Genomic DNA, 55,244 nt, shown 5'->3' with positions numbered 1-55,244 from the left:
ACCCGGCCGTGATCCATTACACGCTCGATGTGCTCGGCGCGTTCATCGGCCCGCTGTACGGCGTGCTGATCGCCGACTTCTACCTCGTCAAGCGCGGCCGGCTGGTGCGCGACGATCTGTACACGATGTCGGAGCGCGGCGCGTACTGGTACACCGGCGGCGTGAACCGTCGCGCGCTCGCCGCGCTGCTGCCGGCCGCGGTGATTGCGGTCGTGTGCGTGATGGTGCCGGGCTGGGAGGCCGCCGCGAATTTCTCGTGGTTCATCGGCGCGGGGCTCGGCTTCGCGTTCTACCGGTTGCTCGTGAGCACGAACGCGTGAGGAGCGCGAGATGAAGATCAAGCTGATCAACCCGAACACGACGCAGCGCATGACCGACGCGATGGGCCGTTGCGCGCGCGAGATCGCGGCCGCCGGTACGGAGATCGTCGCGGTGAGCCCGCCGATGGGGCCGCCGTCGATCGAAGGCTATTACGACGAGGCGCTGGCGACGCCGGGGCTGCTCGCCGAGATCGCGCAAGGCGAACGCGACGGCTGCGACGCGTACGTGATCGCGTGCTTCGGCGATCCGGGGCTGTACGCGGCGCGCGAATTGGCGCGCGGCCCGGTGATCGGAATCGCCGAGGCGGCGATGCATGCGGCGAGCGTGCTCGCGCCGGGCTTCTCGGTCGTCACGACGCTCGCGCGCACCTGCGGGATGGCCTGGCATCTCGCCGAGCGCTACGGGATGAAGCGCTTCTGCCGCAACGTGCGCGCGACCGACGTCGCGGTGCTCGAGCTCGACCGGCCCGGTTCGGCGGCGCGGCGCATCATCGTCGACGAATGCCGGCGGGCGCTCGACGAGGACGGCGCCGATGCGATCGTGCTCGGCTGCGCCGGGATGGCTGAGTTCGCGCACGAGATCGAGCAGCAGATCGGCGCGCCGGTGATCGAGGGTGTCACGGCGGCCGTGAAGTGGGCCGAGGCGCTGGTGTCGCTGCGCCTCGCGACCGCGAAGCGCGGCGATTATGCGCGGCCGCTGCCGAAGCGCTACGACGGCGAATTCGCGCGCTTCAGCCCGCCGGACGACGCGTCGGCGGCTGCGCCGGCGAGCACGGGCGCGCGCAGCGGCAGCGCTACGTCGCCCGACGCCGGTTTGCCGCAACCGCACATACACGCGGTCTGACCTGCACTATCTGCGCAGCTGTATGGGCGCGTCCCGACCTTTTCGCTACACTGGGCCGTCGTCGCATCGGCCCGCGCGGCCGGCCTTCGGGCCCCGTGCGGGCCGATGCGAACCCACCATTTCAGCGAGCTTCAGCGGCACTCCGAACCCATGTCACTCGATCCCAACTATCCTCGCGACCTGATCGGCTACGGCCGCCATCCCGTGCAGGCGAACTGGCCCGGGCGCGCGCGCGTCGCGGTGCAATTCGTCCTCAACTACGAGGAGGGCGGCGAGAACTGCGTGCTGCACGGCGATCCGGGCTCCGAGCAGTTCCTGTCGGAAATCGTCGGCGCGGCCGCGTATCCCGACCGTCACATGAGCATGGAGTCGATCTACGAGTACGGGTCGCGCGCCGGCGTATGGCGCATCCTGCGCGAGTTCGAGAAGCGCGGGCTGCCGCTGACGGTATTCGGCGTCGGCATGGCGATCGAGCGCCATCCGGAGCTCGCGCGCGCCTTCGTCGAGCTCGGCCACGAGATCGCATGCCACGGCTGGCGCTGGATTCACTACCAGAGCATGACGCCCGAGCTGGAGGCCGAGCACATGCGTCTCGGCATGGAGGCGATCGAGCGCGTGACCGGCGAGCGTCCGCTCGGCTGGTACACCGGCCGCGACAGCCCGAACACGCACCGCCTCGTCGCCGAATACGGCGGCTTCCTGTACGACTCCGACAACTACGGCGACGACCTGCCGTTCTGGATGGACGTCGCAGTGTCGGGCGGCCGCACGACGCCGCAATTGATCGTGCCGTACACGCTCGACACGAACGACATGCGCTTCGCGACGCCGCAGGGCTTCAACACCGGCGAGCACTTCTTCGACTACCTGCGCGACGCGTTCGACGTGCTGTACGCGGAAGGCGACGAAGCGCCGAAGATGCTGTCGATCGGCATGCACTGCCGCCTGCTCGGGCGGCCGGGGCGTTTTCGCGGGCTGCAGCGTTTCCTCGATCACATCGAGAAGCACGAGCGCGTATGGGTGACGCGGCGTGTCGATATCGCGCGCCATTGGCGTGAACATCATCCGTATCAGCCCAATCATCGAGACGAAGGGAAAGCATGAAGGCGATGCGTTACACGTTGGAGCAACTGAACACGATGACGCCGAGCGCATTCGTCGCCGCGCTGTCGGGCATTTTCGAGCATTCGCCGTGGGTGGCCGAGCATGCGGCGGCGAAGCGGCCGTTCGCGAGCATCGACGCGCTGCACGAGACGATGTCGAACGCGGTGGAAACGGCCGGCGACGCACGCCAGCTCGCGCTGATCAACGCCCACCCGGAACTGGCCGGCAAGGCGGCCGTGCGCGGTGAGCTCACGGCCGAGTCGACGCGCGAGCAGAGCGGCGCGGGCCTCGATCAATGCACGCAGGAAGAGTTCGACAAGCTGCTGACGCTGAACCGCACCTATCGCGAGAAATTCGGCTTCCCGTTCATTCTGGCCGTGCGCGGCTATGACCGGCACGGCATCATCGCGAACTTCGAGTCGCGCGTGAATCATTCGCGCAGCGAGGAGCTGCGTGCGAGCCTCGACCAGATCTACCGGATCGCGCGCTTCCGGCTCGACGACCTGATCGACGCGTGACGTCGCACTGCAGCGGCCGCTTCGCATCACCGAACAAGGACACATCATGGCTGTTCCGCTTCTCGATCCCGCCGCGCCCGATTTCACGCGGCGCTACGTGAACCTCGCCGACCCGCGCCTCGGCGCGCAGGCGCTCGAAGCCAGCGACGACTTCTTCGCGCCGAAGGAGCGGATGCTGAACCCGGAGCCGGCGGTCTTCATCCCCGGCAAGTACGACGACCACGGCAAGTGGATGGACGGCTGGGAGACGCGCCGCAAGCGCACGACCGGTTATGACTGGTGCATCGTCAAGCTCGCGCGGCCCGGCGTGATCAAGGGCGTCGACATCGATACCAGCCATTTCACCGGCAACTTCCCGCCGGCCGCGTCGATCGACGCCGCGTACGTCGTTGACGGCGCGCCGACGGCGACCGAGTGGATCGAGATCGTGCCGTCGACGACGCTGCAGGGCAACAGTCACCATTACGTCGAAGCGCGCGACGAGCGCGCGTTCACGCATCTGCGCGTGAACATCTATCCGGACGGCGGCGTGGCGCGGCTGCGCGTGTACGGCCAGCCGCAGCTCGACTGGGCCGGCGCGAGCGCGACCGAGCAGTTCGACCTCGCGGCGATGGAAAACGGCGGCTACGTCGTGGCCGCGAACAACCAGCACTTCGGGCTCGCGTCGAACCTGCTGCTGCCGGGCCGCGGCGTGAACATGGGCGACGGCTGGGAAACGCGTCGCCGCCGCGAACCAGGCAACGACTGGGCGATCGTCGCGCTCGCGCAGCCGGGCGTGATCCGCAGGATCGAAGTCGATACGGCGTTCTTCAAGGGCAACTACCCGGACCGCTGCTCGATCCAGGCCGCCTACATGTCGGGCGGCACCGACAGCTCGCTGATCACGCAGTCGATGTTCTGGCCGGTGCTGCTCGGCGAGCAGAAGCTGCAGATGGACAAGCAGCACTTCTTCGAACCGGAAATCGCCGCACTCGGGCCGGTCACGCACGTGCGCCTGAACATCATCCCGGACGGCGGCGTATCGCGTCTGCGCCTGTGGGGGACGCTCGACAAATGAAGACGCTTGCAATCGAACCGCTGACCAGGCAAGCGTTCGCCCCGTTCGGCGACGTGATCGAAACCGACGGCGCGAAGCAGATTCCGATCAATCTCGGCACGACGGTGCGCTTTCACGATCTCGCGAACGTCGACGTGACCGACGCGGGCGGCCGCACGCTGGTCAACCTGTTTCGCGGCCAGCCGCGTGAGCTGCCGTTCGAGGTCAGGATGCTCGAGCGGCATCCGCTCGGCAGCCAGGCGTTCGTGCCGCTGAACGAGCGGCCGTATCTCGTCGTCGTCGCGCCGGCGGGCGAGCTCGATCCGTCGAAGGTTCGTGCGTTCGTGACGAGCGGCTGGCAGGGTGTCAACTACGCGAAGGGCGTGTGGCATCACCCGCTGATCGCGTTGGGCGAGGTCAGCGACTTCATCGTCGTCGATCGCGGCGGCGACGGCCTGAACCTGAACGAGCAGGACCTGCCGGAATCGCTGTGGCTCACCGAAGATGCGCTCGAGGCGGTGATGGTCTGAACGCCGTTGCCGTAGCAGCGATCGTCGAACCAGCCCGCGCGACACGCGCGGGTTTTTTTATGTCGGTGCGCTTGGGGATCGCGGTGTGGGTGGTGGTCGGCATTCGTGCGCAACACTGCGAGGCAGTGCGGCGCACGGCCACGAACCGACACGCAGAGCAGTACGTGTGGCTCGATCGCGCCGATGCGCATGCGATCGTCGCGACGCGTTGGCGCGTGAAGTACGGTTGCCGGCCCGGTGCCGATGCGTCGATCTGAAAGCGAACGCACGGCCTCGCTGAGCACGAAGCGGACGGGGCGTCGTCGTTCGAGGCGATCGTCGCGTTTCGTCGAAGCCGACGCGATGACCGTCGCGGCTGGCTGGTGTTCGTGTCGCCGTCCGGCGATTCGCACAGCGCCGTTTCGCCGTCCCGTCGCAAATCTTCGGGCTGCAATCGTGATGGGCGTGCAGCTGGAACGAGCGTTCCGGGTCCATTCATGATGCCGACCAGGAAGCCCGCCGCGAGACGGCGGCCGTGCGACGCAACCGGCCCGTGTTTTTCCGCGCCGCATGAATCGCGCTGAGCGCGCATTCCGATCGCGCCGCGTCGCATTCTCTACGCATCGTTCACAGCAGGGCGCAGCTGTACCGTGACGACGGTCACGCATCACGATCACATCTTCCTGCCGTTCGACGACCTCCCATGAATCTACTGCTCGTGCTGCAGCGTGAAGCGATGCGCGGCTGGCGCGACGGCCGTACCTTCGCGCCTTCGCACGTGCCAAAAAAAACGGGCCCGTTTCCGGGCCCGCATCCACCAACGTATCGCACCGGCGATCACACGCCGGCTCACAGCGCCTCACTTCACCGCGCCGCCCTCGAACCAAGCGGCGAGCTTCACGCGCTCGTCGTCGGTCATGTGCGTGACGTTGCCGATCGGCATCGCCTTCAGGCGCACGGCCTGTTCGTAGATGCGCTGCGCGTTCTTCGACACTTCGTCCGGCGTGTCGAACATCACGCCGGCCGGCGCGCTGCCCATCAGCGTCGGCTTGGCCGAGTGGCATTCGATGCAGCGCTGCTGCAGGATCGGCATGATGTCGTTGACGGCGAGCTTCGGCGCGTTCGCGGCCTCGGCCTGCGGCGCGACCGGCTTCGGCATCGTCCACACGAGCGCGCCCGACAGCAGCGCGACGCCGCCGATCGGCAGGTACCACAGCTGCTTGCCGCGGTGACGCATCACGAAGAACTGACGAATCAGCGCGCCGGCCAGCATGATCAGCACGAGCACGACCCAGTTGAAGCGGTTCGTGTACGTCATCGCATAGTGGTTCGACAGCATCGCGAACACGACCGGCAGCGTGAAGTAGGTGTTGTGCACCGAGCGCTGCTTGCCGCGCTTGCCGTAGATCGGGTTCGGCTCTTCGCCCTTGAGCATCTTGTCGACCATCTTGCGCTGGCCGGGGATGATCACGAAGAACACGTTCGCCGACATGATCGTCGCGAGCATCGCGCCGACGATCAGATACGCGGCGCGGCCCGCGAAGATGTGACACGCGAGGTACGCGGCGATCACGACGTAGATGCCGACGCAGATGCCGAGCACGCGATCGTTGGTGCCGAGGATGCGGCACAGCGAGTCGTAGACGATCCAGCCGGCAGCGAGAAAGCCGAGCGCGGATGCGACCGCGACCACCGGCCCCATGTCGAGCACGCTCTTGTCGATCAGGTAGGTGTTCGGCGCGAGCAGGTAGAGCACGAAGAACAGCGAGAAGCCCGACAGCCACGTCGTGTACGACGGCCACTTCGACCAGTGCAGGTCGTCGGGCATTTCCGGCGGCGCGACCGTGTACTTCTGCATGTTGTAGAAGCCGCCGCCGTGCACATGCCACAGCTCGCCGAACACGCCGCGCTTGCGCTGGTTCGCGTCGGTCGGCGGCTTGAGGCTGTTGTCGAGCGCGACGAAATAGAACGACTCGCCGATCCACGCGATCGCGACGATGACGTGCAGCCATCGCAGCGCGAGGTTCAGCCAGTCGGTGATGAAGCCTTCCATGAAACTCCTCCAGACTCAGATCGTTGTCTTCGATGCAGGCGCCGATGCGTATGTCAGCTGCCGCGATAGGTGCTGTACGACCACGGCGACACGAGCAGCGGCACGTGGTAGTGCGATGCGGCGTCGGCGATGCCGAAGCGCAGCACGACGCGGTCGACGAAGCGCGGCTCGGGCACCTTCACGCCGAGCGACGCGAAGTAGTCGCCGGCATGGAACACGAGCTCGTATTCGCCGGCGGCGAGCGCCGCGCCTTCGAGCAGCGGTTCGTCGCAGCGGCCGTCGCTATTGGTCAGCACGGTCTTGAGCGCGCGGCGCGTGTCGCCGTCGAGCGCGTAGAGGTCCACCTTGACGGCAGCGCCGGGACGACCGTGTGCCGTATCGAGTACGTGGGTAGTGAGCTTTCCCATTCGTTGTGTCCTTATGTGAATGCGAGGTTCGGCGGCGACTCGATCCATTGACTGTGCGGCGGATCGAGGCTCCACGTCACGTGGCTACATACCCGTCGGCGAAATTGATGCGAGCGCCGTGCAGGCATTGTAAGAAGGTTCCCGCGCAAATACGGACGCGATATCAAAGATAATGCGCCGCGCATGAACGGCTGTCGACGGCCGTCCATGCGTGGCCGGGGCGCGTGTGCGCTGCGTCCGATCGCGCTGCGCCGCGTACCATATCGAAACCGTGAAGCGCAGTATTCGGTTTCGCGCATTGTGCGCGGCGCGCGCTTGCGCGATGCTGCCGCGCGTACCCCGAAGACGGCATGCATGCCGGGTAACCGGGCCAGCGCGTTCGAACGGACGCAGGCACCGGTGCGTGCCGCGCAGCAGCGTTCGAACGGCCTTCAGCGTCTGCGGGAGCGGCTCCCGCAGACGGAACGACGCGGAGAACGCATGAACCTCGAGCAGCACGCCGGCGCACGCGCGCCACAGCCATCCTCATCCCGCCCGACGACCTTGCTGGTCAAGCACGCCGACGTGCTCGTGACCATGGACGACACGCGCCGCGAGCTGCGTGACGCCGGGCTTTACATCGAGGGCAACCGGATCGTCGCCGTCGGGCCGAGCGCCGAGCTGCCCGACACCGCCGACGAAGTGCTCGACCTGCGCGGCCATCTGGTGATCCCGGGGCTCGTGAACACGCATCACCACATGTACCAGAGCCTCACGCGCGCGGTGCCGGCCGCGCAGAACGCCGAGCTGTTCGGCTGGCTCACGAGCCTGTACCGGATCTGGGCGCATCTGACGCCGGAGATGATCGAGGTGTCGACGCTCACCGCGATGGCCGAGCTGCTGCAGTCGGGCTGCACGACGTCGAGCGATCATCTGTACATCTATCCGAACGGCAGCCGGCTCGACGACAGCATCGGCGCCGCGCAACGCATCGGCATGCGCTTTCACGCGAGCCGCGGCGCGATGAGCGTCGGTCAGCGCGACGGCGGGCTGCCGCCCGATTCGGTCGTCGAGCGCGAGCCGGACATCCTGCGCGACACGCAGCGGCTGATCGACGCCTATCACGACGAAGGACGTTACGCGATGTTGCGCGTGGTCGTCGCGCCGTGCTCGCCGTTCTCGGTGAGCCGCGGCCTGATGCGCGACGCGGCGGTGCTCGCGCGCGAGCGCGGCGTGTCATTGCACACGCATCTGGCGGAGAACGTCAACGACATCGCGTACAGCCGCGAAAAATTCGGCATGACGCCCGCCGAATATGCGGAAGATCTCGGTTGGGTCGGTCACGACGTCTGGCATGCGCACTGCGTGCAGCTCGACGATGCGGGCATCGGCCTGTTCGCGCGCACCGGCACCGGCGTCGCGCACTGCCCGTGCTCGAACATGCGCCTCGCATCGGGCATCGCGCCGATCGGGAAGATGCGGGCGGCGGGCGTGCCGGTCGGGCTCGGCGTCGACGGGTCGGCGTCGAACGACGGCGCGCAGATGGTCGCGGAAGTGCGGCAGGCGCTGCTGCTGCAGCGGGTCGGCTTCGGGCCCGACGCGATGACCGCGCGCGACGCGCTCGAGATCGCGACGCTCGGCGGCGCGAAGGTGCTCAATCGTGACGATATCGGCGCGTTGAAGCCCGGCATGGCCGCCGACTTCGCCGCGTTCGACCTGCGCCAGCCGCTCTTTGCCGGTGCGTTGCACGACCCGGTCGCGGCGCTCGTGTTCTGCGCGCCGTCGCAGGCGGCCTATACGGTGGTGAACGGCAAGGTGGTGGTGCGGGAAGGGCGGCTCGCGACGCTCGATCTGCCGCCGGTCATCGAGCGCCACAATGCGCTTGCGCAGGCGCTCGTGGAAGCGTCGCGCTGACGCGGCGCGCGGAAACATGCGCGGCCGGCGTTGCGTCTTCCGGCCGTGCCCCGCCCGCTACGCTTACGCCTCGATCAATGTGCGCGTCGCTTCGGCAACCAGGCTGCGCAGCCAGCGCACTTCGTCCGAGTAATGGCAGCGTTCGTGCCACAGCTGGTAGTACTGCATCGGCGGAAAGTCGAGCGGGGCCGGCACGACCGACAGCGGCAGGAACTTCGCGTAATGGTCGGCGAACAGGCGCGTCGTCGTGAAGATCAGGTCGGACTTCACGAGCACATACGGCGCGAGGTTGAAGTACGGCAGCGTGACGACCACGTGGCGCTTGAGCCGTTCGCGCGCGAGATGCACGTCGATCGCGCCGCGCTGGCCGACCGAATACGGCGTCGGCGCGAGGTGCGGCGCGTTCAGGTACTGATCGAGCGTAAGCCCGCCGCGTTTCGCGAACGGATGCGTGTTGCTCATCAGGCAAACGATTTCGTCGACGAACAGGTTGGACAAATGCAGCTGCTCGGGCGGCTCGGGCCAGTTGCCGACGACGATGTCGAGCTTGCCGTCTTCGAGTGCCAGTTCGTAGTCGAACGCGGGGCCGAGCGAGTGGAATTCGAGCGTCGCATTCGGCGCGGCCTGACGGAAGCGTTCGACCACCGTCGGCACGAACAGCACGTTCAGATAGTCGGGACAGCCGATCCGGTAGCAGCGGATCGACGTGGCCGGGTCGAAGCTGTGCTGCTGAAACTTGATGCGCTCGATCTCGCGCAGCGCGTTCTGTACCGGCTCGAGCAGGCGCAGCCCGTATTCGGTCGGCACCATGCCGGACTTGCCGCGCACGAGCAGCGGGTCGCCGGTGATGTCGCGCAGGCGGCGTAGCGCGGCACTGATCGCCGGTTGCGACTGGTTCAGTTTGACGGCCGCGCGCGTGACGCTGCGCTCCATCAACAAGGTGTGCAAGACGCGCAAGAGGTACGTGTCGATCGCCTCGCGTTGCTGACTCATGGTATCTCCGTTTATATGTCCAGGCTGATCGAGGGGGAGGTGGGGTATATCGTTTTTAATATGGAAGAAAATCAGCGTCAAGCGATGGATACCCGCGGCCGCGAGCCGGACGGGCCTCGCGCGAAGGGCGGTACACGGGCGCGAAGACCCACGCGGACGCGCGTTGCACGCATCCGCGGGCTCCGCGCGCCGGGCTTCCGGGCGCGTTCGGCGCGTCAGTCGTCGATGCGCATGCCGACTTTCAGCGTGACCTGCCAGTGGATCACCTGATCGCCTTCGATGTGTCCGCGCGTTTCGGTGACCTGAAACCAGTGCAGGTTGTGCAGCGTCTTGCCGGCTTTCGAGATCGCGTTGCGGATCGCGTCGTCGCACGATTGCCGCGACGATCCGGTCAGTTCGATCAGCTTGTACACGTGGTCGCTCATGATGGGCTCCGTGAAATGTCGGTATGTGCGGGTGCAAGAGGCGGGCCCGACGCGCGGCCGCGCGCACCAGGCCTGTTTGAGTGATAGGTATGATGGGCGGCAACTGCAACCTTGATTGGAGGCGACGAATATCGTGGAAGTCGGATTTTGCGGACCGGGATTGATGGGCGCGCCGATGATTCGGCATTTGCTGGCGGCGGGGCACCGCGTCGGCGTATGGAACCGCACGCGCGCGAAGGCGGAGGCGCTCGAGCAGGACGGCGCGCGGGTGGTCGACACGCCGCGTGAACTGGCCGAGCAGGTCGATACGGTGTTCGTCTGCGTGCTCGACGGCCGCGCGGTCGGCGACGTCGTGTTCGGCGCGCACGGGTTGCTCGCCGGCGACGCGAACGCGCGCCGCGTGCAACGCATCGTCGATCACTCGAGCATCGCGCCTGCCGCGACGCGCGATTACGCGGCGCGTGCGGCGGCGCTCGGCGTCGGCTGGATCGACGCGCCGGTATCGGGCGGCGTGCCGGGCGCGCAGGCCGGCACGCTCGCGGTGATGGCCGGCGGCAACGCTGCGGACCTCGAGGCGGTGCGGCCGCTGATCGACCGCTACGCGTCGCGCATCACGCATATGGGCGACGCGGGCGCGGGACAGACGGCGAAGCTGTGCAACCAGGCGATCGTCACCGCGACGGTCACCGCGATCGCCGAAGCCGTGGGCCTCGCGCAGGCGAGCGGCATCGACGCCGCGCGTCTGGCCGACGCGCTGGCGGGCGGCTGGGCAGATTCGGTACTGCTGCAGACCTTCGTGCCGCGGATGACGTCAGGCGGTCATCCGTCGATCGGTGCGCTGAGCACGTTTCAGAAGGATGTCGATGCAATCGCGGACGCGGCCCGCGACACGGGCGCGGTGATGCCCGTAGCGGCGACGGTGCAGCAGGTGTTGCGGCTGGGCGCCGCGCAGGGCCTTGCCGGCGCGGATTTCGCCGCGTTCATCGACATCCTGCGGCCCGGCAACGGACGGGGCGCCGCGACATGAGCGCGGCGCAGCCGGAATGGTACGCGTGAATGGCAGATGGGCCGCCCTCGGGCGGCCCATCTTGCTGTGTCGGTTCAGCCGAGCGAGCGCGGCGTCGTGTCGCCAGCGTTCTGGCGTCCGAGCCCGCCGCGCAGGCTCGCCTTCGTGCCCGCACCAAACTCGGGCAGGATGCGCGTACGGGCGCGGCTCGCGAACACGAGGAAGCCGAAGCCGTTTGCCTCGTACCAATAGCCGCCGTTCTCGAGACCGTCGAGCGGCTGTTCGAGTGCGTTGGCGATCGATTCGATGCAGCGCTTGCGGAGTTCGGCAATGGCCGGATAGGGCGGGTGTGCGCCGCGCACGCTGCACAGGAGCACGTCGAGGCCGGGCAGCACGTGGGCATAGAGGACGGGCTCGTCCTGCGCACGGGCGCGGGCAATCTTGGTGTCGAGTTGCGCGAACGGCTTCGAATGGCGCAATACCGCGAGGAACGACTCGTGGCCATCCTGTTGCGCGCGTCGACGTTTTTTCGGGAAGGACATAAACACTCGCCTCAAAAACAATTGCAAGAAATGCGGCACTTTCATGCGACCCACTCCCGGCTATGTACGCCGCATGTCGATCCTTTATAGCACACGAAAATGCTGCATTCGTGAGGTACGACGATCAATGTCTCCCGTCGACCCGCTTGCCACGATGATCGACACAGCCAGCGTCTTGGCGCCCGTACTGTCGTTTAGTCTCCATCATAGACCTGCTTTTCGCGCGCGTGCATTCGCGCGTCACAAAAAAGTGCGAGGCGTGCCGCGCCGATGAAAAAGGCCCGCACGTGGCGGGCCTGGCAGATACGGCATGACGCGGCGTGAGCCGGCGTGGTGCGGCGCTCAGCGCTGCTTCAGCGAATCGCGGATCTCGCGCAGCAGCAGCACGTCTTCGGGCGTCGCGGCCGGAGCGGCTTCGGCGGGCTTGCGCAGCTTGTTGATGAACTTCACCATCAGGAAAATGATGAATGCAAGGATCACGAAATTGATCGCCACGGTGATGAACGAGCCGTAGCCGAATGCGGCGACGCCTGCGGCCTGCAGGTCCTTGAACGAATCGGGATTACCCTTGAACGACGGCGGGATGGTGCCGAGCAGAATGAATTTGTTCGAGAAATCCAGACCGCCGGTCAGCACGCCGATCACCGGCATGATGAGGTCCTTCACGACCGAGTCGACGATCTTCGAGAACGCGCCGCCGATGATCACGCCGACGGCGAGATCCATCACGTTGCCTTTGACGGCGAACTCCTTGAATTCCTTGATTATGCTCATGAGCGGCTTTCTCCTGGTTGGGGCGGGGACAGGCGTGCCGCGACGCGCAGGGCTGCGAAGCGTCTGATCGGTGGGGTATCGGAGGCACGCCGATGGCCGCATGATAGCGAACGTGCCCCATTGTCGGTAGCCCATCTTGAGATGATTAACAAATCGATGGGCGCGCGCACTTCGATGCGGGAAGGCGCGCAGGCGGGCGTCGTGCGAGGTGTCGACGGGAACGCTCAGCTGTTGTCGTCGGTCCAGCCGTCGTCGTTGCCGCCGAGATCGACACCGCCGCCGTTGCCGTCGCTCCAGTCGGTGTTGTCGCCGCGGCCGAGGTCGAAGCCCGCATCGTTGTTGTCGGGGCGGCGGCGCTGATCGTCGACGATCACGTCGCGCTCGACCACGCGTTCGCGTCCGCCGGACATCGCTTCGCCGAGCAGCACGCCGGTCAGCAGCCCGCCCATGCCGCCGCCGAAACCGCCGCCTTGCTGCACCACGACGGGCGGCTGCTGGGGCGGGTACGGTTGCTGCGGGTATGGTTGTTGCTGATACGGCTGGCCCTGCATGCCGGTCACGCGATCGGCTTCCTGCGCATATACGGAGCCGCTGCCGTTCGCGGGCGCGGCCGGCGGCGCGCTCGGATCGGGACGGCCTTCGACGCGAGCCTTCACGCTCGCATGCCGCTGTTCGAGTTCGTCGATCCGATAGGGCGGCACCGGGCTCTTGCCGCTCGACAGCGCTTCGACCAGTGCGCGCGCATCGGTTTCGATGCCTTCGAGCTCGCCGGTGAGCGCGGCGGCGCCGGGCGCCGTCGACAGCTTCGCGTCGAGTTTCAGCGGACGGATGTCGTTCAGCACGTCGGTGGCGCGCTTCAGCTGCGTGCGCCGTTCGTCGTCGGCGCGGCTGTCGCCCGCGGAGCGCGCGCGGCGCAGCGTCCAGCGCAGCACCAGCGCAATGATCGCGACGAGCAGGCCCAGCACGATCCACATGCCGGCGGACGGCCCGTGTTTCGCGGGCGGCGCGATCGGCGCGACCGAGGGCTGCAACGAGCCGGCTTGCGGCGCGGCAGGCGCAGTTGCGCGCGTACGTCCGGCATCCGCACGGATGCGCGCTTCGGTTTGCGCGAAGCGCGACGCGTCGGTGAAGCGCAGTTGCGGATCGAGCGTCCTGGCCTGCTGCAGCTGGGCGAGCGCGTCGGACGCGCGGCCTTCGCGGTCGAGCACCTGCGCGTACAGATAGCGCGCGTGCGCGTTGTTCGGATGGGCGTCGATGACTTGCGACAACTGCGTGTCGGCGCGTTGCCAGTCGCGCTGGGCGATCGACTGCTCGACTTGTTGCAGCGACGGGACCGCAAACGCGGCGGACGACAGCAGCATCAGCGAGAGGCCGAGTGCGGCGAGGGATTTCTTCATGATCGAACCGGGCATGCTTGCCCGCCTCCTGGATCGGTGCGCGCCGCGGACGCTCGGCCCGCGGCGCGCGTGCCGTTACTGCGCGGGCGTGTCGAGCTGCTTCTTCAGCGCTGCGAGGCGGTCTTCGACCGACGGGCCCTTGTTCAATGCAGCGAGCTTGTCGTCGAGCGCCTTGCCGCTCGACGTGTCGGCCGAGTTCAGGCGTGCGTCCGAACGCGCATTCTGCAGCGCGACCTTGTCCTCGAGCTTCTGGAAGTCTTCCGACAGGTTCTTGCCGCCGATGCCGCCCAGGGCGCTCGCCGCGACATCCTTCGCCTGCGCGATTTCCTGCTTTGCCTGCAGGATGTTCGAGCGGGCGTTCAGATCGTTGCGGCGCGCCCGCATGTCGGCGATCTGCCCCTTCAGCTTGTCGACCGACGGTTCGAGCGTGGTCAGCTCGGCCGCGAGCGCGTCGCGCTCGGCTTCCGCGTTCGCCTGCGCGGCGAGCGCCTCGCGCGCGAGCGCTTCGTCGCCGGCCTGCAGCGCACGCTTCGCGCCGTCCTCGTACTTCTTCACCTTGTCGTCGGCCGCATCGCGCTTGCTGCGCTGGGTCGCGACCTGTGCCTCGATTTCGATCAGCGAATTCTCGGCACGGCCGATGCTGTCGTCGAGCTCCCGCACGATCTGCCGTGCGTCGCGCGACGGATCCTGTACCGAATCGGCCGCGTCGTTCAGCAGGCCCTTGATCGTGCGCGAAACAGAGTCGAAAAGCGACATGAAATCCTCCGTGGTTTGAAAGGTGCCGCGTGAGCGGCAACGCCCGTCGCGAATCGGTTCCGACCCGCGTGAGCCGGCGGATATTACACCGCCGCCCGCTTAAATACGGCTTAAGTGCGCGAGTTCAAGCGCTGCGGGTCGCGTCGATTCGATGCTTTCGCGATTGAAAGCAACGGCGCGGCGCGCAGCGCGCTGCGCGACCATGATAGGCGCAGCCCGGGACGAATACGTTCCGCAATTCGCAGCAGTGCGGGAATTTTTACAAAAAATCGCGAAGTCAACCGGTCGATTTCATTAAAATGCGCTGTCACGTCGCGGGAACGGATCGCTGCGCCACGCGGTCTGTCGACGTGACAGTGCCACGATGCACCCACTCTGATTCATCCGCTTGCCTATCCGCATGCGTCCGAGGGCGCCACGTTCGCCCGCCATTCCGACATGCCAATCATCAAACGACCGTCTTCCTCCTCCGATCGGAAAGAACCTCACTACTCGCTGCGCCGTTCGCCGTCGGGAGCCTATTACCCCGATGACGACGAGCCCGACGACGCCCGTCGCGCATCGCGCCGCGGCGGCGGCCGCGACGGCGACGGGCGTCGCTCGTTCGGCTCGCGCGTCGCGCTGTGGTTCGTCGGCCTGTTCGCGACGCTCGCGATCGTCGGCGCGCTGATCGTCGGCTATGCGCTGGTCGTGATGGCGCCGCAGCTGCCGTCGCTCGACGCGCTGACCAACTACCAGCCGAAGGTGCCGCTGCGCGTGTATTCCGCCGATCACGTGCTGCTCGGCGAGTTCGGCGAGGAGCGCCGCAGTCTCGTGCGCTTCCAGGACATCCCCGACGTGATGAAGAAGGCGGTGCTCGCGATCGAGGACTACCGCTTCTACGAACACGGCGGCGTCGATTTCCTCGGCATCCTGCGCGCGGGCGTGGCCGACCTGCTGCACGGCGGCGCGCGCCAGGGCGCGAGCACGATCACGATGCAGGTCGCGCGCAACTTCTTCCTGTCGAGCGAGAAGACCTACACGCGCAAGATCTACGAGATGCTGCTCGCGTACAAGATCGAGCGCGCGCTGACGAAGGACCAGATCCTCGAGCTGTACATGAACCAGATCTATCTGGGCCAGCGCTCGTACGGTTTCGCGGCTGCCGCGCGCGTGTACTTCGGCAAGGACCTGAAGGACATCACGCTCGCCGAGGCGGCGATGCTCGCAGGGCTGCCGAAGGCGCCGTCCGCGTACAACCCGGTCGTCAATCCGAAGCGCGCGAAGGTGCGTCAGGAATACATCCTCAAGCGCATGCTCGAAATCGGCTACATCACGCAGCCGCAGTACGACCAGGCCGTGAAGGAGGAGATCCACGTGCGCACGCCGGGCAACCAGTACGCGGTGCACGGCGAATACGTCGCCGAGATGGTGCGGCAGATGATGTACGAGCAGTACAAGGATGAAACCTATACGCGCGGGCTGACCGTCACCACGACGATCAACGCGGCCGATCAGGAAGCGGCCTATCAGGCCGTGCGGCGCGGCATTCTCGACTACGAGCGCCGCCACGGCTATCGCGGGCCGGAAGGGGCGATCAATCTGCCGGCCGCCGGCGACGACCGCGACGAGGCGGTCGACGACGCGCTCGCCGATCACCCCGACAACGGCGATCTGCAATCGGCCGTGGTGCTGTCGGCATCGCCGAATGCGGTCGACGTGCAGTTCGTCGGCGGCGCGACCACGACGATCGGCCCGGCCGGCCTGCGCTTCGTGTCCGCTGCGCTGAGCCCGCGCGCGAACGCGACGCTGCGGATCAAGCCGGGCTCGATCGTGCGCGTGCTGAAGGACGGCAAGACGGGCTGGCAGGTCGTGCAGCTGCCGCAGGTCGAAGGCGCGCTCGTCGCGATCGCGCCGCAGGACGGTGCGATCCGTTCGCTGGTCGGCGGCTTCGACTTCAACAAGAGCAAGTTCAACCACGTGACGCAGGCGTGGCGCCAGCCGGGCTCGTCGTTCAAGCCGTTCATTTATTCGGCATCGCTCGACAAGGGCATGGGGCCGGCGACGATCATCAACGATGCGCCGCTGTACTTCCCGCCGAGCGTGCCGGGCGGCACCGCGTGGGAGCCGAAGGACGACGATCAGCCGGACGGCCCGATGTCGATGCGCACCGCGCTGCAGCGCTCGAAGAACCTCGTGTCGATCCGCATCCTCGCGTCGATCGGCACGCAGTACGCGCAGCAGTACGTGACGCAGCGCTTCGGCTTCGATCCGGCGAAGACGCCGCCGTACCTGCCGATGGCGCTCGGCGCCGGGCTCGTCACGCCGTTGCAGCTCGCGACCGGCTACGCCGTGTTCGCGAACGGCGGCTACAAGGTCGATCCGTATCTGATCGCCGAAGTCGACGACGCGCGCGGCCAGCCGCTGCAGAAGTCGCAGCCGGCGGTCGCGGGCAGCACGGCGCCGCGCACGATCGAAGGCCGCAACGCGTACGTGATGAACAGCCTGCTGCATTCGGTCGCGACGGCCGGCACCGGCGCGGGCACCAACGCGCTCGGCCGGAGCGACCTGCAGGGCAAGACGGGTACGACCAACGATGCGAAGGACGGCTGGTTCGCCGGCTATCAACAGTCGCTCGTCGCGGTCGCGTGGATGGGCTTCGATCAGCCGAAGAGCCTCGGCAGCCGCGAATTCGGCGCGCAGCTCGCGTTGCCGATCTGGGTGAACTACATGCGCACCGCGCTGAACGGCGTGCCCGAGCAGCAGATGCCGATGCCCGACGGGCTGACGACGATCGACGGCGAGCTGTATTACGCCGACCGCACGCCGGGCAACGGCTTCGTGGCAAGCGTCGACATCAACCCGGCCGAGAACGCGATCAGCGCGAACGACGCACTCGGCTCGGCCGGCGCGGCCGGGCTCGCGCCGCCGCCCGTCACGCAGCAGGAGAAGCAGCAGATCATGGACATGTTCGAAAGCAAGTAAGAGGAACACAGACATGTCGACTGCAACGGGCGCCTTCGGGCGCCCGTTTCGTTTGCGTGCGGCCGCGCGTCGACGTCGATCGCGAACCCGAGCAGACCGGCGGTCGGGTGCCGGCGCGACGCGCACGCCGATGGTTCGATGGTTCGTGTGAGGAATCGCCCGCGCTACGCGTGGCGGATCGCCGCGGTGCAGCGGACGGCGATGATCGGGATCACGAAGGGTCGGGTGCGGCGCGCAAAGCGCCGATGGATCGCGTTCGCCGGCCGCATCTGCCTATTTTGCGTCCGGCCCCGTGCGAGCACGTAAAACGCTGCGCGCTCAACCACTTGCGGAGAGGTGCGGCGGGTTATCAACAGGGCTGTCAACAAAAACTGGGGATAACCCTGAGCGTCGCGAGCGGGTTCAGCGCTGCAGCTGCGCGTGCGCGAGATGCATGCCGAGCGTGGCCGGATCGGTGTTCGTGCCCGGCAGCAGCACGCCGACCCGCTTGCCCTGCAGCGTTTCGCGCAGCGGGCCGAGCAGCCCCGCGAGCGCGGCCGCGCACGCGGGCTCGACCGCCAGCTTCAGATGCGAGAACAGGAACAGCATCGCCGCGCGCAGCGCGTCGTCCGACACGGTGACGATCCGGTCGACGTGACGCCGGCACAGCTGATAGCTGTATTCCTCGGTGTGCGGCGCCATCAGCGAATCGGCGATGCTCTGCATCGCGCCCATCTTGATCGTGTGGTTCGCCGCGAAGCTGCGGCACATCGCGTCGGCGCCTTCGGGCTCGACGCCGTACACGTGCACGCGCGGATTCGCGAGGCGCAATGCGGTGGCCATGCCGGCCGCGAGGCCGCCGCCGCCGATCGGCACGATCACCGCATCGAGGTCGGGCGTCTGCGTCGCCCATTCGTAGCCGAGCGTCGCCGTGCCGAGAATCGTGCGATAGCCGTTGAACGGATGGATGAAGAAGCGGCCTTCCTCGGCCTCGACGCGCCGCACGAGGTCGAATGCCTGCGACGCGCTGCCGGCCAGCACGACTTCCGCGCGATACGCGCGGCACTGCGCGATGCGCGCCGGGCTCGCGGTATGGGGCATCACGACCTTGGCGCTGCTGCCGAGCCGCATCGCCGCAAATGCGACGGCCGCCGCATGATTGCCGGCCGACACGCAGGTGACGCCGGCGTTCTTGCGCGCTTCGTCGAGCGCGAGCACGTGCGTGAACGCGCCGCGCGCCTTGAAGCTGCCGCTCGCCTGCAGCAGCTCGAACTTGAAGTTGACGTGCGTACCTTCGAGCGTCGGCAGATCGGCGCGTTCGAATACCGGCGTGCGCGCGACCCAGGGCGACAACGCGAAATGCTGCGCGGCGATTTCGTCGAGCGTCGGAATCGGCTCGCCGTCGATCGTCGTGTGGGCCGGGCCCGTTGATTCAGTCGACATGACGTGGCGGATGGGGAGAGTGGGGCCGGCCCGCATGCGCAGGCCGGCGCGGGCGGTCAGTGCGCGTCGACCGACATGCTGCGGATGAACTTGCGCAGGAACTGCTCGCACGCGGCGAGCTGCGCGAGCTCGACGTATTCGTTCGGCTTGTGCGCCTGCTCGATGTTGCCGGGCCCGCACACGATGCTCGGAATGCCCGCGCGTTCGAACAGGCCGGCCTCGGTGCCGTACGCGACCTTGCGCTTGTCCTGATCGGCCGTGAGCGCGCGCACGAGCTGCGTGATCGCGGCCTGCTCGGTCGCGTCGAGGCCCGGCGCGGCGGCGATCTTCGAGAACTCGATGGCGGCGTTCGGATGCTCGCGGCGCATCTGCGGCAGCAGCGTTTCCTGCGCATACGCTTCGATGCGCGCGAAGATCTGCTCGGGATCGAGCGTCGGCAGGTTGCGGAACTCGAAGTCGAACCGGCATTCGGCCGGCACCGTGTTGATCGCGTTGCCGCCCTGGATCGTGCTCGTCTGCGCGGTCGTGAACGGCACGTCGTACAGCGCGTCGAACGGCCCTTCGGCGCGGAAGCGCTCCGCGAGGTCGCGGATGTGGCAGATCAGGCGCGCCGCGTACTCGATCGCGTTCAGCCCCTTCGGCGTCAGCGACGAGTGCGCCGCATGGCCGCGCACGCAGCAACGGTATGCGTTGATGCCCTTGTGCGCGATGATCGGGCGCATGCTGGTCGGCTCGCCGACGATGCAGCCCGACGGCTTCACGCCGCGCTTGACCAGATCGGCGATCAACAGCGGCGCGCCGGCGCAGCCGATTTCCTCGTCGTAGGACAGCGCGAAGTGGATCGGCTTCGCGAGCCTGGCTGCCTGCATCTCGGGCAGCAGCGCGAGCGCCGCGCCGATGAAGCCCTTCATGTCGCAAGTGCCGCGGCCGTACAGGCGGCCGTCGCGCAGCTGCGGCGCGAACGGGTCGCTGTCCCACTGCTGGCCGTCGACCGGCACGACGTCGGTGTGACCCGACAGCACGATGCCGCCATCGGTCGAGCCGTCGTGCGCGGGCACCGTGGCGAACAGATTCGCCCAGCCGTCGCGCGCGTCGTGCGTGAGCGTCGACTCGATGCCGCTCGCGGCGAGCGCGTCGCGCACCGTTTCGATCAGGCCGAGGTTCGGCACGCGGCTCGTCGTGTCCATCGACACCAGCCGCTCGATCCACGGCAGGCTGACGAGCGACGCGTCGGGTTGATCGGCGGCGGAAGGTGCCGGCGCGTCGAGGATGGACATGGCAAAACTCCGTCTGAGGAATGAGAAAATCATACTCAAAAACGCGTCGCGCCGCCTTTGCCGCACGCGATGCGGCGCAGCATCGCGTGCGTGGTGCCTGGTGCGTGCGTGCCGCCGCTCAGCGTGCGGCGCTCGGCGCGAGCGCGCGCAGCGTCTCCTTGATCGTCGACACGCGGATCGCCAGATCCGGCGAGCGCGTCTCGATGCGCAGCTTGTCCTGCCCGGCGAGCTTGATGTGCCGATGCTTCTGCACCATCTCGATGATGCGCATCGGATCTATCGGCGGGTTCGGCTCGAACTGCAGCCCGATCGCGACCTCGCTCGCGTCGATCTTGACGATGCCGAGCGGCTTCGCGGCGAGCCGCAGCCGGTGCGTCTCGACGAGCGCCTGCGCCTGCGGCGGCAGCTTGCCGAAGCGGTCGATCAGCTCTTCCTGGATGCCGTCGATCGCATCGCCGTGCTCGCAATTCGCCAGCCGCTTGTAGAGCGACAAGCGCTCCTGCACGTCCGCGCAGTAGTCGGCCGGCAGGATCGCGGGCGCATGCAGGTTGATCTCGGTCGTCGCGGCGAGCGGGGCGGTGAGGTCCGGCTCCTTGCCGTTCTTCAGCGCCTTCACCGCGTCGTTCAGCATGTCGGTGTACAGCTGGAAGCCGATCTCGTGGATCTCGCCCGACTGCTTGTCGCCGAGCACCTCGCCGGTGCCGCGGATCTCGAGGTCGTGCATCGCCAGATAGAAGCCCGAGCCGAGCTCCTCCATCTGCTGGATCGCCTCGAGCCGGCGCTGCGCCTGCTTGGTCAGCGACTGCGGATCGTGCACCAGCAGGTACGCATAAGCCTGGTGGTGCGAGCGGCCGACGCGGCCGCGCAGCTGGTGAAGCTGCGCGAGGCCGAACTTGTCGGCGCGGTGCATGATGATTGTGTTCGCGCTCGGCACGTCGATGCCGGTCTCGATGATCGTCGTGCAGAGCAGGACGTTCGCGCGCTGCGCGACGAAATCGCGCATCACGCGCTCGAGCTCGCGCTCGTGCATCTGGCCGTGGGCGATCACGATGCGCGCCTCCGGTACCAGCGCCTCGAGCATCGCCTTGCGGTTCTCGATCGTCTCGACCTCGTTGTGCAGGAAGTACACCTGGCCGCCGCGCTTCAGTTCGCGCAGCATCGCCTCGCGGATCACGCTTTCTTCCTCGCGCCGCACGAAGGTCTTGATCGCGAGCCGCTTCTGCGGCGCGGTCGCGATCACCGAGAAGTCGCGCAGTCCTTCGAGCGCCATGCCGAGCGTGCGCGGGATCGGCGTCGCGGTGAGCGTCAGCACGTCGACCTCCGCGCGCAGCGCCTTCAGCGCTTCCTTCTGACGTACGCCGAAGCGATGCTCCTCGTCGATGATCACGAGGCCCAGGCGCTTGAACTGCACGTCGGACGACAGCAGCTTGTGCGTGCCGATCACGATGTCGACGCTGCCTTCGTTGATCTGCGCGATCGCCGCATTGACTTCCTTCGCGGTCTTGAAGCGCGACAGCTCGACGATGCGCACCGGCCAGTCGGCGAAGCGGTCGGCGAAGGTCTGCGTGTGCTGCTCGGCGAGCAGCGTGGTCGGCGACAGCAGCGCGACCTGCTTGCCGCCCATCACCGCGATGAACGCCGCGCGCAGCGCGACCTCGGTCTTGCCGAAGCCGACGTCGCCGCACACGAGGCGGTCCATCGGCTTGCCGCTCGTCATGTCGCCGATCACGGCGGCGATCGCGGCGGCCTGGTCGGGCGTCTCCTCGAAACCGAAGCTCTCCGCGAACTTCACGTAGTCGCGCGGATCGAGCGCGAACGCGTGGCCTTCGCGCGCGGCGCGGCGCGCGTACAGGTTCAGCAGCTCGGCGGCCGTGTCGCGGATCTGCTGCGCGGCCTTGCGCTTCGCGCGTTCCCACTGGCCCGAACCGAGCGCGTGCAGCGGTGCGCTGTCGGGATCGGCGCCGCTGTAGCGCGAGATCACGTGCAGTTGCGCGACCGGCACGTAGAGCTTGCTGTCGCCCGCGTATTCGAGATGCAGGAATTCCGTCTCGCCTTCGCCGAGATCCATCGACACGAGGCCCATGTAGCGGCCGATCCCGTGTTGCGCATGGACGACCGGATCGCCGACCTTTAGCTCCGACAGGTCGCGCACCATCGCGTCGACGTTGCTCGCCTGTTCCTGGCGCCGGCGCCCCGCGCGGCGGCCGAGCGCGCCGTACAGCTCGGTTTCGGTGACGATCGCGTAGCCTTCGGCCGGCACCGCGAAGCCGCTGGCGAGCGGCGCGACGCCGAGCGCGAACGGCGCGTCGCTGTCGAGCCAGCCCGCGAAGTGGTCGTTCGACGTGGGGCGCAGCCGATGCTCGGCGAGCAGTTGCAGGATCGTTTCGCGGCGGCCGGCCGATTCGACCGTCAGCAGCACGCGCTTGCCCGACGACTCGACGAACGTGCGCAGCGCGGCGAGCGGATCGTCGGCATGGCGGTCGACCGTCAGCTCGGGCAGCGCCGTCGCCCAGCCGCCGGCCGGCTGCGCGGGCAGCACGACGCGCGCGAACGGTTTTGCGAACGCGAAGAAATCCTCGTCCGACAGGAACAGCCGCTGCGGCTCGAGGATCGGCCGTTCGCGATCGTGCGCGAGGAACGCGTGGCGTTGCTTCGTATCGGCGGTGAAGCGGCGGATCGACGCCTCGAGGTCGCCGGTGAACACCAGATGCGCGGCCTGCGGCAGGTAGTGAAACAGCGTGGCCGTCTCGTCGAAGAACAGCGGCAGGTAATACTCGATGCCGGCCGACGGGACGCCGTTGCCGATGTCCTTGTAGATCGGCGCGCGGCTCGGATCGCCTTCGAAGGTCTCGCGCCAGCGGCTGCGGAACGCCGTGCGTGCGGCCTCGTCGAACGGAAATTCGCGGCCGGGCAGCAGGCGCACGTCGCGCACCGGGTACAGGCTGCGCTGCGTATCGGGATCGAACGCGCGGATCGAGTCGACCTGATCGTCGAACAGGTCGATCCGGTACGGCAGCGGCGAGCCCATCGGATACAGGTCGATCAGCGAGCCGCGCACGCAGTATTCGCCGGGCCGCACGACCTGGCTCACGTGCTCGTAGCCGGCGAGCGTCAGCTGCGCTTTCAGCTTCGCCTCGTCGAGCCGCTCGCCCTGCGCGAACGCGAACGTGTAGGCGGCCATGAACGACGCGGGCGGCATCCGGTACAGCGCGGTGGTCGCGGGCACCAGCAGGATGTCGCAGCGGCCCTCGCCGAGGTCGTGCAGCGTCGCGAGCCGCTCGGAGACGAGATCCTGGTGCGGCGAGAACGTGTCGTACGGCAGCGTCTCCCAGTCCGGCAGCAGGCGTACGCGCGCATCCGGCGAGAAGTAGCGCAGCTCCTGCGACAGCCGCTGTGCGTCGACCGCATTCGCGCAGATCACCGCGAGGAGCGGGACCGCGTCGCGGTTCTCGGCAAGATAGCGGGCGATGGCGAGTGCGTCTGCGGAGCCGTGCGCGCCGTCGAAGATGAAGCGCTGGCCCGGTTTGACGCGGGCGACGGGCGAGGCGAACGGGTTGGTAGCGGTGTCTGGCATAGGGACGGCAGGGGTGGCGGGCACGGGCGCAGCGCGGTGCGCCGGTCGAGACGAAAGACCTATTATAAAATCCGCTTCTCGATTTCACCTTTCCGGCGTTCTCCGTTCGTGACACCCCGACTTTTTGCCCTGATTCCCTGCGCCGGCACGGGCAGCCGCTCCGGTTCGGCCGTGCCGAAGCAATACCGCACGCTGGCCGGTCGCGCGCTTCTCCATTACACGCTCGCCGCGTTCGACGCCTGCAGCGAGTTCGCCCAGACGCTCGTCGTGCTCGCGCCCGACGATACCCATTTCGACGCACGCCGCTTCGCGGGCCTGCGCTTCGCGGTGCGCCGCTGCGGCGGCGGCTCGCGTCAGGCGTCGGTACTCAACGGGCTGCTCGGGCTCGCCGAGTTCGGCGCGACCGACCAGGACTGGGTGCTCGTGCACGACGCCGCGCGCCCCGGCATCACGCCGACGCTGATCCGCACGCTGGTCGCGACGCTGAAGGACGATCCGGTGGGCGGCATCCTCGCGCTGCCGGTCGCCGATACGCTCAAGCGCGTGCCGACGGGCGGCGACGCGATCGCGCGCACCGAGTCGCGCGACGCGCTGTGGCAGGCGCAGACGCCGCAGATGTTTCGCATCGGCATGCTGCGCGACGCCATCCTGCGCGCGCAGCGCGAAGGGCACGACCTGACCGACGAGGCGAGCGCGATCGAATGGGCGGGCCATACGCCGCGCGTCGTGCAGGGCAGCCTGCGCAACTTCAAGGTCACGTACCCGGAAGACTTCGCGCTCGCGGAAGCGATTCTCGCGGCTCCCGCGCACGCCTCCTGACTTTCACTTCATCTCAACCGGAACACGCATGGATTTCAGAATCGGACAAGGCTACGACGTGCATCAGCTCGTCCCGGGGCGCCCGCTCATCATCGGCGGCGTGACGATTCCGTACGAGCGCGGGCTGCTCGGCCACTCGGATGCGGACGTGCTGCTGCACGCGATCACCGATGCGCTGTTCGGCGCGGCGGCGCTCGGCGACATCGGCCGCCATTTCTCCGACACCGACGCCGCCTTCAAGGGCGCGGACAGCCGCGTGCTGCTGCGCGAATGCGCGGCGCGCGTGAAGGCGGCCGGCTTCACGATCCAGAACGTCGACAGCACCGTGATCGCGCAGGCGCCGAAGCTCGCGCCGCACATCGACGGAATGCGCGCGAACATCGCGGCCGACCTCGGCTTGCCGCTCGAGCGCGTGAACGTGAAGGCGAAGACCAACGAGAAGCTCGGCTATCTCGGCCGCGGCGACGGCATCGAGGCGCAGGCGGCCGCGCTGCTGGTGAAGTAGCGGTTGCGCGTGCGCGTCGCAGGCCGGTTCGATCCGGCGTGCGGCGTGCAGCGTGTGCCGCCCGAATGACAAATGCCACGCTGATGCGTGGCATTTGTCGTTTTGCGGGGCGGGCCGTTGCGGCCCGCGCGCTTATGCGCCTTCGGCGGCGATCACCTGCGCGGCGGCGTTGATCACCGACGCGATGCGGCCGACGTCGCGCAGCTGCGTCGTCGTCATGCCTTGCTCGTTCTTCAGCAGCGCATAGTGCGACTGCACGCAGAAGTGGCACTTGCCGACGATCGACGCGGCGAGCGCATACATCTCGAAGCGCCGCTTGTCGACGCCGCCATGCGACGCATACGCGCCCATCCGCAGCTCGGCGCGCTGCGTCTTCAGGTCGGCGTCGTCTGCCATCTCGACATACGGATACCAGGTGTTGTTCATCCCCATCAGCGCGGCCGCGGTCAGCGCCGCGTTCGTCTCTTCGGGCGACAGCACGCCGGCTTCGCGGATCGTCTTGACGAGCACCGTGCTCTTCGCCGCGAACGCCGCCGCCAGCGCGACGCCGACCGCATCGTTGCCTTCCAGCGACGAGCGCGAGATCGTGCCGTCGAGGTTCAGGCGAATGTCCTTCGCGTAGTCGGGGATGCGCGCCTTAATCGAGTCGATGAATTCCATTGATATCTCCTATGGGTTGGCCGTTAAAAAAGCCCGCAGGCAGCACGTGCGCCGCGGGCTTCGAGCATCGATGCGCTTACAGCGTTGCGCCGCCGACTGCGCGGTTGCACGGGCACAGTTCGTCCGTTTGCAGGCCGTCCAGAATGCGCAAGACTTCTTCCGGGTTGCGGCCGACGTTCAGGTTGTTCACCGACACGTGCTGGATCGTGTTGTCCGGATCGACGATGAACGTGGCGCGCAGTGCGACGCCGGCTTCCTTGTCGCGCACGCCGAGCTGGTCGATCAGTTCGCCCTTGACGTCGCCGAACGAGTAGTGGTTCAGCTTGTCGAGATCCTTGTGCTCACGGCGCCATGCGAGCTTGACGAATTCGTTGTCCGAGCTGCCGCCGAGCAGCACGGCGTCGCGTTCTTCGAACTGCTTCGCCAGCTTCGCGAATTCGACGATTTCCGTCGGGCACACGAACGTGAAGTCCTTCGGATAGAAGTAGATGATCTTCCACTTGCCCGGGAACGACGTTTCGGTGACGGTTTCGAACGCCGACTGGCCGTTTTCCTCATGATTGTTGAAGCCCGGCTTCGCGGCTACGACGGTGAAAGCTTCGAGTTTATCGCCCACGGTTTTCATGCGGATACTCCTGTATGTGTTGGGAAGAAGACTGAGTCAAGCTACCTCGGTGCTGCAACGTCGTTGTGACAGCATAGGGCAGACTATAGCACTATTAATAAAGCCATTCAATAGATTTTGACTAACAAACGCCATAGTTTTTTTCAACTGCGGCGATAGTGTGGCGCGCACGAAACGTGCGTACACGCGTCATGCGGTCGCGCGTGCCTTGCCGGCGGCGGGGAATTCGAGCGAGACCTCGAGGCCTGCCTCGGGGCTGCGGTTGCGCAGCCGCAGCGCGCCGCGATAGCGGCCGACCAGCCGCAGCACGATCGCCATCCCGAGCCCCGTGCCGTCCGCCTTGGTGCGCGCGGTGTCGACGCGGTAGAACGGGCGCATCACGAGCGGCAGCTGGTCTTCCGGGATGCCCGGGCCTTCGTCGCTCACCGACAGCTCGACGCGCGTATGCGTGACGCGCGTTTCGAGCGTGATGCGCGAGATGCCGTCGTCGCGGCTCTGGCCGTATTTGCGCGCGTTCTCGACGAGGTTGCCGATCACGCGGCGCATGTCGGTTTCGTCGGCTTCGATCACGGCGCTCGGCGCGAGCCGCGTGCGGATCTGGACGCCGTCCTCGTTGGACACGCGCGCGGCGACCTCATGCGCGATCGACGACAGGTCCACCGGCTCCGGCTTGCGCTGGGCCGGGCGCGCATAGTCGATGAAGGCCGCGATGATGCGGTCCATCTGCTCGATGTCGTCGACCATCGCGTCCTTGGTCGCCTGATCGGACGGGCTCATCTCGGTTTCGAGCCGCAGCCGCGCGAGCGGCGTGCGCAGGTCGTGCGAGATGCCCGCGAGCATCAGCGCGCGGTCTGCCTCGAGCTGTTCGAGGTCGCGCACCATCTGGTTGAAGCTGCGGTTCGTGTCGGCCGCGACGCCCATCCCGCGCTCGGGCAGCGGCTCTGGCGCCTGGCCCGAGCCGACCTGACGCGCGGCGAGCGCGAGCCGCGAGAACGGCCGGTTCACGAGGCTCGTGATGAAGGCCGAGCCGAACAGCGACAGCGCCAGCGCGAACAGGCCCCAGCCGGCCCACTGCAGGCCGGTCACGTTGTCGAGCTGATCGCGATCGAGTGCGACCCAGTAGTCGTCGTCGTCGATCTTGAAGCTGATCCACACGCCGGGAATGTCGTTGACCGACTGCGCGATCACGGTGTCGTCGCCGAGGCGGCTACGGATGTCGTGTTCGATCAGCCGGTTCAGCGATTCGTCGGGCTGCAGCTTGAACTTGTCGGTCTTTTCGCGCGGATAGACGCGCACGCCCTCGTTGCTCTCGAGGTCCTGCAGCAGCGCACGCCGCAAGTCGGGATCGGAATAGAGCAGGGCGGTGCGCGTGAGCTTCACGACCGCGACGAGCTGGAGCGCGACGCGCTGCGCGCGCGGCTCCCGCTCGATCACGCGAAAGCTCTGGAACCACGCGGCGAGGCTGACCGAGATCAGCAGCGCGATCAGCAGGAAGGTGCGCCAGAACAGCCCGCCGAACGCGAGCTGCAGGAGGCGCCGGTCGATACGCATGGGACGGGCCGTAGGCGGGGCGAAACCGGAAGAAAGGCGATCAGGCCGCGCCGTCGGGGATGAACACGTAGCCGAGGCCCCAGACGGTCTGGATGAAACGCGGGCTGCCCGGGTCCGGCTCGATCAGCTTGCGCAGGCGCGAGATCTGCACGTCGAGGCTGCGATCGAAGACTTCGTATTCACGGCCGCGCGCGAGTTCCATCAGCTTCTCGCGCGACAGCGGCTGGCGCGGATGGCGCGCGAACACCTTCAGCACCGAGAACTCGCCGGTCGTGAGCGGGATCTCCTGGCCGGACTTCGTCAGCGTGCGCGTTGCGAGGTTCAGCGAGAACTCGCCGAACTCGAACACCTCGGTGGTTTCCGACGGCGCGCCCGGCAACTCGGCCGGCGCCTGACGGCGCAGCACCGCGTGAATGCGCGCGACGAGCTCGCGCGGGTTGAACGGCTTCGGCAGGTAATCGTCGGCGCCCATCTCGAGCCCGACGATGCGATCGACGTCTTCGCCCTTCGCGGTGAGCATGATGATCGGCGTGCGATCGTTGCTGCCGCGCAGCCGGCGGCAGATCGACAGGCCGTCTTCGCCGGGCAGCATCAGGTCGAGCACGAGCAGATCGAAACGTTCGCGCACCCAGAGCTTGTTCATCGCCGTCGCGTTCTCAGCGACGTATACGTTGAAACCCTGCTCGCCGAGATAGCGGCGCAGCAGATCGCGCAGGCGCGGGTCGTCGTCGACGACGAGAATCTTGGAGGGGTTTTTCGTTTCCATGAGCGGCATCTTATCGCGAATGGGAAATGACGCACGCTTGCGTATTTTCGCGCGTTACAGTCGGTTACAAAATTTACCCGTAGTGTCGCACGGAGTAAAGGCAGGCTATAGAGATTCCTTTACTCGAAGCCGAAATTCGGTAGATACTCCCCTGCACTCCATCTTTCATCTTTGTACGCCCGAATTCGCAGGGTTTTTCAAGTACCAGAGGTAACCGGTTGCCGCGTGACGAAGCGAACAAATCGACCAAAGAAGCGAGGACGGTCATGCGATCTGCCCGGATTGCACTGATGCTGACGATCGCGCTCGCCGGTCCATATGCGTCGAACGTCGCGTATGCGCAGCGCCCCGAGCAGGGCGCATCGTCGCGCAAGCTGTCGCGGGGCAAAGCGACGCAGTCCGACCACGCGGCCGATTCCGCCGGCCGTTCCGCCGTGCCTCCCGATCTCGAACAGCGCCGCCGCGACGGGCACATGACGCCCGAGGAGCGCCACCTGTTGCGCCAGCACATCGAGGACGCCGTCCGCGAGTTGTACAAGCGCTGATCCGCGCATGCGTTGCGCGGTCACGGAAAGATTCCGTAGCAATTTCCCCGTCAACGTGCGCGTCGGTGCTGCCGTTGTACCGGCATCCGCACCGCCGGTGCGCTCCGGGAGCCCCCGACGATGAAAGCGAACGCTGCCGCACCGACATCGCCTGCGATGCAGGCGCCGCTCGACGCCGACGATGCGCTGTTCTTCTTGAGCCGTACCGGCTTTTCCCCCGCACCCGCCGACGTCGCACGCCTCGTCGGCATGACGCGCGCGCAAGCCGTCGCCGACACGCTCGGCAACGTGCGCCGCGACCCCGTGACGACCTGGCCCGACTGGCTCGCCGAGCCGCCGCCGACACGCGCGCAGCGTCAGGCACTGACGCCCGAGCTGCGGCGCGACGAGCAGCGCGAACGCAACCGCCGCTACGATGCGCTGCGCGCGGTGTGGGTCAACGAGATGGTCGCGACGCCGTCGCCGCTCACCGAACGCATGACGCTGTTCTGGCATGGCCACTTCACGTCGGGGCAGGACAAGGTCCCGTATCCGCAGACGATGGCCACGCAGAATGCGCTGTTTCGCCGCGAGGCGCTCGGCAATTTCGGCACGCTGCTGCATGCGGTCGCGAAGGACCCGGCGATGCTGCAGTATCTCGACGGCGCGAGCAACCGCAAGGGGCGCCCGAACGAGAATTTCGCGCGCGAGGTAATGGAGCTGTTCACGCTCGGCGAAGGCCGCTACACGCAGCACGACGTGACCGAAGCCGCGCGTGCGCTGACCGGCTGGAGCGTCGATCCCGATACGCTCGGCTTCGTGGTGCGGCCGGACTGGCACGATACGGGCGAGAAGACGATCCTCGGCGAGACCGGCGCGTTCGACGGCGACGCGTTTCTCGACATCCTGCTGGCGCGTCCTGGCACCGCGCGCTTCATCGCGGGCAAGCTGTGGCGCGAGTTCGTATCCGATACGCCCGATGCGGCCGCGCTCGACGGCGTGGCCGAACGGTTTCGCGCGAGCGGCTACGAGATCCGTGCGGCGCTCGCCGCGCTATGGTCGACCGATGCGTTCTGGGATCCGCGCAATCGTGGCGTGCTCGTGAAGTCGCCGGTCGAGTTCGTCGTCGGGACGGTGCGGCTGTTCGACGTCGCGTACGGCGACCCGCAGATGCTTGCCAACACCGTGCGCACGCTCGGTCAGAACCTGTTCTATCCGCCCAACGTGAAGGGCTGGCCCGGTGGTGCGACGTGGATCAACAGCACCACGCTGCTCGCGCGCAAGCAGTTCGTCGAGCAACTGTTTCGCGCGACGGAGACGGCCGGCATGCGCGCGCCGGCGCACGCGATCGCGCAGGCATCGGCGGCGCGCGCCCATGCGCTGCAGCCGATCGATGCGGCGTCTGCCGCCGGCGGGATGCGTGCGGCGTCGGCGAAGCCCGCGCGCGGCGGCTTGCGGTTCGACCTCGAACGCTGGCTCGTGCAGTTTCGTGCGCGACCGCAGGCGATCGCCGGGCTGTCGACCGAACTGCAGTTGCAGCACGCGGTGCTGCAGCTTTCACCGGTCGCTGCGATCGACACGGACTCGACCGGTAGCGCGTATCTCGAGGCGCTGCTGATGGACCCGGCCTACCAACTGAAATGATTCAACCGACGATGAAGTGCAACGCCGGCGCGTCCAGAATGCGCGACGGCGAGCAAAAGGACGTGCGATGAACCGACGTGATTTTCTGACGCTGACCGGCGCCGCGGCTGCGGCCGGCGTGTCGCTGTGGCAAGTGCCTGCGCTGGCTGCGGCCGCGCCGGGGCGGCAGGGCGCGTATGCGAACGTGTTGATCCTCGTCGAGCTGAAGGGTGGCAACGACGGGCTGAACACGGTGGTGCCGTACGCGGACCCGCTCTACTACCAGTTTCGTCGCAGCATCGGCGTCAAGCGCGATCAGGCGCTGCAGCTCGATGCGCAGACGGGGCTGCATCCTGCGCTCGCGCCGCTGATGCCGCTGTGGCACGACGGGCAGCTCGCCATCGTGCAGGGCGTCGGTTATCCGCAGCCGAACCTGTCGCATTTCCGCTCGATCGAGATCTGGGATACCGCATCGCGCGCCGACCAGTATCTGCGCGAGGGCTGGCTCACCCGTACCTTCGCGCAGGCGCCGGTGCCGCCCGGGTTCGCAGCCGACGGCGTCGTGCTCGGCAGCGCGGAGATGGGGCCGCTCGCGAACGGCGCGCGTGCGATCGCGCTCGTCAATCCCGCGCAGTTCATCCGTGCGGCGCGGCTTGCCGAGCCGTCGTCGCTGCGCGAACAGAACCCGGCGCTCGCGCACATCATCGACGTCGAGAACGACATCGTGAAGGCCGCCGACCGGCTGCGCCCGCGCGGCGGGATGCGCGAGTTCCGGACCGCGTTTCCGGCCGGTGCGTTCGGCACGTCGGTGAAGACCGCGATGCAGGTGCTGGCCGCGTGCGAGGCATCGGGGCCGGGCGCGCAGGATGGCGTCGCGGTGTTGCGCCTGACGCTGAATGGCTTCGATACGCATCAGAACCAGCCGGGGCAGCACGCTGCGCTGCTCAAGCAGTTCGCGCAAGGGATGAGCGCGATGCGCGGCGCGTTGCTCGAGCTCGGACGTTGGAATCAGACCCTCGTGATGACGTATGCGGAATTCGGGCGGCGCGTGCGCGAGAACCAGAGCAACGGCACCGATCACGGCACGGCCGCGCCGCATTTCGTGATGGGCGGCCGCGTGGCGGGCGGGCTGTATGGGGCGCCGCCGGCGCTCGCGCGGCTCGACGGCAATGGCAACCTGCCGGTCGCGGTCGACTTCCGACAGCTTTACGCGACCGTGCTCGGACCGTGGTGGGGACTCGATGCGACGCGCGTGCTGCAGGCACGCTTCGACACGCTGCCGCTGCTGAAGGTGTAAGGCGGGCGGCTCAGTGGCGGCGCGCCGCGCGCCACGCGATCCACAGCTTGCGGATCGGCGTCAGCGCGATGCGCTGATGCAGCACCTGGTAGCCGTCGCGTTCGATTTCGTCGAGCAGTGCGCCGGCCAGCGCGATCTGCGCGCGCAGCGTGCGCTGCGCGCGGCGTTCCGCTGCGGGGATCGCCGCGTCGGCGGCGGTGAGCGCTGCGCGTGCGCGGCTGGTCTGAAACTGCAGCAGCTCGGTGAAGGCGGGGCTGTAGCGGCGATTGAGCAGATCGGCCGCGGTCACGTTGTAGCGTTGCAGTTCGTCGATCGGCAGATAGATGCGGCCATGGCGCGCATCGTTGCCGAGTTCCTGCACGAACTGCGCGAGCATCAGTGCGTGGCCGGCGTCCGCGGCCCACGATTGCGGGTCGGCCGGATTCGCGGCGCTCGCGCGCGCGACCAGCGAAGCAAACGCGCCGCCGACCTGCGCGATGTAGCGCTGCAGATTGGCGAAGTCGAGATAGCGCGCCTGTTCGAGGTCCATTCCGAAACCGTTCACGAGCGTGCGCAGCGCATCGGCTTCGGCGGCGATCGTCGGATGATGCTGCGCGAGCGACTTCGTGACCGGATGCGTCGGCGCGCCGGCGGCGAGCGCTGCGAGTTCCTTGTGCCACCACGCGAGCTTCGTGTGCCCTACGGTCGGGTCGCTGATTTCCTTGACGGTTTCCTCGAGTTCGCGGCGCAGCGCGAACAGGGCGGTGAGACGCGGCTCGGTGGCGCGCGGCGCCTGGCGCAGCGCGTAGTAGACGCTGGAGCCCGCGGGGGCGGCCTTGTGCTGGCAGTAGTCGTCGAAATTCACGGGTGGGATCGTGGCGGAGGCAGGTTCGGGGATGCGCGCGGCGGCGCTTGGACGACACGTCGAGCGCGGCATTCTAGCACCGCTGTCCGGCAGGCGCCGGCCGGGCAACACAACGCGGCGGAGATCGGGTAGAATCTCGCGCTCGCCTGATCGGGCGTGCCGGTTTCCGAGCCGGCGCGGGATCCGTGGCTGCGTGCGAGACGCATGTTTGCGTGCCGCGCGGTCAGGGCGACAGAAATGCGCGTGAGTGGCGAAATTGGTAGACGCACCAGGTTTAGGTCCTGACGCCCGCAAGGGTGTGCCGGTTCGAGTCCGGCCTCACGCACCACATATATTCCCAAGCAATCCCATGTTTGGCTAAAAGGCCCCGCCAGTCGAGTACTTGCGGGGCTTTTTGTTGCCAGCGCCGCCCAGCGTTTCTCATTGACACCCACGAAACCGGGGGCATCTTAGGGGGGGCAGTTTTCTCTGATCAGGGGCATCGAAATGCCCCCGCGCTCAAATGCCCCTTACCGATGTCGCCGTTCGTGCGGCCAAGCCCCGCGAAAAGTCCTACAAGCTGGCCGACGGTCAGGGCATGTACCTCGAGATCATGCCCAACGGCTCCAAGTACTGGCGGTTGAAGTATCGCATCGACGGCAAGGAGAAACGGATGGCCCTCAGGGTCTATCCGGCGGTCACCTTGCTGGCTGCTCGGAAGGCTCGTGATGAGATCAAGGACCAATTGCGCGCCGGCCTCGATCCATCGCACGAAAAGAAGCGCGTGAAGGCTCAGCGCAGCCTGGACCGTGAGAACTCATTCGAGCCGATCGCGCGGGAGTGGCATCAGCAGAAGAAGGGTGCATGGAGCGAGCGACACGCGGACAGGATCATGAAGCTGCTCGAGCGCGAACTGTTTCCCGCGATCGGAGCGCGGCCGATCGCCGAGATTATGGCGCCCGAGCTGTTGGCGGTGATACGGAAGATCGAGGCGCGCGACGCGATCGAGCTCGCACACAAGACTATTCAGGCAACGAGCCAGATCTTCCGATACGCCATTGCCACAGGCCGGGCAGAGCGTGACTCCGCTCCCGATCTCCGCGGCGCGCTGAAGCCCCGTTTCGTCGTGCACATGCGGCGTGTCAGCGAGGCAGAGTTGCCGGAGCTCATGCGGCAGATCAGCGCGTACGACGGCGACTTTCAGACACGCCTGGCGCTGCAGTTCATGGCGCTGACATTTGTTCGTACGAGCGAGCTGCGTTTTGCCGAGTGGACAGAAATCGACGAGAAGAAGGAATGGCGCATCCCACCCGAGAAGATGAAGATGCGCACGCCGCACATCGTGCCGCTGTCGACGCAGGCCCTCGAGGTGATCGCGAAGCTCCCCGAACTGAACGGCCACAGCCAGTTCCTGTTCCCGAGTCGGTCGAGCTCCAAGAAGCCAATGAGCGAGAACACGATCCTGTACGCCTTGTACCGGATGGGCTACCACTCACGGATGACGGGGCACGGCTTCCGCGGCCTTGCGTCGACGATCCTGAACGAACACAGCTTCAACCGCGACTGGATCGAGCGGCAGCTGGCCCATAGCGAGCGCGACGGCGTCCGGGCGGCGTACAACCACGCTGAGTACCTGCCCGAGCGCCGCAAGATGATGCAGTGGTGGAGCAATTACTTGTGGAACGCCGTCCCCAAATAACCGGTTCGTCCCTCCTTGCCGAGGTTCGACGATGCTCGTTCTCAAGCAGTTCCCACTCCGCGAGGAATGGATGAAGACAGTCACAGTACCTAGCGAGAGCATGGCGTCGTGGGTAGGCCACTGGGAAATTTACGACGCTGATCCGTCCCATGGTGGCAGCATAATCGGCGCCGGTGTAGGTCCTGAATTTTCGAGGGAGCAGACGGCGCTGAATGCTGCGGCTAGCGTGGGTATCGATTGGTTGCTCGGCCGGGGGCGGCAGATGTTGATCGACCAATATTTTGCCGAGATCTGATCTTGCCACCGCCCCTGCGTGAGCCAGTGCCGAGCGGGGCTTTTCACATCCGGCGGGCTGCGCGATGATGGCGTCGTTGCGCGATCCGGAGCGTGCCATGCCTGCCATCAAACTGCACATCCCGACGAAAGACGTCTTCCAGTTCAACGACGATCTCACTGCCTGGTCGGTCGCCAGCAGTGTCGATCGTCGTTTGATGAGGCCTCCCCAGATGGAGACGACAAATCGCGAGTCGCCGACGCTGTATCTGGCGGTCGTTGACGAACGATTCTTCGAGCAGTATCCGCGGTGGCGCCAATTCGTGGAGCATTGACCGCCGCCGCTATAGCTCCCTAGTATCGCCGCCCGTAGCCCTCGCGATACAGCGTTGCGCCGATCGATGTCAGCAACGCAATGTCTTCTTCCCCCAATGTATCCCAGGTGGCCGCCAGCCAACCAGCGAAACCGGCACAAGCGTGGTCCAGATCGACCGCTGCCCGTCCTTCGGCATTCAACCGCTCGAAGATCGTGATGACGTCGTGTGGGGTCATGGCTTCCTCCCGGTGATAATCAAAGCGTAGGTGTTCGATGGCCGTACGCTCGGAAAAGGTGAAGGAGCGCGCCCTACTTGCGGCAATGCGGATCCTGGATCAGTGCGAGGCGGCCTAAAAGCTCGTCCACTTGGATTTCGAAGACCCTGTTTCGCACGGGCTGCGTGCGGAGCTTGGTGAGCTTGTCTCTCCAGTACGCCGGGTCGTTCACCGACGACTTGTTGACGAAGGCATGGTGCGCTTGCTCAAGTAGTCCGATCGCTCGCCTTATATGTACCAATTCGCGTTCTGCTTCGCAGTACCAGCTCATATTTGCCGCCTTCTGATGATTTTTGTCGTGACTTGCTGTACCGCGAGAGCCTTGGGCTACTCAAAGACAACGCGCGAGCCGATCTCGAACTGTGCTGTCGTTGCACAGCGCGATGCGAGGTGAGGGGCAAACGTGGCGCGCAAGCAGCGCGCGACGCAGATTTGGGGAGGGGCGAGCGGTCAATCTACAATTGGGTGCTCGGTTCAACTCATCATACGCGCATCGCTCGTCAGGCAGCTGCTTTATTTCTCGGCGATGAGAGGCGGCCCGTCGTGATCCTGCGGCCGGATGACCGGGAGACTGACAGTGTCGAACGTCGAGGCGCCGCGCCGCTCACATGCAGTCCGCGAGCGCTAGACTTTGACGCGCTCAGAGACCTCCTCCTGATAACCTACAGGCACAAACAAGTCGCGATAGCGTCTGTAGATCGGGCGTTCAAAGTAGCGATATACAAGCGTCTACAAGGTCAACACGACCGCAGCAAAGGCTGCAAAGCGGATGTACGGATTGGCGATCTTCATCATCCCGAGGTAGACGCCCAGCGTGATCATCGGAAAATGAACGAGGTAGACCGAGTAACTGATCTCGCCCAGCTATTTCATGGGGCGGCATGAGAGGATGCGAGCAACCACGCTTCCAGACTGCGACACGCTAAAGATGAGGAAGGGCATAGCGGCAAGCGCTTCAAATTCGATGTTGCCGCGTGCGTCGCCGTAAATGACGTAGACGATCCCTGGAGTTGCCCCTGTAACTCAGGACACGCGGACACCGTTAGGTTGATGACACCGCATTACACCTGAACTCGCGAGGCGAGCGGTATTTCAGGGCTCTGTGCGGGTGGCGCTCATTGTAGTGTTCAACGCGATAGCCAGACGCGAGAGCGCTGTTGGTGCGTCAGACTTGTCCATGTAGGCGACGTAATTGTGCTTCATGGTCTTCACGAACGATTCGGCCGTGCCATTGCTTGTGACCTTCTTCGCGTGCTTCCTTCTTCTGCTCCGTGCGCCCGGACCCGATCCAATCCCAAGCGGGTACCAATCCGGGCGCGCCAGGTGCCAACCGCGGGCGCAGCTCCCATTCTTCGACTGGCTTCAGACTCTTGCGCATGTATGTCACGCGCTGGCGAGGAATGCCGGTCTCGGACTCAAGTTGCTCGTCCGTCAATCGTCGTCCGCGGCATGCGCTCCGGATCGTGCGCAGATCTTCGACGCGCGGCGTGCGCAGGTCGATGCATTCCTCGTGTACGCGCCAGGTGTGCGGGACCGGGATCACGGTGTACTCGGCAGTATTGGCGTGCGAGCAGGTCAGCCGGTCCATCGTCATCGGGCATTCCACGAATACGAGTACGTCCGCCGGGCCGGCCCGGTCGGAATACGTGTAGCGATCCAGCAGCACGCCACCGTGGTCTCGCCACCTCGCCAACTGCCCATCGCTTGCTCGATCCCACCATGCCCACACGTAGACGGGCAGATCGGCGATCGACGCGCTCCTGAAGAACACGGGCTTGATCGTCGTGTATCCTCGATTCACGAGGATATGGGTGTAGCCGCCAAACGCTTTTCGGATCGATTGGCCGACGTCGGTGGTCGTGAAATAGCGCACGGGCGATCCTTAAATCGGCTCGCGCTGCAGGCTGCGGACAAGCATGGCGGCATCACGGCAGACCTCGATCGGGATTCGCGGATTTGCGACCACATCTCGCACGAACTTCCCGAGGAGAATGACGGCCGAGACGTCATTTCGAATCGGCTCGACGCTACATGTTGGTTCGCGGCCACATTGTTTCATGTTCTTCATATGCTGTCCCCGCCGGTTGTGCCGGATCACTGTCCCCAATTGCAGTCAAAGTGTCCGGGGGTATATGTGGGGGCATGCAGAAAATACGAACTCGCTGAATCCCAATAGCGTAAAGGAAAGGTGAACCGAATGCGGTTCCGGCCTCCTCTTGGGGTGCGCCGCAAAAAAGCGCTGCCGGTCTTCTGACCGCAGCGCTTTTTTCATTTCCACGCCGCATCCCCGCGCCGCACCGGCCTAATCCCAGAAGCTGCGCACCGCGACCGCCACGATCACCGGCACCGAGAACACCAGCGGAATCGCGAAATACTGCGCTTCGCGATCGACGATCCAGCTGTAGACCAACCATCCCGCGCCGATCGCGAACGTGATCAGGCCGACCAGTACGGCGACGATATTCAAAACCAGCTTCGACGGCTGGCGGCGCGCTTTGTCGTTGCTGTCGGGGTCGCGCGGGGACGAGTTCATCTGAAGAGCGGCTGAGCCAGGCAGGGTTAAACGCACAGGAGACCCCATCCGCGCGGATCGCGCAAGGGCCGAGGCATCGCGGCGGTGTATCGTGGGTCAGCGCGCGTGACGAACCGAACGACGCGGCCCGCCCGTCCGGCAGGGCCGCTGCACGATCACAGGGCAGGGCGCCGCGTCTGCGACGTCGAAGCGCCCGCATGCCACCACGCCCCGACGGGAGACGAAGCAGCTTCCGGCAGCACGCCGCGTCGAACCGTTCCCGCCATTTCGCCGCAACCGCGCTTCGACAAATCGTTGTACCCACAACCACCGAGCGTTATGCTCGTCTTCTTCCAGCAGACGGATTCCCCTCATGAACGATACGAATTCAGGGATTGTGCGCGCAGCGGTGGTCGGTGTCGGCGCGATCGGCGGCTTGCTCGCGATGGCGTTGTCGAAAGCCGGCATGACCGTGAGCGCCTATGCGCGCGGCGCGACGCTCGATGCGTTGAACGCGCACGGCGTGCGCGTGATCGACGAAACCGGCGTCGTGTCGTCCGTCCCGGTGCGGGCGAGCGACGATGCGGCCGTGCTGGGCGTGCAGGACTACGTGGTGATCGCGCTGAAGGCCCAGGCGTTGCCGGCGTTGGCGGCGCGCATCGCGCCGCTGGTCGGGCCCGATACGGTGATCGTCGCGGCGATGAACGGGCTGCCGTGGTGGTTCACGCACGGTCTCGCCGGGCCGGTCGACGGCGTGCCGCTCGACGCGATCGACCCGGCCGGCGCTGTTTCGGCCGTGCTGCCGCCCGCGCAGGCGATCGGCTGCGTCGTGCACCTGTCGTCGAGCACCGACGCGCCCGGTGTCGTGCGTCGCGGGCGCGGCAACCGCCTGCTCGTCGGCGCGCCGGACCGGCGCCTCGACGCAGCGGCGGCGCGCTTGGCCACCGCGCTCGCCGCGGGCGGCTTCGACGTCGAGTCGACCCCGGCGATCCGTACCGAAATCTGGGCGAAGCTGTGGGGCAACATGAACATGAATCCGCTCAGCGCGCTGACGGGCTCGACGGCCGAGCAGTTGCTCGACGATCCATACACCCAGACGCTCGCGCTGCGGATGATGGAGGAGGCGGCCGCGATCGGCGCGACACTCGGCCTCGATACGGGGATGAGCGCGCCCGAGCGGATTGCCGTCACGCGCAAGCTCGGCGCCTTCAAGACGTCGATGCTGCAGGATTTCGAGGCCGGGCGATCGCTGGAGATCGGGCCGATCCTCGGTGTGTTCCCGGAGCTGGGGCGCAGGCTCGGCGTGCCGACGCCTTATTGCGACGCGGTACTCGGCTTGCTGCGCCAGCGTGCGGCGAACAGCGGGCTATAGCGGGCGAGGGCGCCGCGAACGAACGGGCGCCGAAGCGTGTCGATGCGGTTCGGGAAATCGATCAGTGCTTCGGGGTTTTCGAAGAGCCAAGCCGGCTATGCAACTCGGCGACAAGCGGATTCACTCGAACAGCCGGGAAGGCAGTTGATCGCAATCCGAAGTCAGCCCGCCGCAGGCCGACTACACGCGCGTGAAAATCGATCGCGTGAGTACCCGCCCGTTTCAGTCGTCGCGCTCGGCCGCATGCGTGGCGACCTTGTCGAGCAAGCGCTCGAACGTCTGGCGCTCGCTGTCCGACAGGCACACGAGCAAGCCTTCGTTCCACTTGCGCACGATCGGCATGATCTTCCGATACAGCGCGCGGCCGTCGACGGTCAGCGCGATCAGCACGATCCGCCCGTCTTCGTCGCTTGCGCTGCGTTCGAGCAGCCCCTTGCGCAGCAGCGCCTCCGCCGCGCGGCTCGCCTGACTCTTGTCGAGGTTGGTGTGCCGCGCGAGCTCCATGATCGAAAACGGCCCGAACGCGCCGACTGCGGCGATCACGCGCGCTTCGGGCAGCGAAATGTCGAGCTTGTGCCGATACACGTCGGCGATGCCGCGATCGGATCGCTTCGTGAGTGCATGGAGGCGATAGGTCAGAAACTGATCGAGCCCGGCTTGGCGGCGGCCTTTCATGTCGAATCCTGAAGAAAATGGGCGGGCCCGATTGTTCCTGTATCGCGCGCCCGGGTCAACGGTCAGTGTGCGCCGTACTTCAGCCGTGTCAACTGTTCGGCTTCGTTGGCGAGCAGATTCGCCGCGTCGCGGATCGCCACGTCGAGCGTGATCGGCCCCGGCGCCGGCGAAAAGCACCCGCTGAAATGCTCGGACAGCCGCGTCAGCGCGGCCGGATCGATCGCGCCCGACAGCAGCGACGCCGGCACGCCCGCGGCCCGCGCGTGGCGGCACGCGATGAACGGCGCCTTGCCGTGCAGCGTCTGCACGTCGGAGCGGCCTTCGCCGGTGATCAGCCAGTCGGTGCCGGCGAGCGCCGCATCGAGGCCGATCTGGCGCGCGACGACTTCCGCGCCGGCTTCGAACCGCGCGCCGAGCATGTGCAGCGCGAAACCGAGGCCACCGGCCGCGCCGGCGCCGGCCGCGTCGCGGCAGCGGCGGTCGAGCGCCTGCTCGAGCAGGTCGGCGAAGTGGCCGAGCGCCGCGTCGAGCATCGCGACCTGCGCGGGCGCCACGCCCTTTTGCGGGCCGAACACGGCGGTCGCGCCGTGCGCGCCCGTCAGCGGATTGTCGACATCGGACATCCCGATGAATTCGGCTTCCTTCAGCCGCGGATCGAGCGCCGACGCATCGATCCGCGCGATATCGGCGAGCCGCGCCGGCACCGGTTCGACCGGCTGACCGCCCGCATCGAAGCATTGCAGGCCGAGCCCCGCGAGCAGGCCGGCGCCCGCGTCGTTGGTGCTGCTGCCGCCGAGCGCCACGAAGAAGCGGCGCACGCCTTCATCGAGCAGCGTGCGGATCGCTTCGCCCATCCCGCGCGTGCTGCGCGCATCGACCGGCACGCTCATGCCGATCGCGTCCGTGATGCCGACGATCTCCGCCGTCTCGACGATCGCCGTGCGTTCGTCGATCACGCCGAGCGCCGCGTCGCGCGCCGCGAGCGATGCGCCGGCCACCCGCAACGTGCGCCGCGTGCCGCCGCCGGCCAGCATCGCGTCGAGCGTGCCTTCGCCGCCATCGGCCATCGGGCAGCAGCGCACGACCGCATCGGGGCGGGCGCGGCGGATGCCGGTGGCGATCGCGTCCGCGACCTGCTCGGCAGAAAGCGAGCCTTTGAACGAATCGGGCGCGATGACGACGACAGGCGCGGACGGGTGTTGCGGCATGGTGTCTCCGGAAGGCGTGATTGGTATGAAGAATGGGGCCGCGAGCGCGGCGCACCTTCAATCGGAGATTACAGGATGGCGGGCCGGCGGTGGATACGCGCGCCGGCATAGCGGCGATCCGCGCGCATTGCGCCGAAAGGGCGCGGGCGCCACGGCGGGTATTCACGTACGCAGTGGGGTTCTGGCGAGTATGAGGAAAATTGTTTGCTAGAATAGTCGATTCTTCCGGCCAAAGCCGTGCTCCGAGCCGCTTGCGCTAGCCATCCGGCGCGTGCAGGGATGGCGTGGCGCTCCGGCGCGGCGTGGGTTTGTGGCTCACGTATGGGGTTCACATATGTGGCTCACTTCGCGTGACGCACCTCATGCTGCAGGCAGGCACGGCAAGGAAAACCCGATTCGCTCGAATAATTTTAGGACGATTGAAGCCATGGCTAACGTTGTTGAGAACCTCGGCAAGCTTGAACGCCGTGTGACGATTTCCCTGCCGAAGGACACCGTGCAGAAGGAAATCGACGCCCGTATCCAGAAACTCGCAAAGAACGTGCGCATGCCGGGTTTCCGCCCGGGCAAGGTGCCGCTGAAGATGGTTGCGCAGCAGTACGCGGGTCAGGTCGAGGCGGAAGTGCTGAGCGACAAGATCGGCCAGGAATTCTTCACGATCAGCCGCGCGGAAAACCTGCGCGTCGCAGGCCAGCCGAGCTTCGAGCCGAAGCAGGAGCAGGCCGAGGACGCATACGCGTTCGACGCGACGTTCGAGGTGTACCCGGAAGTGAAGATCGGCGATCTGGCGACGGCTGAAGTCGAGCGCTCGACGACGTCGATCGGCGACGCCGAGATCGACCGCACGCTGGACATTCTGCGCAAGCAGCGCGTGCACTACCACGCACGCGGCGAAGCCGGCGAGCACGGCGACGGCGGCGCGGACACCGCAGCGAAGAACGGCGACCGTGTGACGGTCGACTTCGTCGGCAAGATCGACGACGTCGCGTTCCAGGGCGGCACGGCCGAAGACTTCCCGTTCGTGCTCGGCGAAGGCCGCATGCTGCCGGAATTCGAAACCGCGGCGCTCGGCCTGAAGGTCGGCGAAGCGCGCACGTTCGATCTGAAGTTCCCGGACGACTACCACGGCAAGGACGTGGCGGGCAAGACGGCGCAATTCACGGTCACGATGAAGAAGATCGAATGGCCGCACATGCCGGAAATCGACGCCGAATTCGCGAAGTCGCTCGGCATCGAAGACGGCGACCTGACGAAGATGCGCGCCGAGATCAAGGAAAACCTCGAGCGCGAAGCCAAGCGTCGCACGCAGTCGATCGTCAAGAACCAGGTGATGGACGCGCTGCTGAAGATTTCCGAACTCGACGTGCCGAAGGCGCTGATCGAGCAGGATCAGCAACGCCTCGTCGAAATGGCGCGTCAGGATCTCGCCCAGCGCGGCGTGCCGAACGCGAAGGACGCACCGATCCCGGCCGAGATGTTCGCCGAGCAGGCCGAGCGTCGCGTCAAGCTGGGCCTCGTGCTGGCCGAGCTGGTGAAGGCCAACGGCCTCGAAGCGAAGCCGGAACAGATCCGCGCCGAAGTCGACGAGTTCGCGAAGAGCTACGAAGACCCGAAGGAAGTGGTCCGCTGGTATTATTCCAACCAGCAGCGCCTCGCCGAGATGGAAGCGTTCGTCGTTGAAAGCAACGTCGTCGAGTTCGTACTGGGCAAGGCAAAGGTGACGGACAAGGAAGTGAGCTTCGAGGCACTCGCGAGCGCATCGGCGCAAGCGTAAGTGTCGCTCTAGCGGCGTGCCGGCTGTCGGAGCGACGGCCCGCACGCCGTTTTTACGTCAAGCGCACGGTTGCCATTAATATGGCAATTGAGCGGGCGGCTTCCCTCCGTTCAATTTTCCAATCGAACAAGGTTCATTGAATGATCACTCGCGCTGAATTGCTGGACATGCTTGCTTCGAATGCGCCGCAGGGTTTCGAGGCGCAAGCGCTGGGGCTGGTGCCGATCGTCGTCGAAACGAGCGGCCGCGGCGAGCGTTCGTACGATATCTATTCGCGTCTCCTGAAGGAGCGCCTGGTGTTCATGGTCGGCGAAGTCAACGACCAGACGGCGAACCTCGTGGTCGCGCAACTGCTGTTCCTGGAGAGCGAGAATCCCGACAAGGACATCAGCCTCTACATCAACAGCCCGGGCGGCTCGGTGTCGGCCGGCATGGCGATCTACGACACGATGCAGTTCATCAAGCCGGACGTGTCGACGCTCTGCATGGGCCTCGCGGCCAGCATGGGCGCGTTCCTGCTCGCGTCGGGCGCGAAGGGCAAGCGCTTTGCGCTGCCGAACTCGCGCGTGATGATCCACCAGCCGCTCGGCGGCGCGCGCGGCCAGGCGTCGGATATCGAAATTCAGGCACGCGAAATCCTGTACCTGAAGGAACGGTTGAACAACCTGCTCGCGCAGCACACGGGCCAGGACGTCGAGCGCATCGCGCGCGACACCGACCGTGATAACTTCATGTCGAGCGACGACGCGAAGGCGTACGGGCTGATCGACCAGGTGCTGTTGAAGCGCCCGTGAGCTGAAGTGGGGTGCCGCCCCGATTCGCGGCGCCCCCGCACTGTCCGGCGCCCCTGAGCATCTGCGGCAAGCGCATCCGGCCGGCTCCGGTCGCGCCCTAGGCGCGGCGTTCGGAGCAATCGGCGTATCATGTCATTTACCTGTCCGGAGGCTCTACATTCATGGCGGACAAAAAAGGTTCGAACAGCGAGAAGCTGTTGTATTGCTCGTTTTGCGGCAAGAGCCAGCATGAGGTGAAGAAACTCATCGCGGGTCCGTCGGTGTTCATCTGCGATGAGTGCATCGACCTCTGCAACGAGATCATTCGCGACGAGGCCGCTGCGGCCGGCGTCGAGGCCAGCCTGTCCCGGTCGGATCTGCCGAGCCCGCAGGAAATTCGCGACATCCTCGATCAGTACGTGATCGGCCAGGAGCGCGCGAAGAAGATCCTCGCGGTGGCCGTCTACAACCACTACAAACGGCTGAAGCATCTCGACAAGAAGGACGACGTCGAGCTGTCGAAGAGCAACATCCTGCTGATCGGCCCGACGGGCTCCGGCAAGACGCTGCTCGCGCAGACGCTCGCGCGGTTGCTGAACGTGCCGTTCGTGATCGCCGACGCGACGACGCTGACCGAAGCCGGCTACGTCGGCGAGGACGTCGAGAACATCATCCAGAAGCTGTTGCAGAACTGCAACTACGAGGTCGACAAGGCGCAGCGCGGGATCGTCTACATCGACGAAATCGACAAGATCAGCCGCAAGTCGGACAACCCGTCGATCACGCGCGACGTGTCGGGCGAGGGCGTTCAGCAGGCGCTGCTGAAGCTGGTCGAAGGCACGATGGCGTCGGTACCGCCGCAGGGCGGCCGCAAGCATCCGAACCAGGATTTCATCCAGGTCGACACGACCAACATCCTGTTCATCTGCGGCGGCGCGTTCGACGGTCTCGAGAAGGTGATCACCGACCGTACCGAAAAGACGGGCATCGGCTTCGGCGCGTCGGTCAAGAGCAAGCAGGAACGCGACGCCGGCGAAGTGCTGCGCGAGACCGAACCGGAAGACCTGATCAAATTCGGTCTGATCCCCGAATTGATCGGCCGTCTGCCGGTGGTGGCGACGCTCGGCAAGCTCGACGAAGCCGCGCTGATGAAGATCCTCGTCGAGCCGAAGAACGCGCTCGTCAAGCAGTATCACAAGCTGTTCGCGATGGAGCGCGTCGAGCTGGAAATCCGGCCGGCCGCGTTGCAGGCAGTCGCCCGCAAGGCGATCCGCCGCAAGACCGGCGCGCGCGGTTTGCGTTCGATCATCGAACAGGCGTTGCTGGACGTGATGTACGAGCTGCCCACGATGAAAGGGGTCAGCAAGGTCATCATCGACGAGAACGTCATCGATGGCGACGGCAAGCCTTTGTTGATCTATGAGGACACGCCGAAGGTGGCGGGTTCGAACTGACCGGCTTGCCGACGATGTTCTGCGAAAAAGGCCGTTCATGAGACCGTGGGCGGCTTTTTTTCGTTTATCTTGTGGGTAACTCTGACTCGATACGCGGTGGTTACTTTCTTACCGAATATTTCCCGCACTTGAAGGCTTGCAATTCGTTGTGGCGGCCTCAATTACCGAACAATTGATTCCACTCATGGGGAAATGAAATGTCAGGCACCCAACTTCTTCCGCCGGAACGCATCACGCTCCCGCTGCTGCCGCTGCGGGATGTCGTCGTTTTCCCGCACATGGTGATTCCGCTCTTCGTGGGCCGGCCGAAATCGATCAAGGCCCTCGAAGCAGCGATGGAAGGCGGCAAGCACATCATGCTCGTCGCGCAGAAAACCGCGGCCAAGGACGAGCCGACCGAGAAGGACATGTACGAGGTCGGCTGTATCGCCAACATTCTGCAGATGCTGAAGCTGCCGGACGGCACCGTGAAGGTGCTCGTCGAGGGGCTGCAGCGCGCGAAGGCGTTGTCCATCGAAGAGCAGGAGACGCAGTTCTCCTGCGAAGTGATGCCGCTCGAGCCCGATCATGCCGACAGCGCGGAAACGGAAGCGCTGCGCCGCGCGATCGTGTCGCAGTTCGACCAGTACGTGAAGCTGAACAAGAAGATCCCGCCGGAGATCCTCACGTCGCTGTCGGGCATCGACGAAGCAGGCCGTCTCGCGGACATGATCGCCGAGCGTCTGCCGCTCAAACTCGACCAGAAGCAGCACATCCTCGAGATGTTCCCGGTCATCGAGCGTCTCGAGCACCTGCTCGCGCAGCTCGAGGCGGAGATCGACATTCTCCAGGTCGAAAAGCGCATCCGTGGGCGCGTGAAGCGTCAGATGGAAAAGAGCCAGCGCGAGTACTACCTGAACGAGCAGGTCAAGGCGATCCAGAAGGAACTGGGCGAAGGCGAAGAGGGTGCGGATCTCGAGGAACTCGAGAAGCGCATCAACGCCGCGCGCATGCCGAAGGAAGCCAAGAAGAAGGCCGACGCCGAGCTCAAGAAGCTGAAGCTGATGTCGCCGATGTCCGCGGAAGCGACCGTCGTGCGCAACTACATCGACACGCTGATCGGCCTGCCGTGGCGCAAGAAGAGCAAGGTCAACAACGACCTGTCGAACGCCGAGCAGGTGCTCGACGAGGATCACTTCGGCCTCGAAAAGGTGAAGGAACGCATTCTCGAGTACCTCGCGGTGCAACAGCGCGTGGACAAGGTGAAGGCGCCGATCCTGTGCCTCGTCGGGCCTCCGGGCGTCGGCAAGACGTCGCTCGGCCAGTCGATCGCGCGTGCGACGAACCGCAAGTTCGTCCGGATGGCGCTCGGCGGTGTGCGTGACGAAGCCGAGATCCGCGGTCACCGCCGCACCTACATCGGCTCGATGCCGGGCAAGATCCTGCAGAGCCTGGCGAAGGTCGGCGTGCGCAATCCGCTCTTCCTGCTCGACGAAGTCGACAAGATGGGGATGGATTTCCGCGGCGATCCGTCGTCGGCGCTGCTCGAAGTGCTCGATCCGGAACAGAACCACACGTTCGCCGACCACTACATCGAAGTCGACTTCGATCTGTCGGACGTGATGTTCGTCGCGACGTCGAACTCGCTGAACATCCCGCCGCCGCTGCTCGACCGGATGGAAGTGATTCGTCTGTCGGGCTATACGGAAGACGAGAAGGTCAGCATCGCGCAGCGTTACCTGCTGCCGAAGCAGAAGAAGAACAACGGTCTGAAGGACGGCGAGATCGAGGTCACCGAGCAGGCGATCCGCGACATCATCCGCTACTACACGCGCGAAGCCGGTGTGCGTTCGCTCGAGCGGGAAGTGTCGAAGATCTGCCGCAAGGTCGTGAAGATGCTGCTGCTGAAGAAGGCGTCGGGCGCGATCAAGGTCGATGGCGAGAATCTCGATACGTTCCTCGGCGTGCGCAAGTACGACTTCGGCCTCGCGGCGAAGGAAAACCAGGTCGGTCAGGTGACGGGCCTCGCGTGGACGGAAGTCGGCGGCGATCTGCTGACGATCGAAGCCGCGGTGATGCCGGGCAAGGGCAATGTGATACGCACCGGTTCGCTCGGCGACGTGATGAAGGAGTCGGTCGAGGCAGCGCGTTCGGTCGTGCGCTCGCGTTCGCGTCGTCTCGGCATCAAGGACGAAGCGTTCGAGAAGCAGGACATTCACATCCACGTGCCGGAAGGCGCGACGCCGAAGGACGGTCCGTCTGCCGGCGGTGCGATGACGACCGCGCTGGTGTCGGTGCTGACGGGTATTCCCGTGCGTGCCGACGTCGCGATGACGGGCGAGATCACGCTGCGTGGCGAGGTGCTGCCGATCGGCGGGCTGAAGGAGAAGCTGCTGGCTGCGCATCGCGGCGGCATCAAGCTCGTGCTGATCCCGGAAGAGAACGTGAAGGATCTCGCCGACATTCCGGACAACGTGAAGAACGCGATCGAAATCGTGCCGGTCCGCTGGATCGACAAGGTGCTCGAACTCGCGCTCGAACGTGCGCCGACTCCGCTGCCGCCGGAAGAAGAGGCGAAGGCTGCGGCACCGGTCGGCGAGGCGGCGAAGGATGCCGGCTCGACGGAAGTGGTCAAGCACTGAGAACCTGAACGCCGTCGCTGACGGCGATCGACGAAAACCCGCGGCGTGTCCGCGGGTTTTTTTATCTGCGTCGGTATCGTGCTTGCGCGCCGCGTCGAAAAATTTCGCGCGTGGGCTTGGCAAAGTGATCTGGAATGAATTAAACTCGCAGGCTCGCTGGTTGTTGATGCCGAAACGCAGATCGCAACTAGAAAGAATCGGAAACGGGTGCTTAGCTCAGCTGGTAGAGCGGCGCCCTTACAAGGCGTAGGTCGGGGGTTCGAACCCCTCAGCACCCACCAGTTTCACGATTCAGCCAGACCAAGGAGCGGTAGTTCAGTCGGTTAGAATACCGGCCTGTCACGCCGGGGGTCGCGGGTTCGAGTCCCGTCCGCTCCGCCAGAAAATGAAAAAGCCCGCCTCGTGCGGGCTTTTTCATTTGCAACGCCGTCCGCACGCCTGCGATTTTTCCCGTCCCACCCCGTATGTTGTAATATCGGTCGTTTTGTCCAATTTTCCCGTCACGCATGCTCGATTTCTTCCGTAATCACCAGCGCCTGATGATGGCGCTCCTGCTCCTCATCGTGTTGCCGGGGCTGGGTTTCGTCGGGATCCAAGGTTTCCGCGGCTTCTTCGACGACAGCGCGAACGTCGCAGCGGTCAACGGACACAAGATCACGCGGGTCGAATTCGACGGCGCGTTCCGCCAGCAGATCGACCAGGCGCGCCAGGCGCTCGGCGGGCAGTTCGACATCAAGATGTTCGATACGCCGGAGCATCGCAAGCAGGTGCTCGACGGCCTGATCCAGCAGCGCGTGCTCGCCGACGAAACGCAGCGCCTGCATCTGACCGCGTCCGACAACGCGGTGCGCGACGCACTGATGAGCGACCCGATGATCGCGTCGCTGAAGAAGCCCGACGGTACGATCGACGTCCAGCGCTACGCGCAGCTGCTGTCGTTCCAGGGCATGACGCCCGAGCAGTATCAGGAACGTGTGCGCTACAGCCTCGCGCTCCAACAGATTCCCGCGAGCATCGTGTCGAGCGCGTTCACGCCGAAGGGCCCGGCCCAACGCCTGTCGGAACTCGCCGCGCAGCAACGTGAAGTGCAGGCGCTCGTGCTGAAGTCGAGCGACTTCGCGGCGAAGGTGCAGCCGACCGACGCGCAGCTCACCGCCTACTACGACGCGCACAAGCAGAGCTTCGCGACGCCGGAAACCGCGACGATCCAGTATCTGGTCTATTCGCCGGCCGCGGCCGCCGCGAGCGCGCAGCCGACCGACGCCGACATCAAGAAGTTCTACGACGACAACCCGACGCACTTCCGCTCGGAAGCGCAGGTGCGCATCAGCCACATCTTCATCGCCGCGGCGAGCAACGCAAGCGCAGCCGACAAGGCTGCCGCGAAGGCGAAGGCCGAGCAGCTGCTGGCCGACGTGAAGGCACATCCCGACCAGTTCGCGCAAATCGCGCAGAAGAGCTCGCAGGACGCGCCGTCGGCGGCGAAGGGCGGCGATCTCGGCTTCATCACGCGCGGCTCGACGGCGGGCGGCAAGGCGTTCGACGATGCCGCGTTCGCGCTGAAGCAGGGCGAGGTGAGCGGTGTCGTGGAGTCGGACCTCGGCTTCCACATCCTGAAGGCGACCGAAGTGAAGCCGTCGGTGGTCAAGCCGTTCGCGGACGTGAAGGATCAGATCGCAGTCGACCTGAAGCAGCAGTACGCAGCGAAGGCCTTCACGGACAACGCGGAAGGCTTCACGTCGACCGTCTACGAAAAGGCGAAGTCGCTGCAACCGGCCGCCGACAAGTACAAGCTGACGATCCAGACGGCCACCGTCACGCCGACGCCGAATCCGCAATTGCCGCCGACGAGCCCGCTGAACAATCCGAAGTTCCTCGCGGCCGTGTTCGCGAGCGATTCGGTGAAGAGCCGCAACAACACGCAGGCGGTCGACGTGGGCAACAACACGCTGATCTCGGCGCACGTGGTCGACTACAAGCAGGCCGCTGTGCCGGCGCTCGACGCGATCAAGGACGTGGTGCGTCAGAAGGTGGTCGCCGAGCAGGCGGCCGAGCTCGCGAGGAAGGACGGCGCGGCGAAGCTCGCCGAGCTGCAGAAGTCGAAGTCCACCGACGGCTTCACGCCCGCGCAGAAGGTGTCGCGCACGCAATCGCAGGGGCTGACGCCGGCCGCGCTGAGCGCCGTCTACAAGGTCGATTCGAAGACGCTGCCGGCGTACGTCGGCGTCGATCTCGGTGCCGAAGGCTACGCGATCTATCGCGTGAACGCGGTGATTCCGGGCACGGCCGTCGATCCGCAGCAGCTCGCGGCCGCGCAGCAGCAGATGGCGCAGGTCGAAGCGCAAAGCGAAGGCGAGGCGTATCTCGCCGCGCTGCGCGATCGCTCGAAGGTCAAGCTGTACGGCACCACGCAGAGCCCGTCGCAGGACAGCGGCAACTAACTGAGCCGACGGCGGCGGCGCGTCGAAGCGCCGCTCGGCCGCCGGCAAGCGAAACGCCTCGCTCGCCGGTCAGGCTCACAATGACAAGAAGCCCCGCATCCGCGGGGCTTCTTGCATTTGGGCGATCGTGGTCGCGACCGCGCCAGCGACCGCGCCGCTCAACCGCGCGGCTTGCCGAGCAGCGGCTTCAGCGTCGGCCACACGTTGTCGAGCAGAACCCGCTGCGCCTGTTCGCCGGGATGCATCTGATCCGACTGGAACATCTCCGGCTTGTTCTCGATGCCGGCCAGCAGGAACGGCACGAGCGGCACGCCGAGTTGCTTCGACAGGCGCGTATAGACCGCGTGGAATTTCTGCGTGTAGTCGGGCCCGTAATTCGGCGGCACGTACATGCCGACCAGCACGACCTGCGCATGTGCGCGTCGCGCAGCGGCGATGATGTCGCGCAGATTCTGTTCGGTCGTCGCGACCGGCACGCCGCGCAGCGCATCGTTCGAACCGAGCTCGACGATGACGATCGACGGCTTGAGCCGTTGCAGCACGGCGGGCAATCGCGCGCGTCCGCCGCTCGTGGTGTCGCCGCTGACGCTTGCGTTCGCAACGCTATAATCGATTCGCTCGGTCGCGAGCCGTTGCCGCAGCAACGCCACCCAGCCGGTGTCGCGCGGCAGCCCGTACTCGGCCGACAGGCTGTCGCCGAGCACGACGAGCGTGGGCCGGCCCTCAGGTGCGGCCGGCGCGGCGCTCGCCGCGCGCGCGGGCACGGTCGCTGCGCATAATGTAGCCAGCAGCGCGGCGAGCGCCGCGCGCCTTTTCCAGCGGAATGTCGTGTCCATGTTCAAGATTACCGATCCGATCATCGAAGTCCGAGACGTGTGCAAGCGGGTCGCCGACGCAAGCGGCGAGCTGACGATACTCGATGGCATCACGCTGACCGTGCGGCCCGGCAGCAGTCTCGCGATCGTGGGTGCCTCGGGGTCGGGCAAGTCGACGCTGCTCGGCCTGCTCGCCGGGTTGGACAGCGCGACGAGCGGGACGGTTCGCCTGCTCGGCCGCGCGCTCGAGCAACTCGACGAGGACGAGCGCGCCGCGCTGCGCAGCGGCGCAGTCGGGTTCGTGTTCCAGTCGTTCCAGCTGATGCCGCATCTGACGGCGCTCGAAAACGTGATGTTGCCGCTCGAACTGCAGGGCGGCATCAGCGCGCGCGACGCAGCCGCTCGTGCGCGCGCGCTGCTCGTGCAGGTCGGCCTCGGCGAGCGCACCGCGCATTATCCGAAGCTGCTGTCCGGCGGCGAGCAGCAGCGCGTCGCGCTCGCGCGCGCGTTCGTCACGCAGCCGGCGATCCTGTTCGCCGACGAGCCGACCGGCAGCCTCGACGCGGCCACCGGCCACGCGGTCATCGACTTGATGTTCGAGCTGAACCGCACGCACGGCGCGACGCTCGTGCTCGTCACGCACGACGCCGAGCTCGCCCGGCGCTGTACCACGACGGTGACGATCGAAGCCGGACGCATCGTCGTGCCCCATACTGCCCAAAGCGGCGCCTGAACGCGCGCCGGCCGCACCGAGGCGCTGAGCCCCGGTGCGGCCGGTACGCGCGCAGGGGTCAGCGCTTGAGCGCGGCGCGTGCGCGTTCGATCAGCGCGGTCGTCGACGAGTCGTGCTTCGCGGGATCGACCGAGTCGGCCGACAAATCGGCTTCGACCACCTTGCCGAGGATCTTGCCGAGCTCGACGCCCCATTGATCGAACGGATTGATATCCCACACCGTCGCCTGTACGAGCACCTTGTGCTCGTACAGCGCGATCAGCGCGCCGAGCGTGCGCGGCGTCAGCGCGTCGACCAGCAGCGTCGTCGTCGGCCGGTTGCCGGGGAACGTCAGATGCGGCGCGAGCGCTTCCTCGCCGGGGCCGGCGATCTTGCGCGCTTCGTCGAGCGTGCGGCCGAGCATCAGCGCTTCGCTCTGCGCGAAGCAGTTCGCGAGCAGCTTCGGATGATGGCTCGCGAGCGGATGCTCGGGCGTCAGCACCGCGATGAAGTCGATCGGCACGATCGTCGGGCCCTGATGCAGCATCTGGAAGAACGCGTGCTGGCCGTTGGTGCCCGGCTCGCCCCACGTGACGGCCGACGTCGGGTAGTCGACGAAGGTGCCGTCCAGGCGCGCCGACTTGCCGTTGCTCTCCATCTCGAGCTGCTGCAGATACGACGGCAGGTAGTGCAGCGCTTCCGAATACGGCGCGACGAGATAGCTCTGCGAGCCGAAGAAATTGCGATACCAGATGCCGATCATGCCCAGCAGCACGGGCAGGTTGCGCTCGAGCGGCGCTTCGCGGAAATGGCGGTCCATGTCGTTCGCGCCGGCGAGCAGTTCGTCGAACTGGTCGGGCCCGACCGCGATCATGATCGACAGGCCGACCGCCGACCACAGCGAATAGCGGCCGCCGACCCAGTCCCACATTTCGAACACGTTGTCCGCCGCGATGCCGAACCTGACGACTTCGGACGGGTTCGCCGACACGCCGACGAAGTGCTTCGCGAGCGCATCCTCGGGGCAGCCGCGCGCGATGAACCAGTCGCGCAGCGAGCGTGCGTTCGTCATCGTCTCGAGCGTCGTGAAGGTTTTCGACACGATGATCGCGAGCGTTTCTTCCGGATCGACCTGCTCGAGCACGCGCGCGAGATCGGCGCCGTCGACGTTCGACACGAAGTGGGTCGAGATGTCCGGCGTCGCGACGTGATGCAGCGCGTGCGTGACCATCTTCGGCCCGAGATCCGAGCCGCCGATGCCGATATTGATCACGTGGCGGATGCGCTTGCCGGTATGGCCCGTCCACGCGCCGCTGCGCACGGCGCGCGCGAAGCTCGCCATCTTCGCGCGTTCGGCGCTGACCTGCGCGTGGAACGGGGCGTTCGGATCGGTCGCGCGCAGCGCCGTATGCAATGCGGCGCGGCCTTCCGTCGGGTTGACGACGTCGCCGGCGAACATCGCGTCGCGGCGCGCTTCGACGCGTGTGTCGCGCGCCAGTTGCACGAGCAGGCGCAGCGTGTCGTCGTTGATGCGATTCTTCGAGAAATCGGCGGCGAGGCCGCCGCCGGCGATCGTGAAGCGTTCGGCGCGGGTCGGCGCGCGATCGTTTTCGGGTGCGAACCAGTCGCGCAGCCGCGCATGGCGGATCTCGGCGAAGTGGGATTGGAGGGCAGTCCAGGCGGGGAGCGAATTCAGCGTCATGGCGGTTCGAGTGAAGCGTGAATCGGGAGGAATGCCGCGCCGGCGCATCGCGATCGCGATCGCGAGGCCGGCGGACGAGCGGGCCCGCCGTGCGGCGGGGCACCCAGTATAGCGGCGTTATATGTCCGCGCGCGGCGACGGGTAAAAAAGGCGATTGATCAGCGTGCGCACCATCGGCGCGAGTTCGCCGGCGTTGAGGCCGGCCGGGCCCGTGCCGCTCGCGGTCAGCGTATCGGCCGCGAGACCGTGCAGGTAGACGCCGGCCAGCGCCGCTTCGTAGGGCGCGACACGTTGCGCGAGCAGCGCGCCGATCAGGCCGCCGAGCACGTCGCCGGTGCCGCCCGTCGCGAGCGCCGCGTTGCCGGTGGGGTTGATCGTCAGGCGTCCGTCGGGTGCGGCGATCACCGTGCCCGAACCCTTCAGGACGACGATGCTTGCATAGCGGGCGGCGAGCGCCTGCGCCGCGGCCAGCCGGTCGTGCTGCACCGACGCGGTGTCGCTGCCGAGCAGCCGTGCGGCCTCGAGCGGATGCGGCGTCAGCACGCACGCGCCGTCGCGCGCGGCGACGGCGGCCGCGAGATCGGCGTGCGTCGCGACGAGGTTCAGCGCATCGGCGTCGAGCAGCGTCGCGGCGCCGTGCGCGAGCACGCGGCGCACGAGCGCGGCCGCCGCGTCGCGGGTGCCGAGGCCGCAGCCGGCGGCGATCGCGGACATCGCATCGAGATCGACGCCGTCCGCCGGATGCAGCATCAGCTCGGGAAACGGCGGGTCGTACGGCGGCGCGCCGGTGCCGAGAAAGCCCACGTGCACCTTGCCGGCGCCGGCGAACAGCGCCGCGCGCGCGGCGAGGATCGGCGCGCCGCACATGCCCGTGTCGCCGCCGATCACCGCGAGGCTGCCGAACGTGCCCTTGTGCGACGCGAACGCGCGCGCGGGCAGGGCGGCGGCGAAGCGCGCGGGCGCGTTCAGCACGACGGCCGGCGCAGCCGGCGGCGCGACGTCGAGCGACGCGATCTCGATGGCGCCGGCGAGGTCGCGGCCGTCGCCCGTGTAAAGGCCCGGCTTCGCGCCGATGAAGGTGAGCGTATGTGTGGCGACGACCGCGGCGCCGGCGCCGACGATGCGTCCGGTGTCGCTGTCGAGCCCGCTCGGCACGTCGAGCGCGAGCACCCGGCCGCCGCTGCGCGCGTGCGCGGCGATGCGCTCGGCCTGGGCGGCGAACGGGCCGTCGAGCGCGCGCGCCAGGCCGATCCCGAACAATCCGTCGACTACCCATGCGTAATCGTCGAGCGAAGCGGGCGGCTCGGTCGACAGCGGCACGCCGGCCGCGCGCGCCAGCCCGAGCGCCCATTGTGCGTCGTCCGGCTTCACGGTCACGGGCATCCAGGCGTGGGTCGCGACGCCGAGCTGCTGCAGCTGCGCGGCGGCCACCAGCGCATCGCCGCCGTTGTTGCCGGGGCCGACCGCGAACCACACCGGGCGTTCATCGTCGGTCATTCGTTCGGACAGCCAGCGGGCGGCGGCCGCGCCGGCGCGCGCCATCAGCGTATGCGGCGGCAGCGTGGCCGTCGCGGCGGCTTCGGCGGCGCGCAGATCGGCGACGCGCAGCAGGGCG

General features: G+C 66.5%; 51 protein-coding genes, 3 tRNA genes and 1 pseudogene (1 of these 55 running past the window's edge). 28 read left to right on the top strand and 27 right to left on the bottom strand.

What is annotated here, in order from left to right; all coding sequences use genetic code 11:
• The 7 genes from C3Y15_RS20600 to C3Y15_RS20570 form a co-directional block, all read left to right on the top strand.
• On the top strand, positions 1-320 hold the end of the coding sequence (locus C3Y15_RS20600; protein WP_059568341.1) for an NCS1 family nucleobase:cation symporter-1. Its footprint begins 1,165 nt before the window's first position; only the last 320 of its 1,485 coding nucleotides appear in the window; the start codon falls outside the window, past its left edge; its stop codon occupies positions 318-320.
• 10 nt (positions 321-330) lie between these two features.
• Positions 331-1,164 (top strand): aspartate/glutamate racemase family protein, encoded by an 834-nt coding sequence (locus tag C3Y15_RS20595; RefSeq protein ID WP_014723197.1) that lies wholly within the window; start codon positions 331-333, stop codon positions 1,162-1,164.
• A 150-nt stretch (positions 1,165-1,314) separates the two neighbouring features.
• Positions 1,315-2,268 carry an allantoinase PuuE gene (gene puuE, locus C3Y15_RS20590; RefSeq protein WP_043291112.1) on the top strand — a complete coding sequence of 318 codons (954 nt, stop codon included), beginning with the start codon at positions 1,315-1,317 and terminating at the stop codon, positions 2,266-2,268.
• A complete protein-coding gene (gene uraD, locus C3Y15_RS20585; RefSeq protein ID WP_011885108.1) occupies positions 2,265-2,786 on the top strand; it encodes a 2-oxo-4-hydroxy-4-carboxy-5-ureidoimidazoline decarboxylase in 522 nt (173 codons plus the stop codon). Before puuE ends, uraD begins: the two co-directional genes overlap by 4 nt.
• 46 nt (positions 2,787-2,832) lie before the next feature.
• Entirely contained in the window at positions 2,833-3,843 is a 1,011-nt protein-coding gene (gene alc, locus C3Y15_RS20580) for an allantoicase (RefSeq protein WP_059463345.1), read from the top strand.
• Complete coding sequence (locus C3Y15_RS20575; protein ID WP_011885106.1) at positions 3,840-4,352, top strand: ureidoglycolate lyase; 513 nt, start codon at positions 3,840-3,842, stop codon at positions 4,350-4,352. Before alc ends, C3Y15_RS20575 begins: the two co-directional genes overlap by 4 nt.
• Positions 4,353-4,411: 59 nt before the next feature.
• Positions 4,412-4,609 (top strand): hypothetical protein, encoded by a 198-nt coding sequence (locus C3Y15_RS20570; protein ID WP_124259632.1) that lies wholly within the window; start codon positions 4,412-4,414, stop codon positions 4,607-4,609.
• Between the two features lie 581 nt (positions 4,610-5,190).
• On the opposite strand, the gene C3Y15_RS20565 is transcribed toward C3Y15_RS20570, so the two are convergent.
• Positions 5,191-6,384 carry a urate hydroxylase PuuD gene (locus C3Y15_RS20565; RefSeq protein WP_011885105.1) on the bottom strand — a complete coding sequence of 398 codons (1,194 nt, stop codon included), beginning with the start codon at positions 6,382-6,384 and terminating at the stop codon, positions 5,191-5,193.
• 53 nt (positions 6,385-6,437) lie between these two features.
• Positions 6,438-6,791, bottom strand: coding sequence for a hydroxyisourate hydrolase (uraH, locus tag C3Y15_RS20560; protein ID WP_046426965.1), 354 nt, complete (start codon positions 6,789-6,791; stop codon positions 6,438-6,440).
• A 480-nt stretch (positions 6,792-7,271) separates the two neighbouring features.
• Here uraH and C3Y15_RS20550 point away from each other — a divergent pair, with 480 nt between their 5' ends.
• Positions 7,272-8,684 (top strand): 8-oxoguanine deaminase, encoded by a 1,413-nt coding sequence (locus tag C3Y15_RS20550; protein ID WP_034195415.1) that lies wholly within the window; start codon positions 7,272-7,274, stop codon positions 8,682-8,684.
• 63 nt (positions 8,685-8,747) lie between these two features.
• Here the strand turns inward: C3Y15_RS20550 and C3Y15_RS20545 are convergent, their stop codons facing one another.
• Together C3Y15_RS20545 and C3Y15_RS20540 are read right to left on the bottom strand one after the other, a co-directional pair.
• Positions 8,748-9,677: a LysR substrate-binding domain-containing protein gene (locus C3Y15_RS20545; protein WP_011885102.1), complete on the bottom strand. Its 930-nt coding sequence runs from the start codon at positions 9,675-9,677 to the stop codon at positions 8,748-8,750.
• Positions 9,678-9,892: 215 nt separating this feature from the next.
• The gene (locus C3Y15_RS20540; protein WP_006755984.1) at positions 9,893-10,102 is read right to left on the bottom strand and encodes a dodecin; all 210 of its coding nucleotides are present in this window, start codon (positions 10,100-10,102) and stop codon (positions 9,893-9,895) included.
• Between the two features lie 133 nt (positions 10,103-10,235).
• Here C3Y15_RS20540 and C3Y15_RS20535 point away from each other — a divergent pair, with 133 nt between their 5' ends.
• Positions 10,236-11,129: an NAD(P)-dependent oxidoreductase gene (locus tag C3Y15_RS20535; protein ID WP_124259633.1), complete on the top strand. Its 894-nt coding sequence runs from the start codon at positions 10,236-10,238 to the stop codon at positions 11,127-11,129.
• 74 nt (positions 11,130-11,203) lie between these two features.
• Here C3Y15_RS20535 and C3Y15_RS20530 read toward each other — a convergent pair whose 3' ends face one another.
• The 4 genes from C3Y15_RS20530 to C3Y15_RS20515 all read right to left on the bottom strand — a co-directional run bounded on the left by C3Y15_RS20530 (position 11,204) and on the right by C3Y15_RS20515 (position 14,577).
• Positions 11,204-11,650, bottom strand: coding sequence for a hypothetical protein (locus C3Y15_RS20530; RefSeq protein ID WP_014723190.1), 447 nt, complete (start codon positions 11,648-11,650; stop codon positions 11,204-11,206).
• A 342-nt stretch (positions 11,651-11,992) separates the two neighbouring features.
• On the bottom strand, positions 11,993-12,424 hold the full coding sequence (gene mscL / locus C3Y15_RS20525) for a large conductance mechanosensitive channel protein MscL (RefSeq protein ID WP_011885098.1): 432 nt from the start codon (positions 12,422-12,424) through the stop codon (positions 11,993-11,995).
• 224 nt (positions 12,425-12,648) lie between these two features.
• Positions 12,649-13,821: a tetratricopeptide repeat protein gene (locus tag C3Y15_RS20520; protein ID WP_043291709.1), complete on the bottom strand. Its 1,173-nt coding sequence runs from the start codon at positions 13,819-13,821 to the stop codon at positions 12,649-12,651.
• Positions 13,822-13,896: 75 nt separating this feature from the next.
• Positions 13,897-14,577 (bottom strand): PspA/IM30 family protein, encoded by a 681-nt coding sequence (locus C3Y15_RS20515; RefSeq protein ID WP_011885096.1) that lies wholly within the window; start codon positions 14,575-14,577, stop codon positions 13,897-13,899.
• Between the two features lie 438 nt (positions 14,578-15,015).
• Here C3Y15_RS20515 and C3Y15_RS20510 point away from each other — a divergent pair, with 438 nt between their 5' ends.
• Positions 15,016-17,541: a penicillin-binding protein 1A gene (locus C3Y15_RS20510; RefSeq protein WP_124259634.1), complete on the top strand. Its 2,526-nt coding sequence runs from the start codon at positions 15,016-15,018 to the stop codon at positions 17,539-17,541.
• A 402-nt stretch (positions 17,542-17,943) separates the two neighbouring features.
• Here the strand turns inward: C3Y15_RS20510 and C3Y15_RS20500 are convergent, their stop codons facing one another.
• From C3Y15_RS20500 to mfd, 3 genes are all read right to left on the bottom strand, one after another.
• Complete coding sequence (locus C3Y15_RS20500) at positions 17,944-18,963, bottom strand: threonine/serine dehydratase (protein WP_069224236.1); 1,020 nt, start codon at positions 18,961-18,963, stop codon at positions 17,944-17,946.
• Positions 18,964-19,019: 56 nt separating this feature from the next.
• A complete protein-coding gene (gene argE / locus C3Y15_RS20495; protein WP_011885093.1) occupies positions 19,020-20,240 on the bottom strand; it encodes an acetylornithine deacetylase in 1,221 nt (406 codons plus the stop codon).
• Positions 20,241-20,358: 118 nt separating this feature from the next.
• On the bottom strand, positions 20,359-23,814 hold the full coding sequence (mfd, locus tag C3Y15_RS20490) for a transcription-repair coupling factor (RefSeq protein ID WP_011885092.1): 3,456 nt from the start codon (positions 23,812-23,814) through the stop codon (positions 20,359-20,361).
• A gap of 108 nt (positions 23,815-23,922) precedes the next feature.
• Here mfd and ispD point away from each other — a divergent pair, with 108 nt between their 5' ends.
• Positions 23,923-24,633 carry a 2-C-methyl-D-erythritol 4-phosphate cytidylyltransferase gene (gene ispD, locus C3Y15_RS20485; RefSeq protein WP_011885091.1) on the top strand — a complete coding sequence of 237 codons (711 nt, stop codon included), beginning with the start codon at positions 23,923-23,925 and terminating at the stop codon, positions 24,631-24,633.
• Positions 24,634-24,661: 28 nt separating this feature from the next.
• Positions 24,662-25,138, top strand: coding sequence for a 2-C-methyl-D-erythritol 2,4-cyclodiphosphate synthase (gene ispF, locus C3Y15_RS20480; RefSeq protein ID WP_011885090.1), 477 nt, complete (start codon positions 24,662-24,664; stop codon positions 25,136-25,138).
• Between the two features lie 132 nt (positions 25,139-25,270).
• Here the strand turns inward: ispF and C3Y15_RS20475 are convergent, their stop codons facing one another.
• The 4 genes from C3Y15_RS20475 to ompR all read right to left on the bottom strand — a co-directional run bounded on the left by C3Y15_RS20475 (position 25,271) and on the right by ompR (position 28,740).
• A complete protein-coding gene (locus C3Y15_RS20475; RefSeq protein ID WP_011885089.1) occupies positions 25,271-25,798 on the bottom strand; it encodes a carboxymuconolactone decarboxylase family protein in 528 nt (175 codons plus the stop codon).
• Between the two features lie 76 nt (positions 25,799-25,874).
• The gene (locus C3Y15_RS20470) at positions 25,875-26,423 is read right to left on the bottom strand and encodes a peroxiredoxin (protein ID WP_045578995.1); all 549 of its coding nucleotides are present in this window, start codon (positions 26,421-26,423) and stop codon (positions 25,875-25,877) included.
• Between the two features lie 189 nt (positions 26,424-26,612).
• Complete coding sequence (locus tag C3Y15_RS20465; protein ID WP_045578996.1) at positions 26,613-27,974, bottom strand: ATP-binding protein; 1,362 nt, start codon at positions 27,972-27,974, stop codon at positions 26,613-26,615.
• A 40-nt stretch (positions 27,975-28,014) separates the two neighbouring features.
• Positions 28,015-28,740: a two-component system response regulator OmpR gene (gene ompR, locus C3Y15_RS20460; RefSeq protein ID WP_004199523.1), complete on the bottom strand. Its 726-nt coding sequence runs from the start codon at positions 28,738-28,740 to the stop codon at positions 28,015-28,017.
• Positions 28,741-29,006: 266 nt separating this feature from the next.
• On the opposite strand from ompR, the gene C3Y15_RS20450 reads away from it, so the two are divergent.
• The 3 genes from C3Y15_RS20450 (at position 29,007) to C3Y15_RS20440 (ending at position 32,184) form a co-directional block, all read left to right on the top strand.
• A complete protein-coding gene (locus tag C3Y15_RS20450; protein WP_014723178.1) occupies positions 29,007-29,285 on the top strand; it encodes a hypothetical protein in 279 nt (92 codons plus the stop codon).
• Between the two features lie 120 nt (positions 29,286-29,405).
• Positions 29,406-30,908: a DUF1800 domain-containing protein gene (locus C3Y15_RS20445; protein WP_046426944.1), complete on the top strand. Its 1,503-nt coding sequence runs from the start codon at positions 29,406-29,408 to the stop codon at positions 30,906-30,908.
• Positions 30,909-30,975: 67 nt separating this feature from the next.
• Positions 30,976-32,184: a DUF1501 domain-containing protein gene (locus C3Y15_RS20440; RefSeq protein ID WP_034195334.1), complete on the top strand. Its 1,209-nt coding sequence runs from the start codon at positions 30,976-30,978 to the stop codon at positions 32,182-32,184.
• A 10-nt stretch (positions 32,185-32,194) separates the two neighbouring features.
• On the opposite strand, the gene hpnD is transcribed toward C3Y15_RS20440, so the two are convergent.
• Positions 32,195-33,028, bottom strand: coding sequence for a presqualene diphosphate synthase HpnD (gene hpnD / locus C3Y15_RS20435; RefSeq protein WP_014723176.1), 834 nt, complete (start codon positions 33,026-33,028; stop codon positions 32,195-32,197).
• Positions 33,029-33,269: 241 nt separating this feature from the next.
• Between hpnD and C3Y15_RS20430 the strand changes: the two genes are divergently transcribed.
• The 4 genes from C3Y15_RS20430 (at position 33,270) to C3Y15_RS20415 (ending at position 35,314) form a co-directional block, all read left to right on the top strand.
• Positions 33,270-33,356 (top strand) — tRNA-Leu (locus C3Y15_RS20430).
• Positions 33,357-33,530: 174 nt separating this feature from the next.
• The gene (locus C3Y15_RS20425; protein WP_014723175.1) at positions 33,531-34,706 is read left to right on the top strand and encodes an integrase arm-type DNA-binding domain-containing protein; all 1,176 of its coding nucleotides are present in this window, start codon (positions 33,531-33,533) and stop codon (positions 34,704-34,706) included.
• Between the two features lie 31 nt (positions 34,707-34,737).
• Positions 34,738-35,001: a hypothetical protein gene (locus C3Y15_RS20420; protein WP_041493845.1), complete on the top strand. Its 264-nt coding sequence runs from the start codon at positions 34,738-34,740 to the stop codon at positions 34,999-35,001.
• Between the two features lie 97 nt (positions 35,002-35,098).
• Entirely contained in the window at positions 35,099-35,314 is a 216-nt protein-coding gene (locus C3Y15_RS20415; protein WP_124259635.1) for a hypothetical protein, read from the top strand.
• 19 nt (positions 35,315-35,333) lie between these two features.
• On the opposite strand, the gene C3Y15_RS20410 is transcribed toward C3Y15_RS20415, so the two are convergent.
• The 6 genes and pseudogenes from C3Y15_RS20410 to C3Y15_RS20385 form a co-directional block, all read right to left on the bottom strand.
• Complete coding sequence (locus tag C3Y15_RS20410) at positions 35,334-35,531, bottom strand: hypothetical protein (RefSeq protein ID WP_014723174.1); 198 nt, start codon at positions 35,529-35,531, stop codon at positions 35,334-35,336.
• Between the two features lie 73 nt (positions 35,532-35,604).
• Entirely contained in the window at positions 35,605-35,841 is a 237-nt protein-coding gene (locus C3Y15_RS20405; protein ID WP_034195338.1) for a hypothetical protein, read from the bottom strand.
• Positions 35,842-36,612: 771 nt separating this feature from the next.
• Positions 36,613-36,806 (bottom strand): annotated as a pseudogene (locus C3Y15_RS20400) (integrase core domain-containing protein); the annotation flags it as partial.
• A complete protein-coding gene (locus tag C3Y15_RS20395; RefSeq protein WP_175464248.1) occupies positions 36,736-37,443 on the bottom strand; it encodes a hypothetical protein in 708 nt (235 codons plus the stop codon). The gene C3Y15_RS20395 and the pseudogene C3Y15_RS20400, both read right to left, overlap by 71 nt.
• Before the next feature lie 9 nt (positions 37,444-37,452).
• Positions 37,453-37,638 (bottom strand): hypothetical protein, encoded by a 186-nt coding sequence (locus tag C3Y15_RS20390; RefSeq protein WP_124259636.1) that lies wholly within the window; start codon positions 37,636-37,638, stop codon positions 37,453-37,455.
• 234 nt (positions 37,639-37,872) lie between these two features.
• Complete coding sequence (locus C3Y15_RS20385; RefSeq protein WP_014723172.1) at positions 37,873-38,103, bottom strand: hypothetical protein; 231 nt, start codon at positions 38,101-38,103, stop codon at positions 37,873-37,875.
• 352 nt (positions 38,104-38,455) lie between these two features.
• Here C3Y15_RS20385 and C3Y15_RS20380 point away from each other — a divergent pair, with 352 nt between their 5' ends.
• Complete coding sequence (locus C3Y15_RS20380; protein WP_034195340.1) at positions 38,456-39,454, top strand: 2-dehydropantoate 2-reductase; 999 nt, start codon at positions 38,456-38,458, stop codon at positions 39,452-39,454.
• A 222-nt stretch (positions 39,455-39,676) separates the two neighbouring features.
• Here C3Y15_RS20380 and C3Y15_RS20375 read toward each other — a convergent pair whose 3' ends face one another.
• Positions 39,677-40,129 carry a MarR family transcriptional regulator gene (locus tag C3Y15_RS20375; RefSeq protein ID WP_034195341.1) on the bottom strand — a complete coding sequence of 151 codons (453 nt, stop codon included), beginning with the start codon at positions 40,127-40,129 and terminating at the stop codon, positions 39,677-39,679.
• A 62-nt stretch (positions 40,130-40,191) separates the two neighbouring features.
• Positions 40,192-41,337 carry a glycerate kinase gene (locus tag C3Y15_RS20370; RefSeq protein WP_124259637.1) on the bottom strand — a complete coding sequence of 382 codons (1,146 nt, stop codon included), beginning with the start codon at positions 41,335-41,337 and terminating at the stop codon, positions 40,192-40,194.
• Positions 41,338-41,764: 427 nt separating this feature from the next.
• Between C3Y15_RS20370 and tig the strand changes: the two genes are divergently transcribed.
• The 7 genes from tig (at position 41,765) to C3Y15_RS20335 (ending at position 50,400) form a co-directional block, all read left to right on the top strand.
• Entirely contained in the window at positions 41,765-43,111 is a 1,347-nt protein-coding gene (tig, locus tag C3Y15_RS20365; RefSeq protein ID WP_011885078.1) for a trigger factor, read from the top strand.
• Positions 43,112-43,251: 140 nt separating this feature from the next.
• On the top strand, positions 43,252-43,905 hold the full coding sequence (gene clpP, locus C3Y15_RS20360; RefSeq protein ID WP_011885077.1) for an ATP-dependent Clp endopeptidase proteolytic subunit ClpP: 654 nt from the start codon (positions 43,252-43,254) through the stop codon (positions 43,903-43,905).
• Between the two features lie 161 nt (positions 43,906-44,066).
• Entirely contained in the window at positions 44,067-45,338 is a 1,272-nt protein-coding gene (clpX, locus tag C3Y15_RS20355) for an ATP-dependent Clp protease ATP-binding subunit ClpX (protein ID WP_011885076.1), read from the top strand.
• Positions 45,339-45,535: 197 nt separating this feature from the next.
• Entirely contained in the window at positions 45,536-47,959 is a 2,424-nt protein-coding gene (gene lon / locus C3Y15_RS20350; RefSeq protein ID WP_011885075.1) for an endopeptidase La, read from the top strand.
• A 205-nt stretch (positions 47,960-48,164) separates the two neighbouring features.
• Positions 48,165-48,240, top strand: a tRNA-Val gene (locus C3Y15_RS20345).
• Between the two features lie 23 nt (positions 48,241-48,263).
• Positions 48,264-48,340: transfer RNA gene (locus C3Y15_RS20340), tRNA-Asp, on the top strand.
• A 125-nt stretch (positions 48,341-48,465) separates the two neighbouring features.
• Positions 48,466-50,400, top strand: coding sequence for a SurA N-terminal domain-containing protein (locus tag C3Y15_RS20335; RefSeq protein ID WP_059461306.1), 1,935 nt, complete (start codon positions 48,466-48,468; stop codon positions 50,398-50,400).
• A 158-nt stretch (positions 50,401-50,558) separates the two neighbouring features.
• Here the strand turns inward: C3Y15_RS20335 and C3Y15_RS20330 are convergent, their stop codons facing one another.
• Positions 50,559-51,236 carry an arylesterase gene (locus C3Y15_RS20330; protein ID WP_034195345.1) on the bottom strand — a complete coding sequence of 226 codons (678 nt, stop codon included), beginning with the start codon at positions 51,234-51,236 and terminating at the stop codon, positions 50,559-50,561.
• Here C3Y15_RS20330 and C3Y15_RS20325 point away from each other — a divergent pair.
• A complete protein-coding gene (locus tag C3Y15_RS20325; RefSeq protein ID WP_045579003.1) occupies positions 51,235-51,948 on the top strand; it encodes an ABC transporter ATP-binding protein in 714 nt (237 codons plus the stop codon). The two genes, C3Y15_RS20330 and C3Y15_RS20325, sit on opposite strands and share 2 nt — an antisense overlap.
• Positions 51,949-52,006: 58 nt before the next feature.
• Here C3Y15_RS20325 and pgi read toward each other — a convergent pair whose 3' ends face one another.
• Both pgi and C3Y15_RS20315 read right to left on the bottom strand, forming a co-directional pair.
• Positions 52,007-53,629: a glucose-6-phosphate isomerase gene (gene pgi, locus C3Y15_RS20320; RefSeq protein ID WP_034195347.1), complete on the bottom strand. Its 1,623-nt coding sequence runs from the start codon at positions 53,627-53,629 to the stop codon at positions 52,007-52,009.
• Positions 53,630-53,746: 117 nt separating this feature from the next.
• A partial coding sequence (locus C3Y15_RS20315) for an NAD(P)H-hydrate dehydratase (RefSeq protein WP_134206859.1) occupies positions 53,747-55,244 on the bottom strand: 1,498 nt, incomplete at its 5' end.

This window comes from Burkholderia sp. B10, assembly GCF_004368385.1.
In the GTDB taxonomy this organism is placed as follows: Bacteria; Pseudomonadota; Gammaproteobacteria; order Burkholderiales; family Burkholderiaceae; genus Burkholderia; species Burkholderia vietnamiensis.
The sequence above is the reverse complement of the archived record's forward strand: the minus strand, read 5'-3'. Positions and strand labels throughout refer to the sequence as shown.

What these genes read in the sequence shown, in the direction of transcription:
- C3Y15_RS20425 (WP_014723175.1), top strand. Translation starts at nt 33,531, where the DNA reads ATGCCCCTTACCGATGTCGCCGTTCGTGCGGCCAAGCCCCGCGAAAAG.
- C3Y15_RS20500 (WP_069224236.1), bottom strand. Translation starts at nt 18,963, where the DNA reads ATGTCGACTGAATCAACGGGCCCGGCCCACACGACGATCGACGGCGAG.
- C3Y15_RS20570 (WP_124259632.1), top strand. Translation starts at nt 4,412, where the DNA reads ATGTCGGTGCGCTTGGGGATCGCGGTGTGGGTGGTGGTCGGCATTCGT.
- C3Y15_RS20415 (WP_124259635.1), top strand. Translation starts at nt 35,099, where the DNA reads ATGCCTGCCATCAAACTGCACATCCCGACGAAAGACGTCTTCCAGTTC.
- tig (WP_011885078.1), top strand. Translation starts at nt 41,765, where the DNA reads ATGGCTAACGTTGTTGAGAACCTCGGCAAGCTTGAACGCCGTGTGACG.
- clpP (WP_011885077.1), top strand. Translation starts at nt 43,252, where the DNA reads ATGATCACTCGCGCTGAATTGCTGGACATGCTTGCTTCGAATGCGCCG.
- C3Y15_RS20370 (WP_124259637.1), bottom strand. Translation starts at nt 41,337, where the DNA reads ATGCCGCAACACCCGTCCGCGCCTGTCGTCGTCATCGCGCCCGATTCG.
- C3Y15_RS20540 (WP_006755984.1), bottom strand. Translation starts at nt 10,102, where the DNA reads ATGAGCGACCACGTGTACAAGCTGATCGAACTGACCGGATCGTCGCGG.
- C3Y15_RS20450 (WP_014723178.1), top strand. Translation starts at nt 29,007, where the DNA reads ATGCGATCTGCCCGGATTGCACTGATGCTGACGATCGCGCTCGCCGGT.
- C3Y15_RS20420 (WP_041493845.1), top strand. Translation starts at nt 34,738, where the DNA reads ATGCTCGTTCTCAAGCAGTTCCCACTCCGCGAGGAATGGATGAAGACA.
- uraD (WP_011885108.1), top strand. Translation starts at nt 2,265, where the DNA reads ATGAAGGCGATGCGTTACACGTTGGAGCAACTGAACACGATGACGCCG.
- C3Y15_RS20545 (WP_011885102.1), bottom strand. Translation starts at nt 9,677, where the DNA reads ATGAGTCAGCAACGCGAGGCGATCGACACGTACCTCTTGCGCGTCTTG.
- C3Y15_RS20550 (WP_034195415.1), top strand. Translation starts at nt 7,272, where the DNA reads ATGAACCTCGAGCAGCACGCCGGCGCACGCGCGCCACAGCCATCCTCA.
- C3Y15_RS20325 (WP_045579003.1), top strand. Translation starts at nt 51,235, where the DNA reads ATGTTCAAGATTACCGATCCGATCATCGAAGTCCGAGACGTGTGCAAG.
- C3Y15_RS20510 (WP_124259634.1), top strand. Translation starts at nt 15,016, where the DNA reads ATGCCAATCATCAAACGACCGTCTTCCTCCTCCGATCGGAAAGAACCT.
- mfd (WP_011885092.1), bottom strand. Translation starts at nt 23,814, where the DNA reads ATGCCAGACACCGCTACCAACCCGTTCGCCTCGCCCGTCGCCCGCGTC.
- C3Y15_RS20440 (WP_034195334.1), top strand. Translation starts at nt 30,976, where the DNA reads ATGAACCGACGTGATTTTCTGACGCTGACCGGCGCCGCGGCTGCGGCC.
- lon (WP_011885075.1), top strand. Translation starts at nt 45,536, where the DNA reads ATGTCAGGCACCCAACTTCTTCCGCCGGAACGCATCACGCTCCCGCTG.
- C3Y15_RS20520 (WP_043291709.1), bottom strand. Translation starts at nt 13,821, where the DNA reads ATGAAGAAATCCCTCGCCGCACTCGGCCTCTCGCTGATGCTGCTGTCG.
- C3Y15_RS20575 (WP_011885106.1), top strand. Translation starts at nt 3,840, where the DNA reads ATGAAGACGCTTGCAATCGAACCGCTGACCAGGCAAGCGTTCGCCCCG.
- argE (WP_011885093.1), bottom strand. Translation starts at nt 20,240, where the DNA reads ATGTCCATCCTCGACGCGCCGGCACCTTCCGCCGCCGATCAACCCGAC.
- C3Y15_RS20375 (WP_034195341.1), bottom strand. Translation starts at nt 40,129, where the DNA reads ATGAAAGGCCGCCGCCAAGCCGGGCTCGATCAGTTTCTGACCTATCGC.
- C3Y15_RS20515 (WP_011885096.1), bottom strand. Translation starts at nt 14,577, where the DNA reads ATGTCGCTTTTCGACTCTGTTTCGCGCACGATCAAGGGCCTGCTGAAC.
- C3Y15_RS20470 (WP_045578995.1), bottom strand. Translation starts at nt 26,423, where the DNA reads ATGAAAACCGTGGGCGATAAACTCGAAGCTTTCACCGTCGTAGCCGCG.
- C3Y15_RS20595 (WP_014723197.1), top strand. Translation starts at nt 331, where the DNA reads ATGAAGATCAAGCTGATCAACCCGAACACGACGCAGCGCATGACCGAC.
- C3Y15_RS20390 (WP_124259636.1), bottom strand. Translation starts at nt 37,638, where the DNA reads ATGAAGAACATGAAACAATGTGGCCGCGAACCAACATGTAGCGTCGAG.
- C3Y15_RS20465 (WP_045578996.1), bottom strand. Translation starts at nt 27,974, where the DNA reads ATGCGTATCGACCGGCGCCTCCTGCAGCTCGCGTTCGGCGGGCTGTTC.
- alc (WP_059463345.1), top strand. Translation starts at nt 2,833, where the DNA reads ATGGCTGTTCCGCTTCTCGATCCCGCCGCGCCCGATTTCACGCGGCGC.
- C3Y15_RS20530 (WP_014723190.1), bottom strand. Translation starts at nt 11,650, where the DNA reads ATGTCCTTCCCGAAAAAACGTCGACGCGCGCAACAGGATGGCCACGAG.
- C3Y15_RS20405 (WP_034195338.1), bottom strand. Translation starts at nt 35,841, where the DNA reads ATGAGCTGGTACTGCGAAGCAGAACGCGAATTGGTACATATAAGGCGA.
- mscL (WP_011885098.1), bottom strand. Translation starts at nt 12,424, where the DNA reads ATGAGCATAATCAAGGAATTCAAGGAGTTCGCCGTCAAAGGCAACGTG.
- C3Y15_RS20410 (WP_014723174.1), bottom strand. Translation starts at nt 35,531, where the DNA reads ATGACCCCACACGACGTCATCACGATCTTCGAGCGGTTGAATGCCGAA.
- C3Y15_RS20385 (WP_014723172.1), bottom strand. Translation starts at nt 38,103, where the DNA reads ATGAACTCGTCCCCGCGCGACCCCGACAGCAACGACAAAGCGCGCCGC.
- C3Y15_RS20335 (WP_059461306.1), top strand. Translation starts at nt 48,466, where the DNA reads ATGCTCGATTTCTTCCGTAATCACCAGCGCCTGATGATGGCGCTCCTG.
- ompR (WP_004199523.1), bottom strand. Translation starts at nt 28,740, where the DNA reads ATGGAAACGAAAAACCCCTCCAAGATTCTCGTCGTCGACGACGACCCG.
- puuE (WP_043291112.1), top strand. Translation starts at nt 1,315, where the DNA reads ATGTCACTCGATCCCAACTATCCTCGCGACCTGATCGGCTACGGCCGC.
- C3Y15_RS20330 (WP_034195345.1), bottom strand. Translation starts at nt 51,236, where the DNA reads ATGGACACGACATTCCGCTGGAAAAGGCGCGCGGCGCTCGCCGCGCTG.
- ispF (WP_011885090.1), top strand. Translation starts at nt 24,662, where the DNA reads ATGGATTTCAGAATCGGACAAGGCTACGACGTGCATCAGCTCGTCCCG.
- C3Y15_RS20565 (WP_011885105.1), bottom strand. Translation starts at nt 6,384, where the DNA reads ATGGAAGGCTTCATCACCGACTGGCTGAACCTCGCGCTGCGATGGCTG.
- C3Y15_RS20380 (WP_034195340.1), top strand. Translation starts at nt 38,456, where the DNA reads ATGAACGATACGAATTCAGGGATTGTGCGCGCAGCGGTGGTCGGTGTC.
- C3Y15_RS20445 (WP_046426944.1), top strand. Translation starts at nt 29,406, where the DNA reads ATGAAAGCGAACGCTGCCGCACCGACATCGCCTGCGATGCAGGCGCCG.
- C3Y15_RS20475 (WP_011885089.1), bottom strand. Translation starts at nt 25,798, where the DNA reads ATGGAATTCATCGACTCGATTAAGGCGCGCATCCCCGACTACGCGAAG.
- uraH (WP_046426965.1), bottom strand. Translation starts at nt 6,791, where the DNA reads ATGGGAAAGCTCACTACCCACGTACTCGATACGGCACACGGTCGTCCC.
- clpX (WP_011885076.1), top strand. Translation starts at nt 44,067, where the DNA reads ATGGCGGACAAAAAAGGTTCGAACAGCGAGAAGCTGTTGTATTGCTCG.
- pgi (WP_034195347.1), bottom strand. Translation starts at nt 53,629, where the DNA reads ATGACGCTGAATTCGCTCCCCGCCTGGACTGCCCTCCAATCCCACTTC.